This window comes from Pacificibacter marinus, assembly GCF_018860505.1.
Taxonomy (GTDB): Bacteria; Pseudomonadota; Alphaproteobacteria; order Rhodobacterales; family Rhodobacteraceae; genus Celeribacter; species Celeribacter marinus_B.
In genome coordinates this window covers 1-57,671 of sequence record NZ_JAHKPU010000043.1, presented here as the reverse complement: position 1 = coordinate 57,671, position 57,671 = coordinate 1, and the positions used below count along the sequence as shown (strand labels likewise).

At 51.4% G+C, this 57,671-nt stretch carries 49 protein-coding genes and 2 pseudogenes (1 of these 51 running past the window's edge); 25 read left to right on the top strand and 26 right to left on the bottom strand.

Annotated features, from left to right (window positions below):
* Together KO503_RS15985 and lysM are read left to right on the top strand one after the other, a co-directional pair.
* On the top strand, positions 1 to 588 hold the final stretch of the coding sequence (locus KO503_RS15985) for an ABC transporter transmembrane domain-containing protein (protein WP_215992552.1). 1,197 nt of this gene lie to the left of the window's left edge; the window shows 588 of its 1,785 coding nt (coding positions 1,198–1,785); its start codon lies off the left edge, out of view; it ends in the stop codon at positions 586 to 588.
* An 86-nt stretch (positions 589 to 674) separates the two neighbouring features.
* Positions 675 to 1,103 carry a peptidoglycan-binding protein LysM gene (lysM, locus tag KO503_RS15980; protein WP_215992551.1) on the top strand — a complete coding sequence of 143 codons (429 nt, stop codon included), beginning with the start codon at positions 675 to 677 and terminating at the stop codon, positions 1,101 to 1,103.
* Positions 1,104 to 1,206: 103 nt separating this feature from the next.
* Here lysM and KO503_RS15975 read toward each other — a convergent pair whose 3' ends face one another.
* Entirely contained in the window at positions 1,207 to 2,325 is a 1,119-nt protein-coding gene (locus KO503_RS15975) for a beta-ketoacyl-ACP synthase III (protein ID WP_215992550.1), read from the bottom strand.
* Between the two features lie 226 nt (positions 2,326 to 2,551).
* On the opposite strand from KO503_RS15975, the gene KO503_RS15970 reads away from it, so the two are divergent.
* The 3 genes from KO503_RS15970 (at position 2,552) to KO503_RS15960 (ending at position 6,302) form a co-directional block, all read left to right on the top strand.
* Positions 2,552 to 4,456 (top strand): acyl-CoA synthetase, encoded by a 1,905-nt coding sequence (locus tag KO503_RS15970; protein ID WP_215992549.1) that lies wholly within the window; start codon positions 2,552 to 2,554, stop codon positions 4,454 to 4,456.
* A 223-nt stretch (positions 4,457 to 4,679) separates the two neighbouring features.
* Positions 4,680 to 4,910 (top strand): hypothetical protein, encoded by a 231-nt coding sequence (locus tag KO503_RS15965; protein WP_215992548.1) that lies wholly within the window; start codon positions 4,680 to 4,682, stop codon positions 4,908 to 4,910.
* Positions 4,911 to 5,114: 204 nt separating this feature from the next.
* Complete coding sequence (locus KO503_RS15960; protein ID WP_215992547.1) at positions 5,115 to 6,302, top strand: AGE family epimerase/isomerase; 1,188 nt, start codon at positions 5,115 to 5,117, stop codon at positions 6,300 to 6,302.
* A gap of 102 nt (positions 6,303 to 6,404) precedes the next feature.
* On the opposite strand, the gene KO503_RS15955 is transcribed toward KO503_RS15960, so the two are convergent.
* Positions 6,405 to 9,137, bottom strand: coding sequence for a DUF2339 domain-containing protein (locus tag KO503_RS15955; protein ID WP_215992546.1), 2,733 nt, complete (start codon positions 9,135 to 9,137; stop codon positions 6,405 to 6,407).
* An 812-nt stretch (positions 9,138 to 9,949) separates the two neighbouring features.
* On the opposite strand from KO503_RS15955, the gene KO503_RS15950 reads away from it, so the two are divergent.
* On the top strand, positions 9,950 to 11,035 hold the full coding sequence (locus KO503_RS15950; protein WP_215992545.1) for a siderophore-interacting protein: 1,086 nt from the start codon (positions 9,950 to 9,952) through the stop codon (positions 11,033 to 11,035).
* A 128-nt stretch (positions 11,036 to 11,163) separates the two neighbouring features.
* Here KO503_RS15950 and KO503_RS15945 read toward each other — a convergent pair whose 3' ends face one another.
* The 20 genes from KO503_RS15945 to KO503_RS15850 form a co-directional block, all read right to left on the bottom strand.
* Positions 11,164 to 11,862 carry a FadR/GntR family transcriptional regulator gene (locus KO503_RS15945; protein ID WP_215992544.1) on the bottom strand — a complete coding sequence of 233 codons (699 nt, stop codon included), beginning with the start codon at positions 11,860 to 11,862 and terminating at the stop codon, positions 11,164 to 11,166.
* A 69-nt stretch (positions 11,863 to 11,931) separates the two neighbouring features.
* A complete protein-coding gene (locus KO503_RS15940) occupies positions 11,932 to 13,461 on the bottom strand; it encodes a tripartite tricarboxylate transporter permease (RefSeq protein WP_215992543.1) in 1,530 nt (509 codons plus the stop codon).
* A gap of 3 nt (positions 13,462 to 13,464) precedes the next feature.
* Positions 13,465 to 13,914: a tripartite tricarboxylate transporter TctB family protein gene (locus KO503_RS15935; RefSeq protein WP_215992542.1), complete on the bottom strand. Its 450-nt coding sequence runs from the start codon at positions 13,912 to 13,914 to the stop codon at positions 13,465 to 13,467.
* Positions 13,915 to 14,085: 171 nt separating this feature from the next.
* Entirely contained in the window at positions 14,086 to 15,051 is a 966-nt protein-coding gene (locus tag KO503_RS15930) for a Bug family tripartite tricarboxylate transporter substrate binding protein (RefSeq protein WP_215992541.1), read from the bottom strand.
* Between the two features lie 618 nt (positions 15,052 to 15,669).
* Positions 15,670 to 17,190, bottom strand: coding sequence for an aldehyde dehydrogenase (NADP(+)) (locus KO503_RS15925; protein WP_215992540.1), 1,521 nt, complete (start codon positions 17,188 to 17,190; stop codon positions 15,670 to 15,672).
* Positions 17,191 to 17,192: 2 nt separating this feature from the next.
* Complete coding sequence (locus KO503_RS15920) at positions 17,193 to 17,918, bottom strand: ribonuclease activity regulator RraA (RefSeq protein WP_215992539.1); 726 nt, start codon at positions 17,916 to 17,918, stop codon at positions 17,193 to 17,195.
* A gap of 839 nt (positions 17,919 to 18,757) precedes the next feature.
* Complete coding sequence (locus KO503_RS15915) at positions 18,758 to 19,681, bottom strand: SMP-30/gluconolactonase/LRE family protein (protein WP_215992538.1); 924 nt, start codon at positions 19,679 to 19,681, stop codon at positions 18,758 to 18,760.
* A gap of 32 nt (positions 19,682 to 19,713) precedes the next feature.
* Entirely contained in the window at positions 19,714 to 20,457 is a 744-nt protein-coding gene (locus KO503_RS15910; protein ID WP_215992537.1) for a cytochrome b561 domain-containing protein, read from the bottom strand.
* Complete coding sequence (locus KO503_RS15905; protein WP_215992536.1) at positions 20,457 to 21,329, bottom strand: carbohydrate ABC transporter permease; 873 nt, start codon at positions 21,327 to 21,329, stop codon at positions 20,457 to 20,459. Before KO503_RS15905 ends, KO503_RS15910 begins: the two co-directional genes overlap by 1 nt.
* Entirely contained in the window at positions 21,329 to 22,252 is a 924-nt protein-coding gene (locus KO503_RS15900) for a carbohydrate ABC transporter permease (protein ID WP_215992535.1), read from the bottom strand. The genes KO503_RS15905 and KO503_RS15900 overlap by 1 nt, the downstream gene beginning before the upstream one ends.
* A gap of 81 nt (positions 22,253 to 22,333) precedes the next feature.
* Entirely contained in the window at positions 22,334 to 23,662 is a 1,329-nt protein-coding gene (locus KO503_RS15895; protein WP_215992534.1) for an extracellular solute-binding protein, read from the bottom strand.
* 34 nt (positions 23,663 to 23,696) lie between these two features.
* Positions 23,697 to 24,785 (bottom strand): ABC transporter ATP-binding protein, encoded by a 1,089-nt coding sequence (locus KO503_RS15890; protein ID WP_215992533.1) that lies wholly within the window; start codon positions 24,783 to 24,785, stop codon positions 23,697 to 23,699.
* Positions 24,786 to 24,897: 112 nt separating this feature from the next.
* A complete protein-coding gene (locus KO503_RS15885) occupies positions 24,898 to 25,947 on the bottom strand; it encodes a LacI family DNA-binding transcriptional regulator (protein WP_303506665.1) in 1,050 nt (349 codons plus the stop codon).
* Positions 25,948 to 26,102: 155 nt separating this feature from the next.
* On the bottom strand, positions 26,103 to 27,017 hold the full coding sequence (locus tag KO503_RS15880; protein WP_215992532.1) for a dihydrodipicolinate synthase family protein: 915 nt from the start codon (positions 27,015 to 27,017) through the stop codon (positions 26,103 to 26,105).
* A 6-nt stretch (positions 27,018 to 27,023) separates the two neighbouring features.
* On the bottom strand, positions 27,024 to 27,293 hold the full coding sequence (locus tag KO503_RS15875) for an enolase C-terminal domain-like protein (RefSeq protein ID WP_290122955.1): 270 nt from the start codon (positions 27,291 to 27,293) through the stop codon (positions 27,024 to 27,026).
* Positions 27,294 to 27,309: 16 nt separating this feature from the next.
* The gene (locus tag KO503_RS15870) at positions 27,310 to 28,317 is read right to left on the bottom strand and encodes a 4-hydroxythreonine-4-phosphate dehydrogenase PdxA (protein WP_215992531.1); all 1,008 of its coding nucleotides are present in this window, start codon (positions 28,315 to 28,317) and stop codon (positions 27,310 to 27,312) included.
* On the bottom strand, positions 28,317 to 29,276 hold the full coding sequence (locus KO503_RS15865) for a YncE family protein (protein ID WP_215992530.1): 960 nt from the start codon (positions 29,274 to 29,276) through the stop codon (positions 28,317 to 28,319). The genes KO503_RS15870 and KO503_RS15865 overlap by 1 nt, the downstream gene beginning before the upstream one ends.
* Positions 29,277 to 29,435: 159 nt before the next feature.
* Complete coding sequence (locus KO503_RS15860) at positions 29,436 to 30,485, bottom strand: substrate-binding domain-containing protein (protein ID WP_252731136.1); 1,050 nt, start codon at positions 30,483 to 30,485, stop codon at positions 29,436 to 29,438.
* A gap of 21 nt (positions 30,486 to 30,506) precedes the next feature.
* On the bottom strand, positions 30,507 to 31,526 hold the full coding sequence (locus KO503_RS15855; RefSeq protein ID WP_215992529.1) for an ABC transporter permease: 1,020 nt from the start codon (positions 31,524 to 31,526) through the stop codon (positions 30,507 to 30,509).
* A gap of 1 nt (position 31,527) precedes the next feature.
* Positions 31,528 to 33,042, bottom strand: a complete 1,515-nt coding sequence (locus KO503_RS15850; protein WP_215992528.1) for a sugar ABC transporter ATP-binding protein — start codon at positions 33,040 to 33,042, stop codon at positions 31,528 to 31,530.
* A 178-nt stretch (positions 33,043 to 33,220) separates the two neighbouring features.
* Between KO503_RS15850 and KO503_RS15845 the strand changes: the two genes are divergently transcribed.
* Complete coding sequence (locus KO503_RS15845) at positions 33,221 to 34,276, top strand: LacI family DNA-binding transcriptional regulator (protein WP_215992527.1); 1,056 nt, start codon at positions 33,221 to 33,223, stop codon at positions 34,274 to 34,276.
* Positions 34,277 to 34,470: 194 nt separating this feature from the next.
* Positions 34,471 to 34,638 (top strand): annotated as a pseudogene (locus tag KO503_RS18050) (hypothetical protein); the annotation flags it as partial.
* 634 nt (positions 34,639 to 35,272) lie between these two features.
* Here KO503_RS18050 and KO503_RS15835 read toward each other — a convergent pair.
* Positions 35,273 to 36,139 (bottom strand): LysR family transcriptional regulator, encoded by an 867-nt coding sequence (locus tag KO503_RS15835; protein ID WP_215992526.1) that lies wholly within the window; start codon positions 36,137 to 36,139, stop codon positions 35,273 to 35,275.
* Between the two features lie 136 nt (positions 36,140 to 36,275).
* On the opposite strand from KO503_RS15835, the gene KO503_RS15830 reads away from it, so the two are divergent.
* The 12 genes from KO503_RS15830 to KO503_RS15775 all read left to right on the top strand — a co-directional run bounded on the left by KO503_RS15830 (position 36,276) and on the right by KO503_RS15775 (position 47,748).
* Positions 36,276 to 37,313 carry a TRAP transporter substrate-binding protein gene (locus KO503_RS15830; RefSeq protein WP_215992525.1) on the top strand — a complete coding sequence of 346 codons (1,038 nt, stop codon included), beginning with the start codon at positions 36,276 to 36,278 and terminating at the stop codon, positions 37,311 to 37,313.
* 10 nt (positions 37,314 to 37,323) lie between these two features.
* The gene (locus KO503_RS15825) at positions 37,324 to 37,857 is read left to right on the top strand and encodes a TRAP transporter small permease subunit (protein ID WP_215992524.1); all 534 of its coding nucleotides are present in this window, start codon (positions 37,324 to 37,326) and stop codon (positions 37,855 to 37,857) included.
* Positions 37,854 to 39,134, top strand: a complete 1,281-nt coding sequence (locus KO503_RS15820; RefSeq protein WP_215992523.1) for a TRAP transporter large permease — start codon at positions 37,854 to 37,856, stop codon at positions 39,132 to 39,134. Before KO503_RS15825 ends, KO503_RS15820 begins: the two co-directional genes overlap by 4 nt.
* 15 nt (positions 39,135 to 39,149) lie before the next feature.
* Positions 39,150 to 39,803, top strand: coding sequence for a DUF2848 domain-containing protein (locus KO503_RS15815; protein WP_215992522.1), 654 nt, complete (start codon positions 39,150 to 39,152; stop codon positions 39,801 to 39,803).
* Positions 39,800 to 41,044: an amidase family protein gene (locus KO503_RS15810; RefSeq protein WP_215992521.1), complete on the top strand. Its 1,245-nt coding sequence runs from the start codon at positions 39,800 to 39,802 to the stop codon at positions 41,042 to 41,044. Before KO503_RS15815 ends, KO503_RS15810 begins: the two co-directional genes overlap by 4 nt.
* Positions 41,037 to 42,230 carry a M24 family metallopeptidase gene (locus KO503_RS15805; protein WP_215992520.1) on the top strand — a complete coding sequence of 398 codons (1,194 nt, stop codon included), beginning with the start codon at positions 41,037 to 41,039 and terminating at the stop codon, positions 42,228 to 42,230. Before KO503_RS15810 ends, KO503_RS15805 begins: the two co-directional genes overlap by 8 nt.
* Positions 42,227 to 43,102: a LysR family transcriptional regulator gene (locus tag KO503_RS15800; protein ID WP_215992519.1), complete on the top strand. Its 876-nt coding sequence runs from the start codon at positions 42,227 to 42,229 to the stop codon at positions 43,100 to 43,102. Before KO503_RS15805 ends, KO503_RS15800 begins: the two co-directional genes overlap by 4 nt.
* Before the next feature lie 181 nt (positions 43,103 to 43,283).
* Positions 43,284 to 43,952, top strand: coding sequence for a DUF4286 family protein (locus KO503_RS15795; protein ID WP_215992518.1), 669 nt, complete (start codon positions 43,284 to 43,286; stop codon positions 43,950 to 43,952).
* Positions 43,953 to 44,026: 74 nt separating this feature from the next.
* Positions 44,027 to 44,986 carry a TRAP transporter substrate-binding protein gene (locus KO503_RS15790; RefSeq protein WP_215992517.1) on the top strand — a complete coding sequence of 320 codons (960 nt, stop codon included), beginning with the start codon at positions 44,027 to 44,029 and terminating at the stop codon, positions 44,984 to 44,986.
* 94 nt (positions 44,987 to 45,080) lie between these two features.
* Positions 45,081 to 45,590, top strand: coding sequence for a TRAP transporter small permease (locus tag KO503_RS15785; RefSeq protein WP_215992516.1), 510 nt, complete (start codon positions 45,081 to 45,083; stop codon positions 45,588 to 45,590).
* A 2-nt stretch (positions 45,591 to 45,592) separates the two neighbouring features.
* Complete coding sequence (locus KO503_RS15780) at positions 45,593 to 46,891, top strand: TRAP transporter large permease (protein WP_215992515.1); 1,299 nt, start codon at positions 45,593 to 45,595, stop codon at positions 46,889 to 46,891.
* A complete protein-coding gene (locus tag KO503_RS15775) occupies positions 46,891 to 47,748 on the top strand; it encodes a hypothetical protein (RefSeq protein WP_215992514.1) in 858 nt (285 codons plus the stop codon). Before KO503_RS15780 ends, KO503_RS15775 begins: the two co-directional genes overlap by 1 nt.
* A 169-nt stretch (positions 47,749 to 47,917) precedes the next feature.
* Here KO503_RS15775 and KO503_RS15770 read toward each other — a convergent pair whose 3' ends face one another.
* Complete coding sequence (locus tag KO503_RS15770; protein ID WP_215992513.1) at positions 47,918 to 48,301, bottom strand: response regulator; 384 nt, start codon at positions 48,299 to 48,301, stop codon at positions 47,918 to 47,920.
* Between the two features lie 235 nt (positions 48,302 to 48,536).
* On the opposite strand from KO503_RS15770, the gene KO503_RS15765 reads away from it, so the two are divergent.
* Positions 48,537 to 49,526, top strand: coding sequence for a response regulator (locus KO503_RS15765; RefSeq protein WP_215992512.1), 990 nt, complete (start codon positions 48,537 to 48,539; stop codon positions 49,524 to 49,526).
* 51 nt (positions 49,527 to 49,577) lie between these two features.
* A complete protein-coding gene (locus tag KO503_RS15760; RefSeq protein WP_215992511.1) occupies positions 49,578 to 49,937 on the top strand; it encodes an Hpt domain-containing protein in 360 nt (119 codons plus the stop codon).
* A 98-nt stretch (positions 49,938 to 50,035) separates the two neighbouring features.
* Here KO503_RS15760 and KO503_RS15755 read toward each other — a convergent pair whose 3' ends face one another.
* Together KO503_RS15755 and KO503_RS15750 are read right to left on the bottom strand one after the other, a co-directional pair.
* Positions 50,036 to 51,145, bottom strand: coding sequence for a sensor histidine kinase (locus tag KO503_RS15755; protein WP_215992510.1), 1,110 nt, complete (start codon positions 51,143 to 51,145; stop codon positions 50,036 to 50,038).
* Between the two features lie 174 nt (positions 51,146 to 51,319).
* Positions 51,320 to 54,163 carry a sensor histidine kinase gene (locus tag KO503_RS15750; RefSeq protein WP_215992509.1) on the bottom strand — a complete coding sequence of 948 codons (2,844 nt, stop codon included), beginning with the start codon at positions 54,161 to 54,163 and terminating at the stop codon, positions 51,320 to 51,322.
* A 355-nt stretch (positions 54,164 to 54,518) separates the two neighbouring features.
* Here KO503_RS15750 and KO503_RS15745 point away from each other — a divergent pair, with 355 nt between their 5' ends.
* The 3 genes and pseudogenes from KO503_RS15745 to KO503_RS15735 all read left to right on the top strand — a co-directional run.
* Entirely contained in the window at positions 54,519 to 56,330 is a 1,812-nt protein-coding gene (locus KO503_RS15745; protein ID WP_252731135.1) for a sensor histidine kinase, read from the top strand.
* Positions 56,331 to 56,517: 187 nt separating this feature from the next.
* Positions 56,518 to 56,754, top strand: coding sequence for a hypothetical protein (locus KO503_RS15740; RefSeq protein ID WP_215992508.1), 237 nt, complete (start codon positions 56,518 to 56,520; stop codon positions 56,752 to 56,754).
* Positions 56,755 to 56,950: 196 nt separating this feature from the next.
* Positions 56,951 to 57,671 (top strand): annotated as a pseudogene (locus KO503_RS15735) (transposase); the annotation flags it as partial.

The window sequence follows — 57,671 nt, the reverse complement described above, 5'->3', positions numbered from 1 at the left end:
CTGCAACGCTTTTACGATCCGCAATCGGGACGTATTTCTATCGATGGCTGTCCCATCGACACACTGGCGCGCGCCGAGTTCCGGTCTCACATCGCTCTCGTCCCGCAAGATCCGGTGATCTTCGCCGCCTCAGCAGTTGACAACATTCGGTTTGGCCGCCCCGACGCCACTGATGCTCAAGTCATTGAAGCCGCCAAAGCCGCAGCCGCACATGATTTTTTAGCCAAGCTGCCCGAAGGCTATGACAGCTATGTTGGCGAGCGTGGGATCATGCTGTCTGGCGGACAAAAGCAACGTGTCGCCATTGCTCGGGCCATCTTGCGTGATGCACCGATCTTGTTGCTGGACGAAGCTACCTCTGCATTGGATTCTGAAAGCGAGAAACTTGTGCAAGAAGCCGTGGAAGACATGGCCAAGACCCGCACAACATTGATCGTGGCGCACCGTCTGGCGACTGTCAAAAAGGCAGACCGTATTTTTGTATTCGAAGATGGAAAAATCGTCGCGACAGGCACCCATGATGCGCTCGTTGCCGACGGTGGACTCTATGCCCGTTTGGCGCGTCTTCAGTTCACCGAAGGGGAATAGGGGGACGCAACTCCCCTTATTTCCTCCAAGTAAAAGCGCTTTGGTAAACCTCAACACAACATAAAACTCTAAAAGGTAGAAAAACTATGGGTATCTGGAATTTCGTAAAGGGTGCAGGAAAATCCGTTTTCGGCAAAAAGAACGCCGAACCAAACACAGACGATCTTTTGGCTGAAATCGCAGCGCTTGGCTTAGAAGCCGAAGCTCTGGAACTGTCTGTCGAAGGCGACAAGGTCAAAGTGGCCGGAACCGCCAGCCAAGAGATGAAAGAAAAAGTCATCTTGGCAGTAGGCAACGTTGAAGGTATCGCCTCTGTCGAAGATGACATCGCAGGCGCAGACCCTGTGTTCCACGAAGTGAAAAAGGGCGAAACGCTTTGGGGCATTTCCAAAGACGCGCTTGGCAATGGCAACCGCTACATGGAAATCTTTGACGCCAACAAGCCTATGCTGTCACACCCTGACAAAATCTACCCAGGTCAAAACTTGCGCATTCCGCAAGACCTTGAAGCGTAAATATCGCTTTATACAGTTTGCGAAAGGCGTCCATTAGGGCGCCTTTTTTGTATGCTCATGTCCCATTTAGGCGCAGTAACGTCGGCGCGGCACCTCAACGTATTCAAAGCTGTTCGACCAAGACGGATCCAACGGAATATCCCGCGCCAAAGGAACAGATCAGTCCTTTGTCGCCCTGCCTCAATCCCTCTGAGTGTTTTGAAAACGCGATGATCGAGCCCGCGGATGACGTATTGGCGTAATCTTGCAAAACATTGGGTTGCTCGACGGCATCAGGCACACGGCCCAAAACCTTTTTCCCAATATAATCGTTCATCGTCTTATTCGCTTGATGCAGCCAAAGCCTTTTCAAATCCGAAGCTTGCACATCACTGGCGTTCAAATGATCCCCGATATGCATGCTGACTAAGGGCAGAACCTCTTTGAACACCTTGCGTCCATTTTGCATAAACAGCATGTCGCGATGATCCCCAAGCTGATCATGAGCACGACGCAAAAAACCGTTGTTATTGCGGATATTGTTTGAAAATTGTGATGCACAGCGCGTGGACAAAATGCGAAACTTTGGCGATCTAGCAATATCTGCGGCTTCAAGCACAACAGCCGTCGCCACATCACCGAAAATGAAATGACAATCACGATCGCGCCATTCCAAGTGCCCAGATGTAATCTCAGGCGACACAATCAACGCGCGCGTCACAGACCCGCTACGGATCATATCCGTCGCAGCCTGAATGCCAAATGTCGCAGACGAACAAGCGACATTCATATCGAAAGCAAAGCCTCCTGCCCCTAAAAGGGCCTGAATTTCAACGGCCACAGCCGGATACGCACGTTCGTGATTAGAGGCAGCACAAATCACTAAATCGATATCCGAGCCAACAAGCCCCGCTTGTTTCAGCGCAGTTTCGGCGGCATCCAATGCGACTTCAGCCATCATAGACGGCGCTTCATCTGCGCGTGGTTCGAACCGCGGCCCCATACGTTTAGGATCTAAAACACCAGCCTTCTCCATGACATAACGGCGCTCGATCCCAGAAGATTTGAAAATAAAATCAACAGAAGAGTCCGCTTTTGCCTCGATCATCCCCGCCGCGATGTCATCTGCATGTTCGGCGTTAAACAGGGCCACATAAGCGTTGAAGCTGTCCACCAGTTCTTGATTGCTAATACTCTGCGCAGGCGTGAAAACACCCGTTCCGCTGACTACGACATCGCCCATAGGCCCCCCAGAATACCAACTCTATTTACATTTCAACCTAAGACTGCGGACCTTATTGGTCTAGCGGCCGATACCGACTTGACGCAGCGTTCTTTCTGCGCAATCCGGAGTAACGCAGCGTAGAACGGCCCGTGCGCGGGCTTGTGCGATCACGTCTTTGTCCCCATCATAAGATTAGGGAGACATGGACCGTGCACACGATCCATCTACGGGAGGACCAAAACACATGGCATCAGATTTTACATCTCTGGCGGCACGCAATGTCATCGACAGCGAGATGGCATTTGAGGACCGCGACATCGGCGCCACCATCTATGAGCGCCTGACCCGCACAAAAGACGCCTTTGGCACGCGGCCTGCCTTTTCGTATCAAATCACATCCGGCCCGACCGACAAGGCAGAAACGCTGACATGGAATGACATCCACGCACAAGTCACCCAAGCCGCCAATATGTTTCGCGCTTTGGGTGTTGGTGAAACCGATGTGATCGCCTATGTGCTACCCAATACAAACGACACAGCCGTGACCTTTTTAGGCGGCATGGTGGCGGGCATCGTCAATCCTATCAATCCGCTTTTGGACGCCACACAAATCGCATCGATTCTGCGCGAAACTGGCGCAAAAGTGGTGGTTACGCTGCGCCCCTTCCCCAAAACGGATATAGCACAAAAGGTTGCCGAAGCAGTCAAAGACGCGCCCACGGTAACAACTGTGCTTGAAATTGATCTGCTGCAATATCTCACGCCACCCAAAAGTTGGATCGTGCCGCTCATACGCCCTAAGAACCCACGTGCAGCACAGCATCAAGCCAAGGTATTGAATTTCAAACGTGAGCTTGCCAAACAGCCGAGAACCCTAACCTTTACAGACACACCAGAAGATCGCGTTGCCGCCTATTTTCATACAGGCGGCACGACGGGTATGCCCAAGGTGGCACAGCACAAAACCTCTGGCATGCTATACAATGGTTGGGTTGGTTCACGATTGTTGTTTTGCGAGACAGATAACATCATGTGCCCCTTGCCGATGTTTCACGTCTTTGCCTGCCATGTGATTATCATGGCGATGATCACATCTGGCGCACATGGCGTGTTTCCAACACCTGCGGGGTACCGCGGCGAGGGCGTGTTTGATAATTTCTGGAAATTGATCGAGCGCTGGCAAATCAGCTTTGTCATCACCGTGCCCACTGCGATATCGGCCCTGATGCAACGGCCGATTGATGCTGATATTTCCAGTATAAAAACCGCATTTTCTGGCTCATCGCCACTCCCTATCGAACTATTCAAGCGCTTCGAGGCGGCAACAAACGTCGAAATCATCGAAGGATACGGCCTTACAGAAGCCACCTGTCTTGTGGCTTGCAATCCTGTTGGCGGCATCAAAAAAATCGGTTCCGTGGGCATTCCTTTTCCACATACAAACGTCAAAATCCTGATCCATACGGCTGATGGTCCCGTCGAATGCGCGATCGACACGGTGGGTGAAATTTGTATCGACAGCCCCGGCGTTTTTGCAGGGTCAACCTATACCGAAGCCGATAAGAACCATGATCTGTTCCACCATGACCGCTATCTGCGCACCGGCGATCTGGGACGGATTGACGAGGATGGCTACCTGTGGATCACAGGACGCGCCAAAGACCTGATCATTCGCGGCGGACATAATATTGACCCCGCTGAAATCGAAGAAGCTTTGGCAGGTCATGAAGCTGTCGCCTTTGTTGGCGCGATTGGTCAACCCTGCGCTTATTCCGGCGAACTGCCCTGTGCCTATGTTGAACTTATCGATGGGGCGACGGTGACCACAGATGAACTCATGACCTTCGCACGTGCGCATATCCACGAACGCGCTGCCTTTCCGAAGTATATCGAGATCCTTGATGAGCTGCCCAAAACAGCTGTTGGCAAAGTGTTCAAACCCGACCTGCGCAAACGCGCCATCACGCGTGTGTTCAATGAAGCCTTGGAAAAAGCGGATTTGCCCCAACGCGTCGTCAGTGTGATTGATGATAAGAAATTGGGCTTGGTGGCGCAAATAGGCCCGCGCGACGACAAGTCTATGGATGCACTTGCCACCTGTTTGGGAGAGTACCCAACCCCTTGGGCATTCGAAAACAATCAGATCTAACCGATAGATCTAAAGTGAGAATTCTATAAGGCCTCGTTTTTATGCGGGGCCTTATCTGCGCCATATCGCGTATAAAATAATTAAAATTTACCGATAATGCTGTGGCCTTAACCCGGTTTAAACCCGAAATGCGCCATGGTTGCGCCGCATTTCAAGGCTCTTTTAAAGACCAGAAAACAACGCGATGAGTTCTCATTGTGCGTACTTTGCAAGGACATCGACCATGATTATTGCTTTACTCTTTTTTGCTCTAGCCTCAGCATTTACAGCCGCGGCAACCGTCAGCTTGATGGGGTTTTCGTTCTGGATCGCACTTGTGACGTATCCGCTTGCGGGCGCACTCGCCTTACTTTTCGGCGCGGCCCTCGTAGCACTGCACAATACGACGGCACTTCGCCCAGCGCAGCCCTCAAGCATAGATCTAAGTCGCGCGTCCAGATCCAGCTCTGCGTGATTACAACGCCCAAGCCCTAATGCGCATACAAGGTCGTTGGAAGTAAAAGCCGCCATCTAGAACGTGGCGTCGTGGACGATAAGCCCGTATATTCTGGATGCTGCAATGGATGTTTCATCGCATCCTGTCGCACATACTGATAGAGTTGAGGCATTAGTCTACCACAGTTTCAGAATGCAAATACGTTCAAATGGATATTCATCGATGACAAAAGACGCACAACATTGGTCTCAATGGTTCTGGAACACCTTTTTTGCAGATTGGTTGGCACGTGTTCAAGACGATCAAGGCGGCGTATTTGACGCATTGAATGCCAACGGCTCCCCTGATCCGACAGCTAAAAAATCGCTTCTGGCCCAAGCCCGCACCTTATTTACACTGTCACATGCCGCATTGGAGACGGGCGACTCATCCTTGATTATTGCAGCCAAAAGGCAGGTCAGTTTTCTGGAACACTTTCAAAAAGCATCAGGATTATATCGCTGCATGACGGCGCGTGATGGCAGTCTTACTGGACAAATAGAGGACGAATACGCACGCAGCTATGACCAAACTTTTGTCATTCTTGGGCTGGTGACGTGGAATAAATTGTCACCATCAGATGAGGTCTGCGCGCTGATCGATGACTGTTGGACTGCACTAGAATTGCACCTGACAGACCCCGTCACAGGCTTGCTGCGCAACGATGACAGCGGTGCAAACACTGGGCCCGCACAAAATCCGCACATGCATCTGTTCGAAGCCTGCCTTCAGGCCTTTCGCATGACAGATGACGCTATCTGGCTCGCCCGTGCTGCAAAGTTGCGTGCGACCGGACTGCAGTATTTCATGGACGATCAAAGCGGCAGCATTGCAGAGTTTCTGACACCTGATCTGAACCCTCTGCCAGATGCCGCAGGTCTACGCCGCGAAATTGGACATCAGTGCGAATGGGCTTGGCTTTTGATCGAAGAGGCTGAACTTGCCAAAGACGACCGTCTGCGTATCCCAGCCCATAGGCTCATCAACTTTGCCGATACATATGGTTTTGCGCAGGACGGTATGTTGAAAGGTGCAGCTTTTGATGCGGTATCAACCACAGGAGATGTGGTTGAGAACAGCTTTCTGATGTGGCCACAAACAGAGGCAATCAAGATTTTAGCGACCCGCCACAGAGCGGGAGAACCAAACGTCGGCGCACGCGCACAGCGATTATTATGCCAGATGTTCGAACATTGGTTTGCAAAACACCCAGTCTTTATCAATCAGGTCGATGCGGCAGGAAACGCCTTATGGGATGAAGGTCTGACACGGTTGATGTACCATATCGTCATAGCAATGAGCGAAGGGATGCGGGCGGGATTATGGCCAGTTGATTTCTCAAACGCTTTGGCCAAGCACTCTATAGACTGACGTCACAAGAAAAAACGCCATACATTCATATGGATGAGCCCCCGCCACTCCCTAACAAATTGAAGCGGAGGCTCAAGTTCCACCATCCAGTTTCAAAAAGCCCTATTTAAGCTCAATGGTCTTTGATCGCTCGGCGGCCCAACGGTTGAACCAAGCCAACCCCGCAAGAGACAGTCCTAAAAGCAGTAATGAGAACACTCGAATCAAGCCACCAAGTCCTTGAATATCCCATGCGAACACTTTCACGACTGCGAAAGCAATCACGATCAAGCCAGCCTTGCGAAGCGTTGCGCTGCTTGTCGCAATAGCCTGATAAATCAAGCCAGCGCCGATCAGCAACAAGGCAACCGTATAGGTGTAAAGCTCTGCCGGTGCCACATAGTCCGCATCCATCAAAGCAGGCCCCAACCAAGCATGGCGAATGGTCAAAACCAACCAGATGCCTGTTAAGCCGAGGGACATCCCTGCCAGTGTTGCACGCAACCACTTTGGTTGATCCTTGAGCCACCACGCGCCGAACATCAACGCGACAGCAGGCACGAGATAAGCTGGAACAAGTGTGTTGAATAGGATTGGACCAACGATATCTTCGGTCCAACCCAAGACAGGATTCATTACAGTTACACTCGATAGCAGCTGCAAAAGAGCCGACCCAATAAACAAAATCGCAAAGACTTTGCGTAAGAGACCCAAGCCTCCGCCCAAGGACAAACGGCGCAACTGCACCACACCAAGCAGCAACCAGATTGTTGCGGTCAACCCGATCAACCATCGACCATTCGCGTAAATGTCGCCAGAAAGCGCCATGACCGTTCTGCCCAGAACCAGAGTAAGGAAAATCCCAAACGACGAGACAACAGCAGTTTCAATCAAAACTTCTGTACGTGGCCGGTTTACGGATTTAGCCAACATCCAAGCCAATACGAACCCAGCGACGGCACCACCATGCGAAATCAGCATCTCCCACCACGGCGCATCCAGCGCCCAATCGATCCCAGGATCAATCGTCAGACGAAACCCAACAGCCATGATACCTGGCAGAACAAAGGCAGCCATCCATGGCAGATCATATTTACGATCAAGCCATATGGCTGCAACAATAGTCAGCACGATGGCGATTGTCAGAGCCACCAAGCTAAAGACCAAGACCAAGGCAAAAGTGATACAAGCCAACGCGGATAGGACAGCCAAAGACAAACGCGCGCGCGCATCAGCCCCATCTACACGGGCAAAACGCTCCGCCATAGCCACCATCACCAGAGCGATGGCCAATGCGTGCAACGCCCAGCCGTAACTGCCCATAATCAGCGCAGGCTGCCAGAATACCTCAAGAACAATCGCCATGATTGGTGCAAATAGAGTTGCTGCACCTGCCAAGAAAATCTTTACCGGTCCACCGTGAAGAGAACGCCAAGCGGCGGCAATCGAGATCACAAGGCCGAGGCCGACAAGAAAACTCGCTTGTAAGGGCATTGCCTCAGAGTTTCCCATGATCACCTCATTCGGCGCCCTCCAAACAAACGCACCCTGCGCGACAGTCACCACCAACCCGATGGCGGGCAGCATAGCCAAATCAACCAAAGCTTCGGCTTTACGGGCCCAAATCAACAGGCTTAGAACCATAACGCTCAGCGCAAAAATGGCAGTCCAAAAGATAAGACTCTGCGTGCTATCCAATGCCGCCAATGTAATCAAAACGCTTGTCACCAAGACCGAAGCCGCAGCGAGGCAGATAGGAAAGTCAGGCCATGTTTTACGTCCCTTGCTCAACACAAGTGTAAAACAATTCCCCGTATGTTGAGGCGTCAGACTGCGCATCGGGATGACAATTGCGGCAAACGCTAGGACAAGGCAAAATGCAATGAAGGCTGGGATCACTGAGGCACCAGCACCAGCCACAAGAGCCCCGCCTGTCACAAAGCCTAAGGCCAGCGAGAGCACCGAGACCCAAGCCCATCGGCGGAATGTGTCAATAAGCAATCCCGTGACGGTGATGACAGCAAAGTAAATGAATAAAAACTCAGGCGTATCTGATGATCCGCCAATTACAAAAGGTGCTGCCATTGCACCGATGATGCCGACAGCCGCTAAGAAAGGCCCATAGAACCAGCCGAACACCATGGCCAGCGCACCGATTAACGCCAAGCCAATAAGGGCAATTTCTGGTCCGATGAAACCGTAAAGGAAGCGTGCCAGCAAAACGCCAGCGAAAAATGTGACAATCCCAGCACCAGAGAATGTCGATGGCAGATAAGCTGTGGACTTATCATTTTCGTCGCCAAACCTGCGGCGTAAGAATTCGCCCACGCCAATCAGCGCCGCGCCAAACCCAAAGGTCAGCATCACACGCACGGTTGGAGGTAGTAAGCCTTGCTCCATGCTGTAGATTACAAAGTAAACACCAGCGAGCGCCAGCGAGACCGCTGAGATGACGTAGAACCAATTTTGAACCAACCAACCGATAAAGCGATCGAAGAGCATATTTCTTGGCTCGGTATTCGGTTCGGCATGAGGTGGTTCCACGTCTGGTTTGGTAACCTTTGGAACTGTCGATGTCGGCCGCACAACCTGTGCCTCCGTCGCCTTATCTAAACTCAATTCAACTTTAGGGTCTTGAGCTTGCGTCGAGAGAGCTTGTGCAGCCACTATGTTTGGCGCAGCAACAGCACTCATATCTTGTGTGCGTTTTTTTAACTGTGACACTTGCTTTTCAACCTGTGACAAGCGCGTCTTAAGTGCTGCGTTCGACACCAAAAGATAAATTGTCCCAATCGGCAAAAGCACCACAAAAATGCAAATCACGGCAATCGCGAGGCCAATCAAACTATCTTCCACGGAAATATCCAATCACGTTAGACTCTTAACATGCCATACTCGCGGCACACCTTTTGCCTTGCTCGTATCAGAAAAATAAAATGACGAACAGTTCATGCGAGTGACTTTGAACCTATCACGGATTTATGCCACCTTGAGTGCTTGTTTGTAACGAACAACCTCCGCCAAAGAACGCTTTACAAGTAAGATTTGGAAATGAAAGCGCGCATCCCGTGATATGCAAACCTGTGCTAAAATGGGGCGTGAATTTTAACTCGTCTCAAGCGCGTGAAAGCTGCCCAATTACTTCTTGGGGGGCGAACTGATGCCGAATATTTATAGGTCCGCCCCCTTCACCGTTCGCATCGCCTTCCTAGGTCCAGTGTCTATGACAGCGAGATACCATTTGGGCAAATCGTTAAAATCTCGGGGCGCGCCCAAACGAGATCAACTGGCACAGCTATAATGGTAAATACATATGCTTTCATCATGATGAGATTCTATAGTCTGCCTCAGCATCAAGGCGTTTTGCCTGAATGGAGTAACTTATACTTAAAGGGCCCAACGACATGCGACCGTAGTCTTTTTGATGAAGGTATAGAAAACCCACCATATTAAGTTGACTCTTTTGATAAGAATTGAGACTAAGAGCGAAGCCAGCTCTCACCAAAGCCCGCGATTCTGAAAATGTTCAAGATCATTTCTGACACTCGTCAGGCAAAAGGGCGTGCCATGGCTAAATATCAATTACCCCATTTATATCTTTCAAGCGCAGCATGTGTTGATGCTGCACGTCCAGCACGTTGCAGCCAACAAACCATTCAGAGGTTGAGATGACATATCCATTACATTGTTCTTGCCGCCTGATATTGCCGCAACATGCAACCTACAAAGCAAAAATACGCAGTCGATTAGAAAGCTTTCGGGCCAGTGTCGATATTGAGAACAAGACAGAGTTTCGCTTGTCTTGGGCTTTCGGCTGGCTGTCTATTTCGGAACGTGATGACCAAGTAACAATTGAGGGTGGCGCCACTGATGCAACGGGTTTGGCCCGTATCAAGGATTTGCTCGCCACAGCCTTTAAGCTTTATGCCAAGATTGATGACCCACAGATCGTTTGGACTGGCGATCATGCACATGATCCCGAGCTAGCGCCCTTTAGGTTAATGGTCGTTGAAAAGGTCACCAATTTGAACGCACGCATAAAACGTGTGCGACTGCATGGCTCAGACCTGAACAGGTTCGAAGAATTTGGCAACATGCATGTGCGGCTGTTACTGCCTTGCCTTACCGTGCCAAACCCTGTCTGGCCCGTGGCGGGCCCTGATGGGTTGACGAAATGGCCTGATCCAGACCGAAAGCCCGTATCGCGGGTCTATACGATCCGCGCCATTGATACTGTTGCCTCTTGGGTTGATATTGATGTGGTCACGCATGGGACCACTGGCGCGGGATCAGCTTGGGCTATGTCTGCGAAACCTGGCGATCAGATTGGAATGTTTGGACCTCTTGGACGGCCAATAAATCGCAATGCTCAACATTACATTATCGGGGCAGATGAAACCGGCCTGCCCGCGCTTGCCAGACTATTGGAAATACTGCCCGAGACAGCAACAGGACTAGCGTGTATTGAGGTCGCCACGCAAGCTGATGTTCAAACGATAGAAAATCGCACGAAAATCGATGTGGAATGGCTGTTTCGCCGTGACGCGCCTGCAGGCACCAGCTTGGCCCTCTCAGACCGTTTAATCGCCGAGACATGGCGCGATGATCTGGATTGCTTTGGTTGGTTCGCCGCCGAAGATGCCGCTGCTCGCCGTTTGCGAACGCATTGGCGTCACGACTTAGGCCTCAGTCGGGACCAGACACTTGCAGCAGCCTATTGGAGGCGCGGAACAACAGGCCTGATGGCAGGTTAAAACGGATTAAACCGTTGCCACAGCGGTCACGACAGGCGACGAGCGAGCTTTTGCATCAGGTTGAGGTGATCGTCTTTTTGCAGGTAGGTCTTAGAAATCTGTTAAAGTAAACAGCGCCTGAATGCCGCTCAGTCTTGCGTGCCAACGAACATCCGGTCTTTCGCGGCTGTGATATGATAACGCATAGTCGCTGAGGCAACCTCTGGCTGTTTTAGCCGAATTGCCTCGAGCACTGCGCGATGTTCTGCCAAGACGAGTTCTTGACGCGCAGGCGTATCCAAAAGCGTCAAAGACCGAGATAATTTGACACCAAAGGCGATCTGCTGGCCTAAGGATTCAAGAACGGACGAAAAGAACGGGTTTTTCGATGCCCGCGCCACAGCGAGGTGCAGCATCTGATCTGCATCTACAGCAAGTTCGTTTTCTTGGTAGGCCTGCTCCATAACGCTATAGGCATTCTCCATCGCGGCAAGATCTTCATCGTCCCTACGCTTTGCCGCCCATGCCGCGGCCGAGCCTTCTACGTCGATGCGAAATTCGTAGCACCGCTGCACATCTGAGATGGATTCAAGGGGCACAAAACTGATCAGTTGGCGATCTGGGCGACGCAAAATATAACTACCAGACCCACGGCGCGACTGAACGATTCCATCATCGCGCAATCGCGACAGGGCCGCACGCACAATGGGCCGTGAGACACCGAACCCTTGCGCAAGGACATCCTCAGCCGGAAGCCGACTGTGCACAGGATATTCTTCTTCAAGAATGTTCACCAGCAACTTGTCGTAGACTTGATCAGCCAATGAAGGGCGCTGCGTCTCTGACACCAATATCTCCTTTGAAACAAATTTACCGGCCCTGATCATACAGTCACAGGGCCGATTTATCAATAACGGCTAAGACGCAGAGCGGTCCGCCGGAGATTTCGTCGCAGGTTTTCGAATGACCAGAAAGTAGACGAAGACGAGCGTCAGCAACACAAAGAACAAGCTGTCCAGATTGGTCAAGAAAGTGGTCGGATCACCATTCGACAAAGACAGAGATCGGCGCAAGAATTCCTCAAGGTTCGGGCCTAGAATATATCCAAGCAACATGGTGATCACAGGGAAGCCATTGCGTCGCAGGTAGAAGGCAAGGATACCCATGCCCAGAGCCATAAACATCTGGAAGGTCGAGTAAGTCGCAACAAAGCTGCCGACAATCGCCAAAAGCGCAATCACCGCGTAGAGAACATCTTTACGGATGGACACGATCTTGATGAAGTATGGCCCGATCAAATACAACGTCAAAGGAATAAGAACGACAGCACTGAAAAGCAAAGCCGCCAACATCGGTGCGATCATACCCGCTTGATCTGACATAAGCTGTGGACCAGGCTGAACACCGTTGATCACCAACACCCCAAGCATAATCGCTGTAATAGGATCCCCTGGAATACCGAAGGTCAACATCGGAACCATAGCCCCGCCACAAACCGCGTTATTCGCGCTTTCCGAGGCGACGATGCCTTTTGGATTGCCCTTACCAAATGTCTCTGGTTCGTCAGATGTTCGTACGGTTTCAGTATAGGCTAGGAAGGACCCCATAGACCCACCGGCCCCCGGCAGTGTTCCGACGAAATACCCGATCAGACAGGATTTGAAATAGCACATAAAGCCGATTTTGCGGATGTCAGACCACGGAGGAATGAAGTCGCGACGACGAATTTTAACCTTGCTCGCAGCCGCTTTGGTGGCCGCGTCATCAGTTGGTTCGTAGGCTTGCATCAAAACTTCGGCGATGGCGAATGTCCCGATAATCACTGGCATCAGGGCAATTCCCGCCGTCAGGTTGCTGTCGCCATAGGTAAAGCGCGTGATCGGCTCCATCGCATCCAAACCGACAGTCGCCAACATCAAACCGATACAGGCGGCCAATCCAGCTTGTGGAATACGTCCACGCTGCGCAATAACCACCACGATGATCGCGAATGCGAGCAAAGAAAACTTACCGGTGGTTTTGACAAGCAACGATAGCTCGGCCACGAAAGGGGCGACCGCGATCAAAAGCAAAGCACCGACAGCGCCCCCGAACATCGACCCTAAAGCTGCGTGCCCAAGCGCCAAGGCGCCTTTGCCTTGCTGCTGCATAGGGTATCCATCCAAAGCGGTCATCATAGATGATGGCGCGCCCGGAATATTGATAGTTGTCGCTGTGATACTGCCGCCACACATGCCAGCCATATAGATACTGGCACAGGCCATAAGCGCTGTTTCAACGCTCAACGTGTAAGTCAACGGCAACAACAGGGCCATGGCCAAGGTCGCTGTCAAACCCGGAATGGCCGCAAAAATGGTGCCGATCAAAAACCCAAGAACAACATAAGTCAGGTTGAACGGGTCCATCAGCAACGAAAAGCTGTTAAAAACGAGAAGAATAAAATCCATGGTTCAACCCCACAGTGTCGGGAGGCGAACCCCGAACAATTTCTGGAACATGACATAGCAGATCGCGACAACCAGCACCGAAATCCCTGCTTTGAGCAAAAGCTTCTCAACACGAGAGAAAATCAAGATCAGCGCAAAAACGAAGACGGTTGAAGAGATGAAGTACCCTATCTGACGAAATGCGACGATGTAGACAAAAATGGCTGCGATAACCAGCAGGTGCGTATAGGTGCGTGGCTCATCCGACTTGGTGTTTTCTACGGGATTCCGCAGGCTTTGTACGATGAGTACCGTAGCGAAAAGGATCGCCGCAGCCCCAACAAGGATGGGAAAGAACGACGGCGTCAAACCGTTATCGACGATAGGGGCACCGAGGCTTACCGCCGAAATAAGATATCCGACAGACACGACGAGTATGACGTAAAGAAATGAGTTTTGCCTGTTTATGAACATCGTTTTCTCCCGATATGAGGCTGGGTCTTAACCGCAAAAGACAGATAAAAAGAACCTTATCTTATGTTTTGCATAGGTCGCTTGAACTTGCTTTCGAGGACACTCAAGCCCCCGAAAGCAATGCCCCCGACAAGGCGCCGGAGACATGGTGTTTGTTTGGTAAACCGTGGATTACAGGTTCAAATCGTCCATCAAAGAGAAGGTCTTGTCTTGAAGCCCTTCAACCCAACCCTTCACTTCGTCAGAGCCGAGCCAATCAGGTGTCACACCGATTTGTGCGAGCCAGTCTTGAAACTCTGCGCTGTCATAAGCTGTTTTAAACGCAGTCTCGATCACGTCGATTGCTTCATCCGGTGTGTTTTTCGGAGCAGCAAGAACAATAAAGCTACCTGTTTGCAGATCAAAGCCTTTTGAGCTGATTGTCGGCACGTCAGTGTATGTCAAGTTCTGCACAGATGTCAGTTCGATCACACCTTTTGCATCACCGGATTCAATGATCCCGCTGAAATCGCCAAGACTTGAAATCGCTGCGTCCAACTCACCAGACAAAAGTGCCTCAGCTTCAGCGCTAGAAGACCCTGCGTAAGTGATCACGTTGAAATCTACGTCCAATAGAGTTTCAAGTTGGATAACAGACAAATACGGACCAGAACCTTTTGGCGCCACACCGACACGGACTTGACCTGGGTTTTCCTTGGCTTTTGCGACCAATTCTTCAAAGCTGTTGATACCAGAGTGTTTAGACACAACGATTGCGTCAGCTTCGCTGGTGATGCGCGCGATCAAGGACATGTTTTCCAGACCATAGCCAGGAACCATTTGGCCGCGTGGCAATGTGATAACGCTGTCATATGTCAAAACGCCAACTGTATGGCCGTCTGGACGGGCGCTGGTCATTTGGATCAAACCTGTTGCAGTCACCGCACCTGCGATATTTTCAACGTAGATGGATTTTGGCAGGTCTTGCTCAGCGAGATTACTAATTTTGCGCGAGATGGCATCAGCACCACCGCCTGCAGGCCATGGCACGATAAGGCGGATGTCACGTGTCGGGAAATCAGCAGCAGCAACGGATGCACCAACGACACAAGCGCCAAGCGCCAAAATGATGCTTTTCTTCAAGCCTTTAGAAAACATAGATTGTTCCTCCTTTTTGAACTTCGTAGCGTCTATCCAGAAGCATCTGGCAGATCGCATGACCATGCTTGTGCAGCAAAGCCATATATTAAACCAACTTAGGACAAGGGGTATTTCATTGAGCGAAGGTCGCGTTTAAATGCGTCCCTAGCGACATATGAGTCGTAGAATTCAGACCATCGGCGCCGAACTCAAAAGCTTACAGTCATCTCGCAAAATATGCATTTTTCTTGATGCATCATACATGCGCACATCTTTCGCGCACATATAAATCTCCCTCATTTCGAGCCGAAGCTCCCCCATTCATTTGTGCAGATTTGGCACTTACGAACCCTAACTCACTCTACAAGACTGCACTTACAAATCAACAACTAAAATTACCCATTATTACGAATTATGTGCAAATTCGTCATAATACTCAGAATAATAAGTTAATTATCCGCCAAATTACGGGGAAAATATCGATATTTGCAAAAATAAGTAAAATTCAGACAACAGCCAACATAGGCGATTCCATTCAGAAAGAGCACAGATGTCGCAATAGAGCTTCCTCAACAAAAAAGGCCCGCCGCCACGACTAAACGCAACAGCAGGCCAAGCGCAGGATCAAAGCAACCGTTAGGCTGTCAAAAAATCCTTAGGGAGGAGCGCTTCTGGTAGGTTTTGGTAGCACACAGGGCGCAAGAAACGACGAATTGACAAGGTGCCAACCGAGGTCGCACCAAAGTTTGTGCTGGCAGGATAAGGTCCGCCGTGCACCATCGTATCACAAACCTCAACACCTGTCGCAAAGCCGTTGGCCAACACTCGACCAGCCATGCGCTCAAGCACAGGCAAAAGCGCCTGACCAAGATCAATATCGCCATCATCCATCTGCAAGGTCGCAGTCAGCTGCCCTTGGAAACTTTCGGCAATCTCTTGCATCTGCGCCGCATCTTTTACGCGGATCACAAGACCGAGCGGGCCAAATACTTCTTCGGACAGAACCTCATCCGCCAACCAGTCAGCGGCAGAAACCTCAAACAAGTAAGGCGCCCCATCGCGACCTTCGCAAGATGTGGTCAACAGAGTTTTGACCCCCGCCGCCTCGCCCACGCGGCGCGCACCATCGCGGTATGCATCAGCCATGCCATCCGTCAACATCGGCTGAGCCGCAACAGCACCAAGACCTTGCGTTGCGGCCTCAACAAAGCGATCCGCCTCAGGACCATCAATCACCACCGCGATGCCAGGATTGGTGCAGAATTGACCAACACCCATGGTCAAGCTTCCCGCCCAACCCGTACCGATATCAGCGCCCCTTGCGGCAGTCGCCTCAGGCAGAACAAACATAGGGTTCACACTACCAAGCTCACCGAAGAACGGAATCGGTTCAGGGCGCGCAGCGCAGAGATTGTAAAGCGCGCGACCGCCACCGAGACTACCGGTAAAACCAACAGCCTTAATCCGTGGGTCCGTAACGAGCGCTTCGCCCACCGCACGCGTACCACCTTGGACAAGACTGAAAATGCCGGCATCCATGTTGCATGCCTTAATCGCAGCCGTGATGGCATCCGCAACAATTTCACCTGTACCGGGATGTGCGCCATGACCTTTGACCACAACAGGACAACCCGCAGCCAAAGCCGCCGCCGTATCACCACCCGCGACAGAGAAAGCCAATGGAAAGTTTGACGCGCCGAACACAGCAATCGGCCCAATGGGGCGCTGCATCATACGCAAATCGGGTCGTGCAAGCGGCTGACGATCTGGCAAGGCTTTGTCGTGCCGACAGTCAAGGTAATCGCCTTTACGGATATGTGCTGCGAATAGGCGCAACTGCCCCGTTGTACGACCACGTTCGCCGATAAGACGTCCTTCAGGCAGTCCTGTTTCCGCGCTGCCAACCTCGGTGATTGCGTCGCCGCGCGCGTCGATCTCGTCAGCGATTGTTTCCAAAAGCACAGCACGATCTTCGCGAGATGTTGCGGAAAATCCTGCGAAAGCCTTTTGCGCTGCGACACAAGCCTGCGCGACGAGTTCTGGCGTTCCTGCAGAAAATTCAAAAGCTTGACCTGTTGCAGGCGCGGAAGAGAACTTTATCTCAGTCCCGATTTTTTCGCCTGCAATCAGGTGGTGTCCATGTGGAGTATAGCTCATCATCATCGGCCCTTCTGTTCGCGCCAAGCGTTGTATTTCACGATATTCTCATCATCAGTACCGGGGTAAAGCCCGATAATACCGGCACCTTCATTGACCTGCTCCAGAACGAAATCCTCGTAAGATTCCATTCCCGTGCATTCCTCTGCGATTTCGTCTGCAAGATGCGCAGGAATGACCATAACACCATCGCCATCGCCCAACATCACATCGCCAGGAAAGACCGCAGCGTCGCCGCAAGAAATGGGCACATTGATGTCAATTGCCTCATGCAGCGTCAGATTTGTGGGTGCAGATGGGCGCGCGAAATAGGAGGGCATGTCAAGCGCGCCGATGCCAGCGGCATCCCGTACACCGCCATCAGAAACAACACCCGCAGCGCCACGTTTGGCAAGTCGCGTCACAAGGATTGAACCGGCTGTGGCTGCACGGCTGTCTTTGCGCGCATCCATCACCAACACATGCCCTTCAGGACAGGTCTCTACGGCCACGCGCTGCTTGTGGTCACGTTCGCGGAATACAGTGATCGGATTACGATCTTCACGGGCTGGAATGTAACGCAATGTGAAAGCCTGACCAACCATTGTTACGGGCTTAGATCCGATAGGAACCACACCCTGCACAAACTGATTGCGCAACCCACGCTTATAGAGCGCCGTAGCAACAGAAGCCGTAGAAACACGCATCAGTTTTTCACGCACTTCGTTCGATAAAATGTAATCGCTCATAATTTTTTCCTCACGTAGGCCCCTACTCGGCCGCTAATGTTCAACATTAAGCCCTCCCTCAGAAAGCCTAACTCAAAGCATTTCATTGCTTGCTTATTACGAGGGGTCCAGTTGATGATCAGCCAAAAGAGCACAGGGCCCAGTCAAGCGGCTCAACACATTAGATCCTCCCAAACTCCATTGCTGGCGTTGGAATAATTGGTAACTTGATTTCTTATATTTGTCCATAGTTGTAAAATTACTTTGTAAAAAATAGCAATTAATGGCATTTTTAACGATATTTTTCGATACAGAATTTACAAATATATAGATATGCATGTACCCTCCGCATATTCTAAAATTAGCTTCGGCGCTTTGAGCCTTAAGCAAACAGGCAAGATCGAATCATTTATTTTGCATTGCGAATTTACGTTTCGATGAAGAAAGATCCATTAGGGGTCTTCTCATGTCAGGAACTGTTACAGCCCGCTAGATGGCCCGTTCACACTTGTTTTGAACAGTTATTGAGAACAGCATAGAAACGATATACCTGATGCCCCACACCTACAAAACCAATGACACACCTCAACAGCTAAACAGCGCGCTGACTGCCACAGACACTCTACATGATCGGTAGATCGAATTGCTCTTTGCCGTTGCGTCCAGACAGCAAGCTATCTAATCGCCTTTCAAGACGCCTTCGCCAAGCTCTAAAGTTGTCCTAAAAAGTAAAAGAATTTCAAATTAGGCTCCGTCACTTTTGTGCTGGATGAGGCCTAAACGAGCTGCAAGAATAGTACAAAAGCACACACTCTAGTCTGCCGCTGCGCCAAATTCATTCGGCGCCAGTAAACAGCCATTCAGTGCAGGCCATTTACATTCAAATACACTGCGTACAATGAACTTGTACCAGCTATAAACAATCGGTTTAATTTGGGCCCACCAAAGCACAGGTTGCCAACCATTTCAGGGATATGCACTTTCCCAATCAACCGACCATCTGGGGCGATGCAATGCACACCATCGGCGGCAGAGGTCCAAATACGACCAGCGCGGTCCAAACGAAACCCGTCAAACAGCCCATTGGTGCATGACGCAAAAACACGAGACGCCCCAAGCGTTTTGCCATCACTGTTGACGTTAAGCGCGCAAATATGTTTTGCGCCATTTTCAGTGTGCGTCGCCCCCGTATCGGACACAAACAGCGTTTGTTCATCAGCCGAAAATGCAAGTCCATTGGGCTTGTCAAAATCAGCGGCGACAACACTGATCTCATTCGTATCCCCATCAACGCGGTAAACGTGACAGCCTGATTGTTCAACCTCAGCACGCTCGCCTTCATAATCCATCATGATGCCGTAGGACGGATCCGTGAACCAGATCGAACCGTCAGATTTCACCACCACATCATTGGGCGAGTTGAGCCGCTTGCCTTGGTAGCTGTCGGCAATAACGGTGATCGATCCGTCATGTTCCGTACGGGTGACGCGGCGGGTGAGATGTTCGCAAGAGACCAAACGCCCCTGCCCGTCAACCGTGTTGCCGTTGCTATTGTTAGAGCCTTGCCGAAAGACGGACACAGACCCATCGGTTTCGTCCCAACGCATCATGCGGTTGTTTGGAATGTCTGACCAGATAAGGTAACGCCCTGCGGGAAACCATGCCGGCCCCTCGGACCACCGCGCTCCCGTCCACAAACGCTCCACGCGGGCATGGCCGATAAAACACGCTCCAAATGCAGGGTCTATGCTTTCAAATCCTGTTCCATCCAATTCACCGAACATCTTTATCTCCTGTGTCTGTCCAAAGGACTCGGTTACACTTTATCTTTATAGTCATTTTTATAGTCAGGGCTTTCAGAGGGGCGCGTGATGCACACCCCCTGTTTTGGTCTTTGATTTCCTGGCAATGACGCATCAGGCCCCCAAATGGCTTGGTAGGTGTCAAATGCTCGTCCGCGCCATTGCAGCACAACAGCCACCAAGGCAAGCAAAGCCCACCAACCGCCGATAACCACCCACATCCAAATGGGCGCATTGGCCGCCCAAAGCCCCGTTGTGATCGCAATCATAATCAAACCCAAAGCGGTGTAGCCAACAAGTTTATGAATAAATTCAAAGGCAAGTCGGCGAGGTGTCATATCAAAATGATCTCCTCTAAGGCTTCCATCCGCATGAGGGGCCGTTGGCCCCCCTTTGGTGCCACGCAAGGCGCCTGACAAAAGCTGCATCGCCCCAAGGCCCATGACAGTATAGCCAAGAACGTGATGGCGCATCGCCGCACCTGTATTTTGCGCCGAGATTAAGATCAGGACCAAAGCAATACAGGCAATGCCAAAGGACGATATTTGTCCCCAAAAATGCACGTCCCACCAAATGCGATTGTCCAATTCACGCGGCCAATCTTGTTTCGGGGTGATTTTATAAAACCGCGCGATCAAAATCGCCAATGGCGTGATCACCCCCCAAGAGAGAACCATCAGACGCGCGTGCCAAGACAGGGCAAAGCCGATATCATGGGCGCGCGCAGCATCGATAGGGGACAAAAACCAATCAAGCATCAGCCTTTTACCGCGCCGGCTGTCATACCCGTGATGATCTGTTTAGAGGCCACAAAGGTAAAGATAATCGGCGGAATGGCCAGCAACATGCCTGTGGCCATGATCACACCCCAATTGATGTCATATTCCGTGATCGAGTTCACAATGGTCACCGGCACGGTCCGCGTGTTGCGATCCAAAAGCGCATTGCCGAGCAAGAATTCATTCCACGCAATGCGAAAGGTAAAAATCGCTGCCGCAGCCAAACCCGGCTTGATAATAGGCAACACCACAAGAAAGAAAATCTGAATGGGGTTGGCCCCGTCCATGCGTGCCGCTTCTTCAAGCTGGATCGGAACTTGAACGATAAAAGACTGCAAAATCCAAATGACAAACGGCAAATTCATCGCGGTATAAACCAAAATAATACCCGTAAATGTGCCGTCCAATCCGTATTGGAATGTCCAGATGCCAAACACAGGCACAAGCAGCACAGCAGGTGGCACCATACGCATTAAAAGCGTTGTCATAGACACCGTGCCACGGCCCATAAACTTAAACCGAACCAAGGCATATGCCGCCATACAGCCCATAAACAAAGTCAAACCGGTCGAGACCAACGCAACAAAAAGCGAGTTGCCCAAAGCGCGCCCAAAGGTCGGGTCGCAATAGTCCACATGGCTCGGCTCATACCACAGCACATCGCACAAAACGGTTTCGTAATTGGCCAGTGTCGGCGCAAAGAAAAAGGCCGAAACCGAGCTGTCGTAGACATCAACGTTGGTTTTAAACGATGTCGCTAACATCAATAAAATTGGACCAAGCGACATGACGACAAGCACCACAATCAACATGTAAAAAAGCGGGTTTTGCGTTTCTTTTTGAACTGACATTACGCTGTCCCTTTCGCTGCCATCGCCTGCATTTTTGCGGCGCGGCCTTCTTGCATTTTATTGTAGGCAAACATCCCGATGGTCAGCGCCATCAACACCATAAGCAGCGTGTTCGACATCGCGGCGGCCTCGCCGAGTTCTTGGAATTCTTGTGCAGTACGGAAAATGCGCATGGCGACGATTTCAGTCGAAAGGCCCGGGCCCCCGTTGGTCAAAACCATGATCACTTCGAGCACTTTAAAGGCATCAATCAATCGTAACATCAACGTCACAATCAACACCGGCAGCATCAATGGCAGCTTGATGTGAATGACTTTTTGCATATCAGAGGCACCGTCGATTTCGGCGGCTTCCAAGGCAGAGCGGGGTAAGGATTGCATCGCGGCCAGCGACAAGATGAAAATAAATGGCGTCCACTGCCAAACATCGGCCATCACCACGGCAACAAAGGCCCATGTGCTGTCAGAAAGCCAAGGGATGCCTTCAAAGCCCCAGTCTTTCAACGTGCGGTTAAAGATGCCCACGGTGGGGTGATACATGTAGCGCCACATCAGACCCACAACGATTGGGGCGATCATCATTGGTAAAATGAAAATAGTCCGCAAGAACGACATACCTTTGATGTTGCGATCAAGCAGCAAAGCCAAACCGACACCAATGAACATCTCAAGCGTCACGACCACAGCCGCGAATTTGACTGTCACCCAAAAGCTCTCGCGAAAAGCCGCGTCATGCATCAGGTTTACGTAGTTGCGTAGCCCAACAAAATCGGCCTCTCCGATCCTTTGACTTGGGCTCCAATCCAAAAAACTGGCGTAGATCATATACCCGATCGGATAGAGCAATGCGACGGCCAGAATGATCGCAGCAGGTGCCATGAACACATACGGGGTGAGCCGGTTTGCTTTGTTTGCGATATTCATCAGCTTTTGCCTTAGACAGTTAGGGGTGAAGGGAAAGTCTTGAAAGCGCGCTCCGCGGGACCGCGAAGCGCGTTGTTCAGCTTATTGCCAAGTGTAATAGCCAGCGTCTTGCATGATGGCCTTGGTGCGTTCAGCAACTCCATCCAAAGCCGCCTGAATATCAGTGCCTTCTGTGATCACTTGCGACATGGTGGTGCCAATATCAGCGTTGATTTTACCCCACACAGGGATGATGGGACGCCAGTCTGGATCCGCATTTTTCAACGCGTCCCCAAAGGTTGCCATGTAGGGGAACTTTGCGTTCACATCAGCATCGGCATGGGTTGAATACCGTGAGGGATTGCCGCCGGCCAAAGCGATCATTTTGTCCGCTTTCTTAGACGTCAGCCACTGCATCAACAAAAACGCGGCGTCTTTGTTTTGCGCGTTCCTTGGAATACCGATCCCGAACCCACCGGTTTGCGACCCAGCCCGCACACCAACGGGGTGCGGTGCCCATGCGACTTTGCCAACCACTTTGGATTTTGCAGGATCGTTCACTTGCCCCGCAAAGACCGTTGAATCCAAGTACATCGCGGATGTGCCTTGCAAGAAAGATGCCGCAGCTTCTGCAAAGCCAAATGTGGCCGCACCTTCTGTGCCGCAATCCACGATGGTCTTTAGCGTCTCAGCCGCAGCAACACCTTCGGCGTTGTTCATGATCGGGTTCCAGTTGTCGTCAAAAATACGACCACCAAGAGGCGCGAGGTGCAACAAAAAGGCGTGACTTGCATCGTGTCCAGACGCCGCACGTGATGCTAGACCGCCCATTCCTGGTTCAAGCTGCGGGATTTGACAGGCCACATCAAGCAGCTCTTCATAGGTGGAGGGCACTTTCAAGCCATGCTTGTCGAAAATGTCCTGACGATATCCAAGGATGGATGTCTCAGAGCCAAATGGCAGGCCAAACAATGATCCTGTTGGACCCGGAAGATAGCCTTTTTCACCACCTGACACACCGATATTGCCAACGTATCCTTCCACCAAATCCGCCGCATCATAGGCTGGATCAGACAGTTTTGGATTCATGAAATACCGTGCGAGATTCTCAAGTTGATCGGCGTAAACATAATCGGCCTTTGAGAAGACCACATAGGCAATAAGATCGTAGTCGCCTTTGTTTTTTGTCAACTCAAGCGTCTGTTTTTCACGCATTTTAAGATACTGAAGCTGATCGACTTCAACTTTAATTCCGGTTTCTTTGGTGAATTCAGGCAGCACCTTCATCACAGCATCGTAATGCGGGTGCGCAGGAAAGTTCACAACCAGCGTTGTGCCTGCATAATCGTCATACGGACCGGCAACAGCCGCCGCAGTGGTCATCATGAGAGCCGATACAGCCCCCACAACAGTTGTTTTGATATTTAGCATTTTTTCCTCCCAGAAAATGAAAATATTGAAGGTATTAGAGAGCGATTTCTGTCTTTTTATCAAACAGATGCACACCCTCAGGATTGATCGCGAAGCGCAACTGTCCGTTGCGGTCAATTGGAATAGTCGATTTGAGTTCGACCTCCACCTTTTGGCCGCCGCAATCGCATAACAGCACAGTTTGCGCGCCGATATATTCCGACACGATGATGCTCACGAGTAAGGATTGGTCCTCGGCTGCTGCGGGGTCGTACACCAGATCAGAGGGGCGAACGCCAAGCGTGACTGAGCGCCCACTATGAGCGCGAGCGGCCTCAGCTTTCTGGTGTGACAGCTTCACACTGAACCCCTGCCCTTGAACGAATATCTCGCCGGATTTTTCAGTAATCTCGCCGTCGAGAAAGTTCATTGGCGGCATACCAAGGAAGCCCGCAACAAATTTATTTGCAGGATTTTTAAACAGCTCTTCAGGGCTGCCTTGCTGCTGGATGTACCCGCCATTCATCACGACGATCCGATCGGCCAAGGTCATGGCCTCGATCTGGTCATGTGTGACGTAGATCATGTTTTTTTTGACACGTTGGCTCATCAAAGCCAACTCGGCACGCATCTGTCCGCGCAGTTTTGCGTCCAAATTGGACAGCGGCTCATCGAACAAAAACGTACTGCTGTCGCGCGTCAAAGCCCGCCCCATCGCGACGCGTTGACGTTGACCGCCAGACAGCTCGCCAGGTTTGCGATGTAAAAAATCTGTGAGACCCAATGTTTCCGCCACAGCAGAAATTTTTGCGTCGATCTCGGCCTTTGGCATGCGCTGTAATCGCAATGCAAAAGACATGTTCTTTGCGACATTCATATGGGGATAAAGGGCATAATCCTGAAACACCATGGCCAGATCACGGGCTTTTGGCTCAAGCTGGCTGACAGGTTTTCCGTCAATGTAAATCTCACCTTCAGTGACACTCTCAAGACCAGCAATCATCCGCAATGTCGTGGATTTACCACAACCAGAGGGCCCTACAAAAACGGTAAACTCGTCCTCTTCCATTTCAAGATCGATACCATGCAACACTTCAAAAGAACCGTAGCGCTTTACCAGCCCCTCTAAGACAATCTTTGGCATAGTCTCCCCCCCTATTTTCGCCAGACCCTCGGCCTGTTACCGGTCACAATAGCATATATGTGACCGGTAACAATAAAAAATGCAAAGGAATAAATACAACGAATTCAGCTAACTATGAATTATCGGTGCTTTGCCTGAAAATTGGGTCTGCGGGAACTTCGATATGATTCGTGCTGGCGTCCGCCCCGCGTGCTTTCAAAAGGCGCGTAATCAACGCCCCCGTCTCACGGCCAATCGTCAAAGGATCAACCATAACGGTGGAAATAGAGGGCGACGCAAAGCGCGATACTTCGAAGTTACCAAACCCAGCTATCGCGACCTGAGCAGGAATCTGAACACCTTTGCTCAATAAATAGCTTTGCACACCAAAAGCGGCCAAATCTGACACACAGAATATGCAATCTGTGTCAGGCCAATTCTGCATGACTTTCTCTGCGGCAAGCGCGCCCACGTCAATCGACAAAGGCGGCGCACCATATTGCACGATGCGCGACGCATCCAGCCCCGCAACGGTCATGGCATCGACAAAGCCCGCACGTCGCGCAGCGCCGCGTGTCCAACTGTCGTCCTCTTCGCCCAAAAAAGTAATGTTGCGATAGCCCTTAGCGATCAAAGCTTGCGTCATGCGAAACGACGCATCCTTGTTAGAAAACCCAACTGTGTGCCCGATGGCGCGATCTGGTCGTTCCCAAATTTCTATAATTGGAATATCAACACTGCTCAAAAGTTCATAAGTGCGCTCGGTGTGACCATCATAGGACAGCACCATCGCTTCGGGTCTACGCCGAAGCAAGGCTTCGACCAAAACTTCCTCGCGCTCTGCAGAATAAGCCGTGTGGCCAAGCAAAATTTGCAGATCTATTTTCTCAAGCTCTTCGGTCAAACCCTGTACAGTTTGCGCAAAGTGCAGATTGTTTAATGAGGGCAAAAGGGTTGCGACAAAGCCCGATTTCTTTGTCGTTAGGCTGCCAGCCATTTGATCAGGTACATAATTGAGATCGCGCACGATCTTAAGAATATGTTCACGGGTCTCAGCCGCAATAGGACTGTTTTTTTTCAACGCCCTAGAGACCGTCATGCGCGACACGCCAGCAGCTTTGGCAACGTCGCGCATGGTCACTTGCGTTTTGGGCTTGTCTGACGGGCTGGAACGATCGGGCACAAAAACTCTTTCACTTTTAGACTTGTGAAGACTTTAGCGCCGAAGCTTCGGCATATCCAGCCGCCCATTGTGTAACTTAAATTACGAAAGCACTTTTCAATCACCTCAGCCAAGCGGTGTAACGCTCCGCTTGGCTGAGGTTTTCTGTTCAGTCCTTACTTACCCCAATTCAAAACAATAGGATCAAGCGGTTTGAGCAAGCTAATAAGGCGAGACCGAATATCTGCATGAAGTGGCGCAATTGGGTGGCGACAGAACTCAGACTTGATAACGCCGCCCTCAACCATTGCAGCCTTGCAAGACTGCCAACCACATTGACGGTTTTCATGATTGATCGCCATCGCAACGCGACCGTAGGCGGCAGTGGCCTCATCGCTGCGTCCAGCGTAAAAATGAGTCAGAACAGGTTTGATCTGGTCCACAATCATACCAGAGGTCATCGTCCCTGTGGCCCCCGCATCAAGATCGGCCAAAAGCGTAATCGCCTCTTCGCCGTCAAACGGTCCCTCAATAGCATCCCCGCCCGTGGCGATGAGATCGCGCAGTTTATTGGCCGCACGCGGACATTCAATTTTAAACAGTTTCACCATCTCAAGCTCTGTGACCATTTTCACCAAGAGCGGCACCGGCAGATCGACACCTGACAAAGGAGCATCCTGAACCATGATCGGGATGCCAACCTCACTGACGGCTGCGAATTGCTCATAGGTTTGCTGCGCTGTCCCTTTGAGCAATGCACCGTGATAGGGCGGCATCATCATCACGATGTCCGCGCCAAGGCTTTTTGCAAATCGCGCCCGTTCCACCACAATCTGTGTCGCGTAATGGCTGATGGTGACAATCACCGGCACGCGCCCTGCGATATGCTCGATAGAAAGCTTGGTAAGCACCTCGCGTTCGAGGTCAGAGATCAAGAATTGCTCGGAAAAGTTAGCCAAGATACAGATGCCATCCGCACCTTGGTCAATAAGGCAATCAAGCACGCGCTTCATGCCATCCAGATCAAGGGTTCCGTCTGGATGAAACGGGGTTGGTGCCACTGGCCAAATGCCTGAATATGCGGGGTTCATGCGGATTTACTCCATTATATCAAAATTATGAAGGTGTTTATCCGAAATCGAAATCCCAAGGCCTGGTGCGTTGTCATCCAGATCAAGGTAGCCATCTACGGCATCGGGCTCACCTTCAAAAATACAGTAGAACAGCTCGTTGCCGACCTCAACGTCATGCATAGGGAAATACTCAAAAACAGGACGATTCACATTGGCCATCGTCAGGTGATAATTGTGCATTTGTCCGGCATGTGGGGTCACTGGAACAAAGCCAGCGAGATGCGCGGCGTCCATGTTATCCTTTGCGGTGTTATGCGTGGCGATCTGCACGGTGATTTTTTGCCATGCGCACAAGCAGCTCAAAAGCTTGCCGCGTTGCGCCGACATTGGCTTTGTTTTGGCCCGCGATATCAAACGCGGTACCATGAGCAGGCGTTGCAACGGGGATGGGCAATCCCCCTGCCACAGTCACGCCGCGTTCAAATCCCATCAGTTTGATCGCGATTTGACCTTGATCGTGATACATTGTCACCACTGCATCCACTTCGCCGCGCATGGCTTTGAGAAACACAGTGTCAGACGGCCACGGACCTGTGACGTTCATCTGTTTGTCTTGGAATTGCTTAATCGCAGGTTCCAAGATATCAATCTCTTCACGGCCAAACTTGCCGTTGTCTCCCGCGTGAGGATTCAACGCAGCCACGGCAATTCTAGGCCGCTCCTGCCCCGCACGCCGCAAGGTATCATGGGCAAGATTGACGGCCTTTGCGACACCTTCTTGACTGATATTGGCCGCCACATCTTTGATGCCGATGTGGCTGGTGACACGAGTGGTCATCAGCGCATCAAGTACGTTGATCTCAGAGTGGTGCCCCTCAAACCCAAGGTAGCGCGCCATATACTTGTGCTCATCTTCGGCATTGAGACCCGCAGATGTCATCGCCGCTTTGTTAAAGGGCGCAAAAAGCACGCCATCCACCAAACCTGCTTGGGCCAAATCCAGCGCCTTATCAAGACAGCGCAACGAGGTGGTTCCGCCGGCTATTGTGACCTCGGATATTTTGACATCTTCTGGGGCTATCGTTTCCATTTCCAAATGCGACAGACCAGATTGCGTTGCGATCTGTCTCTCTTCAATCGTGTTTAGCGCGACAGGAAGTTCCGCTTGATCCGCACCTTGACGCCAAAGGTGACTGTCCCCGACGAGTACAATATCGGCAGCCTCTAGAACCCCCTCTTCATTCAACAATCTTGCGATAAGTTCCGGCCCAATCCCTGACGGGTCTCCAGGCACAATTGCAATACGTGGCTTGCTCATCACAACCCCTCCCAATGTTTTGAATATCCGTCTGGCAAAATCACCATCACGTCTGGCTCGATGCCGGTGTTAAAGGTCTGAACGACCTCGAACGTGTCTAAATTAAATCGCTGCACCTGCTCACAATCGACAGCAATATAGGCAAAATCCGCCTCATCATCGATGCACAATGCCAGCGGGTTGGCGGGTGTTTTTTGCTCGTGAAGCATCTCACCGCTTGTCTCGTCAAAGACAGAGAACGACCCTCCAAAATGGTTCATCGTGACAAGGCGATTTCGTTTTGCGTCGTAATAGATGCGGCAAGGATCGTGAGGCGTGGGGAAACTGCGCAGGATTTCCAAATGCTCGGTATCGATGACTGCAATGGTGTTGTCCCCCCGCTGCGAGGTGTACAAAATGCCTGCATCATCACGCAAACAGCGCCCTTCTGGTTTCTCGCCCGTTATGAGTGACACAGGTGTAAAGGTGTCATCACGCGGTTTGAACATCGTCACATCACCAGAGATCAAATTCATCGAATATGCGGTCTCTCCATCGTCACTCAACGCAAAGAGATGCGATTTCGTGCCGCCGGTTGGTGTGATATAATCCCAGCCCTGATCAAAGGCGCGCGGATCGTCTTTGACCAACAGATGCGCGGTCCATTCCGACAACACATAAAGCCGCCCTTGGGCGTCTAGCTCAATGCCATGCGGGCGTGCGTATTCGCCCAAATCATAGATATGCGCGATGGCTTGCTTTTCGATATCAACAACGATCACAGAACGCCCGCTGGTCCCGTCCATACCTGAATTTTGCACACCGTAATGGCCGACATAAGCATATTTGAAATCTGCATCGACCACGAATTCATGCGGGTATTGTGGTAACTCCAACCGTCCCTGTAAAGCGCCGGTGTCGATGTCATACCAACTCACACAGTGGCTGCATTTTTCGATGAGCATCATGGATTGCGCCACGCGAATCTCCTTTTAGCGCCAATTGTGACCGGTAACACAATTACCGTTCACATCTGAACCGGTCAAACACAAATTGTAGAACCCTACGTTTAAAACCTATCAATGCAGGTGCGACACCGCGGGCCATCCCAACGTAGAGATGGCCCGCAGCCTAAGCGTTTACTGGTCCCAAATCGCGGCGTAAGAGGCGCGATACGGGATATCTGGGTCGAACTGATTGCTCTCACCCATCTTGGCCAAACCTTCGGATGTCACCAAGGCAGGTGACGTGATATAGCCAGAACAGGCTTCACCTTGGATCGCGCGGTTCAACTCATCGACGAGCTGCCATCCTTGCAAGTTGAGAGGTTCAGCCACAGTGATAGCTTGATAGCTTTCGCTGCGAATACGCTGGAACGCCGCCTCAGATCCGTCACCAGCAGAGCCCGCTTGTGGGCCCTTTGCGCTTGAAATGCCAACTGCGGCCAATGCTGGCCCCATAAAATCAAAGTACAGATCATTGATCGCCAAAGCATGGGTCCATTCGCTGCCATATTTTTGCAGCAAGCTGGTGGTCAATGGCCCCATCCGTGCAGAGGTATCTGCGATTGGTGTGTCCACATATTCAAGGACCGTACCCCCCATGGATTCAATGGTTTCTTTAATTCTGTTCGCCTTATCGATCGCAATCTGGTAAGTTGAGTCAGTGAAAATAATCGCGCCAACCTTGTCGCCTCCATCCTCAATAGCCCATTTTGCCGCGACTTCAGACACGGCCATAGCATCCGTCGAAACATTGGTAAAAATGCCACCCGGCGCGTCACAGCCGATAATGGGGCCGGAATGCCAGGCCACCATCGGGATGTCCGCCTTCACCACACCTTCAAGTGCGGCTTGTTGTTCAACCGCGTCGAAACCGTTGATGATCACACCGTCGGCTTTGAGAGCTACGGCTTGACCAATGGCCGCTGTGCGTCCTTGGATCGACCCAGCCCCATCCAAAACACGAACCTCCCATCCGATTTTGGCTGCGGCTTCTTCGATCCCTTTGGTCACGCCAAGGATGCCACCATTTTTTAAATCTCCCGCCACGATAACGATCGATTTTCCCTCAGCACCTGCTGGTCCTGTGGTTGGGCCGTCAAAGTCCTCTTGAGCAAAAGCTGACTGTCCCAGACCGAGTGCCAATGCCATTACAGACACCGTCATCACGTTTTTCTTAAGCATCATAATCTCCTCCCATATGATCCGTTATTTTTTCGCGCCTTTGCGACGCTGAGCGTAGCCTGCGATACCGATTGCGATCAGCAAGGTTACACCGTTGAACATCGGTTCCACCCAAAAGGATCCCCCGAATTGTTGAATGCCAGAAATCCCCACAGCAAGGATCGCAACCCCGACAACTGTGCCCCAAACATTTACCCGTCCGGGTTTGATCGTGGTCGAGCCCAAGAAGGCTCCCACAAGTGCAGGCAATAAGAATTCCAAGCCGACCGAGGCCTGACCAATACGCAGTTTCGATGCGAGCAGCACACCAGCGAAAGCGGTTAAAAAGCCTGAGGTCATAAAGGCGCCGATGACAAATTTACGTGTCGGAATGCCATTCAACTGCGCGGCCCGTTGATTTGCACCAATGGCGTAAAGGTAGCGACCAATGGGGGTGTATTCGAGCACCACCCACATGGTCAGCGTGATCCCAAGCACATAAAATCCAGTGATCGGTAGACCAAAAACAAAGGTGCCATTGAGTGCTAAAAAGCTGTCAGGAAGCGCACCAACCATTTGGCGGCCACCTGTATGCCAAAGGGCCAAAGCGTAAAGAACCGTGCCGGTGCCAAGCGTTGCGATAAACGAGTCGATATGCGCGACTTCGACCAGCCAACCATTCAAAAACCCGGACAACAAGCCAAGCAGCAAAACGATTGCCACGACGACAGGCCAAGGCAAGCCAAAAATCGTTTGCAAAGAAATCGCAAGAATATGCCACAACACGATGCCATATCCGACGGTTAAATCGATGCGCCCTGCCGCCATCGGGATCATAGCCCCAAGCGAGAGCAAAGCGATAATGGCCTTGTCTGAAATCAACGCTCGTAGATTAAGCATCGTTGGAAATGTATTGGGCAGCAGGATTGAAAACAAAACAATCAACAGGCCCGTCAAAATAACCAAACCATAGACAGGCAGATACCGCAGCATGCGGGTTTTCAATGACGCGTTTTTCAATTCAGCTTTGGTGGGTTCTAGCGCGTTTGAGTCAAGAGATTGCATATTATTGTCCTCGCTGCGCCACTGCATTTCTCGCAGAGGCCGCTTGAATTAGATTTTCTGTGGTGAGTTCGGCGCCGGAAAGCTGTTCGGCAATTTTACCCTGACTGAAGACGATAGCGCGGTGACAGACCGCCGCGATCTCTTCGAAATCTGTCGATACAATCACAATGCCGACCCCCTCCTCCATGGCGCGATTCAGCAAAGCATAGATTTCAGCCTTTGCGCCAACATCCACACCCGCAGTCGGATCTTCGCAGATCAAAAGTTTGCGTTTGGTTTCAAGCCAACGCCCCATGACGACCTTTTGCTGATTGCCCCCCGAAAGAGATTCAATCGCCATACTCTGATCATTTGGCGACAACGCCACATCTTCACCGATTTTTTCGGCCAATGCGGTCTCAGCGCGCGGGCTAAGGAACGAAAACAGTGAACGTCCGACCGCGCCGGGGTTCAAGAATGTGTTCTCCCGCAGCGTTAAAGGCATGGCCACGGATTCTTCTGTACGATCTCGCGCAACAAGTCCGATGCCTGAGGCCAGCGCTGTGATGGTCGAGGTCAAATCTGGCGTCTCACCAAGCAGTGTCACGTCGCCTTCAAAGGGTTCCGCACCAAATAAGGCCCGCGAAACACTCTCGTGCCCTGCACCGCGCAACCCGACGAGACCTAGAATTTCATTGCCACGCAAATCAAAATCCACGGGTCCAGCGGCTTCAACCTGCATCGCGTCGACTTTTAGTATAGGCGCCCCAAGATCTCGGTTCACCTTCATCACTTGCCGCGTTTTGCGCCCGACGATCATGTAGACCAGTTCTTCAGGGGTGGTATGATCAATACTGCGCAGCCCTACCATTTCGCCATCGCGCAATACCGCAACACGGTCTGCAATTTGGAAAATCTCATCAAGCCTGTGCGAGACATAGATCATCCCTACGCCCTGCTCTTTCAATGGTCGCAGCGCCTTAAACAACCCCTCGACCTCATCCGCTGGCAGCGAAGCCGTCGGTTCATCGAGCACAAGAAAATCACAATCCACAGCCAAGGCCCGTGCAATCGCCACAAGAGATTTTTCCGTTCTTGTAAGGTCTTGTACGCGGGTGGTGGGATCAAAATCACAGCCAACTTTGGTCAGGGCTTTGGCGGCGAAATCATTGACCTCACGCCAGTTTATCAGCCCTGACTTTTGTGAATACCCCAGCGCGAGCGCGATATTTTCGGCTACAGTCATCCACTCAATCATGCCTAGATCTTGGTGAATGAATGCAACGGACTGACGTTCACCAAAGCCACCAGGGCGGTGTTCATATGGCGCGCCATTGATCATCACACAGCCTTCATCGGCTTTATGAATACCGCCAAGAATTTTAATCAGCGTCGATTTTCCGGCGCCGTTTTCGCCAAGAAGCGCAACGATTTCGCCACGTTCAATATTGAGGGACACATCTCGAAGCGCATAGGTGCCCCCGAAATGCTTTTTGATCCCGTCAAAAAACAAGTTACTTTTGGTTGCCCCCGGCACACCGTCCTCCCTCAATTTGGTCTTCAAATTTTTGAAAACGCTAAGCTGCGGGACACTCGATGCTCCTCAACATACTATTGAGTTACCCGTAACATTCCTCTAGCATTGGTTGAGAGTGACGATAAGTCAATATGAAATGTTACCGGTAACTCAGTCAGGCAAAGATACCTCCAACCACATGAAAAATAATAAAATTAGTCTAGCAGAGGTGGCGCGTGCAGCCGGTGTCTCAAAGATGACAGCCAGTCGCGTCATACGTGATGAGGGCGGTTTTTCGGAAAAGACACGTCATAAAGTCATGGCCGAAGTCGACCGTCTTGGGTATCTACCGAATCGCTTGGCAACCGTTTTTGCAGGCGACAAAAAATCAACGTTCGTGGGCGTCAGTATCCCTGAGCTGGGCAATGAAATTTTTGCACAGTTGCTAGAGGGCATAGACCGAAAACTCGTTGCCTTCGCACATCAAACCGTGCTGGGAATGACCGAGCACGCTTTGGATCAAGAAGAGGCATGGATTGAAACAGTGCTGTCATGGCAGCCTGCCGGTCTCATTGTCACAGGGCGTTCGCATAGCCCGCGCGCGATGCAGCTTTTGAAAGGCGCTGGCATCCCTATTGTTGAAATTTGGGATTTCAATTCAAACCCGCTCGATATGTGTGTCGGGCTAAATCATTTTGATAGTGGCTACAGTATGGGCCGGTATTTGGGCGAGCTTGGCTACACCAAATTCGGATATGTCGGCACATCGCATGACACAGCCAATGCCGCCAGCTCGCGCTTGGCCGGATTTACCAAAGCCGCAGAAGACGCAGGCGGCACCGTCAAAAAGAAACTGTTGCTGAAAGATGTCCCCGGATTTTACACAGGGCTATACGGAACCGAACAGCTTTTAGCTGCGCATAAAGATGTGGACGTTATCTTTTATCAAAACGACAACATGGCTGTCGGTGGTTATGAATATTGTCGACGCCAAGGTTTAGAAATTCCACGTGATATTGGCATTGCTGGCTGGGGCGATTTGCCGATTGCTTCGATCCAACCTTACCGATTGACCTCCATCGCAGTGCCCCATTTGCGGATCGGACAAATTGCCGCTGAAATGCTATTGGCGCAGGTCAATCAGCACCCCATCAAAAGAACCCGCGACGTTGGTTTCAAACTCATTCCAGGGTCAACCTGTAGAATGCAGCTTAAAACCGACATTGATGAGGACATAGATCATTCTAAGACATGACCCTTGCGCAGCATTGCGACTTTCAAAGACAGTTGCCCGAGGGATTAAATCTCGCAATATGTTGCAAAAGGTCAAAATCGATAAACATCGAACGCCAGTTTAGCCCCGCTGTCCAAGCGGGCTTTAAAACCATCACTGCAAAACTAATCTAGGCGCAATCATAAGCATAAGGCGGCGGACAAGAACCCTTTCATGGCGGCTTTGGGATAGTAAATCAGCACGGCATTCCAAAACCAACGTATCACGCCTATCGTTTCCTATCTGCTCTGGGTGATCAGTTGCTTGCGCTGACCCAAAACGGGGTCATCACCCGACATGGGCAAACCAATGATGTGACGGGGCTTTTTTTACAATTACCCTGATGAAGTCACGCAATCTGTTCCTGCATCTTTTGACGCGCGCGACGTCGCCGATGCTGTTCTTGCTCAAGGCGCACCTCGCACCATTTCTGTTTCGATCAAAGACCTGCCCGCCAATACGGCATACCAAATCGAGGTCGTCGATAAAGAACATGGCAATGCGATGGCGCAATATCAGGCGCTTGGATACCCTCTGAATCTCAGTCGAAGTGACGTCAAAGCAATCGATGCGGTAGCGCGCATCACACGTCGACTATCTTTCTCAAGCGATGCACAGGGTGAACTGAATATTACCTTCGACCTGCCAGCTTGGGCAATTGCGCTTCTCAGTTCAGTTAAAAACTAAGTCATATCACGACTGTTGCGCATGCTGGTCTTTGGGAGCAGTTACGATGATTTCGCGAGTAGGATCTAGCTGCCAGTTTGGTAACCAATATTTTTACGTTCGCAGTCAACCATGACGCTAAGATCAGCTGCGCAGACATGAGACATTTCAAATTCTCAACTTTAATAACGCTCTCACTGAGCGATTGGAAAAATGAGCAAATTCTGCAAGTGTTTAGGGCCCTCACTATCCAGAGGTATCTTCCCAATAAGCGCCCCAGAACGCCCTCTCAGAACATCATATTAACGCATATCAAACGGATGCTTCATGCGCCACTTCGTTCAGGCATTGCACAGCTTTCTCGATAAATGTTCCCTCATATTCGCGTAAAAAAGACGCTGACAAAGCAAGTGAATTGGGCGTCCAACCTGGGTCAAACCAAGTGACTCGTCCGCTTTCCATGCTTCTGTGCGACGTCATCTTGGGAAAGGCACCGGCACCGATACCCGCCGCGACCAATTCGAATCCCGTCGACAAAGCACTTGACGGGAAAACGCGTACACCCGATCCATAAAGCCGCGTTAAATTGGCGTGAATTTCTTGAAACGGTCGCGACTTACGGTGAAATGTAATGACAGGCGTTTTTGATAGATCAGGATCATCTGTGCCAGCCTGTTTAAACCATCCCATTTCAACAGACGGGAGGGCCACATTGGTGACCGTATACTCCGAAATCGGCCCCATCAGCACCACAAGATCAAGAGAGCGATCCAACATTTGCTCGCGCAGATTTACAGAGATATCGACAGACACCTCAACCAAAACCCGCGGATACAAACGGTGAAAACGAGTTAAAAACTCAGCGAGCCAACTTTCTGCTGCCGTCTCAATAACGCCGAGGCGCAAAACAGATTCGAACAGCTTTGATGAGACAAGCTCAGTGCGGATTCGGTTCATCGTCTGCTCTAACACTTCCGCATGAGGGACCAGAAGAATGCCTGCGCGGCTCAATTGCATACCGCCACCGCTGCGGTCAAACAATGTGACATTCAGATTTTTTTCCAATGCCAAAATTCGATTTGAAACAGCTGGTTGCGAAAGGTTCAACGCCGTGGCTGCCCGCCGCACCGCCCCCAGCCTCGCCACAGCCAGAAAGGTTTTAACTTGGTCAAAATTCATGGGGATCTCGCCTCGAGTGATAATAATATATTATCACTTTATATCAAAACATAAAATTTGACAAAATGTGCCTCGCCACAGAACCTAATTGCAAGGTCGCTGCCATTGCGTCCAGTCCAACAACAGAGGTCCACACATGAATAAAATTACATTCGCACTTACCGCACTCTTGCTCGGCACAGCAGCCCACGCCCAAGACAGCCTGTCCGTTGTCGGCAGCTGGAGTGGATTGCCCCTACACAAAAACTATGAAGCTCCATTTTGGACAACAGGTCTACCAGATGCCGTTGATGGCACGTTAGGAGTTGCCTTGACCACGCATGACCAAATGGGCATTTCCGGCGGCGATGTGTTCCGCATGATGTCCCAAGGCGTTTTCGATGTGGGCATGACGGCGGCTGACTATGCCGTTTCCGACAGTGCCGCGCTGGAAGGTCTGGACGTGCCATTGGTGGCCAGTGACGCCAATGAAGCCAAGGCCGCATTGGACGCAGCGCGTCCGATGATGAATGACATCTTTGAAACTGTCTTTAATGCGCATGTCATCGGCACAGCCCCTTACCCTGCACAGATCGTGTTTTGTAACGCGCCCATCACGGGTCTTGCCGACCTTGAAGGTTTGAAAGTCCGCGCTTCAGGTCGCATGACCGCCAATGTCCTCGAAGGATTGGGCTCAGAAGCCGTGACAATGGCCTTCGGCGAAGTTCCTGGTGCGTTGCAACGCGGTGTTATTGACTGTGCTGTCACGGGCGCTGGCTCTGGCTATAGCTCTGGTTGGTGGGAAGTGTCCACGCACCTGCTTCCGCTCGCACTTGGCGGTTGGGACCCTGTGGTCGCCGCGATCCGTTTGGATCGTTGGAACGCCATGGACGCGGGCATACAAGAAACTTTGATAACATCGTTCGTTGAACAAATTGAAGAACCTGCATGGGCTGAAGCACAGGCCAACATGTCCGCCGAAATCGCCTGTTTGACCGGTGGCGAAGAATGTCCCTTGGGCGAAACACGCGATATGACCTTAGTTGAAGCGACATCTGCCGACGAAGAGCTTGTCAAAGATCTACTGATCACGACGATCTTGCCTGAATGGTCCGAACGCGCTGGCGGTGACTGGGGACAACGTTGGAATGATACAGTCGGCGTCGCCACCGGCGTTTCCTTCGTCGCGAACTAAGGCCGACAGCATGCAAGGTCTTATCCAAACTCTAACACGTATCAACGGCTATATAGCCCTTGCTGCAGGTCTAATGTTGCTGATCGCGGTGGTTACAATCCTCGCAGATGTGGCGATGCGTGCCTTCGGGCATCCATTGGGTGGCACGGACGAAATGTCCGGTTACGTCATGGCCATAGCAACGGCTTGGGGTGCCAGTTACGCCCTAACCGAGCGAGCACATGTGCGCATCGAACTGATCCGCAACAAATTTGTTCCTGCGGGGCGTGCTTGGATGGACCTTTTAGCACTTGCCGCACTTGCGGTGACTGCCGTGGTCATCGGATGGCGCGGGTGGGGGGTTTTAGCCTCCACCCTTGCCAACGATTCCCGCGCGAACACTGCGCTGGCCACACCGTTGGCGTTGCCTCAAACCCTTTGGTTTGCAGGATGGCTGTGGTTCGCGGTGTCAGCCTTGATTTTATTGGTTTCTGTCATGGCCTTCATGATCAAACGCGACTGGTCCGCCGTTGATGATGCCGCCGGCTTTAAGGGGGAGCTATGATTTTATTTACAACAACGGGGCTGTTCGCGTTGCTCTTGGCATCGATCCCTGTCGGGATCATCCTGATCTTATTGTCCATCGCACTTGATACGTTTTTCTCTCCGTTCCCGCTGATGCGTGGATTGGGGCAAGTGGTCTGGTCCTCATCCAATTCAGGCACCTTGATCGCTATTCCATTCTTTGTGCTGCTTGGGGAAATCCTAGTGCGCAGTGGCGTGGCCAGTCGGACGTATAATGCGTTGAACAGTTGGTTGTCATGGCTGCCCGGCGGGTTAATCCACGCCAATATCGCTACATCTACCCTGTTTTCTGCAACCTCTGGCAGCTCAGTCGCCACTGCAGCAACCGTGGCCACCGTGGCCACACCGCAAGGCGACAGATTGGGCTATGACCCGCGTCTATTTACTGGTGCAATTGCGGCAGGTGGTACCCTAGGCATCATGATCCCGCCCTCGATCAATTTGATCGTTTACGGTTTTCTGACCGAAACGTCGATCCCACGTTTGTTTTTGGCGGGCCTTCTTCCGGGCATCTTGCTGGCTCTATTATTTATGGCTGTCGTCATCGCCTTGTGTGTGTGGAAACCATCCCTTGGAGGACAGCGCCCAGATTACACTTGGGGCGAACGGATGCGTGGATTACCTGACCTGTTGCCGGTGATGGGCCTATTCGCAACGATTGTTGTCACGATCTATGCCGGCATCGCCACACCGACCGAATCCGCAGCCCTTGGCGTCGTATTTGCGCTGGCCATTGCCGCATTAAACCGCGCCTTGACGCTGCAAATGCTGAATGAAGCGCTGCGTGGCACGATCAAAACCACATCGATGATTATGCTGGTCGTGATCGGCGCCTATGTTTTGAACTTTGCACTCACCGCGCTCGGCATCAGCCGCCAGTTGCAGCAATTGCTCGAAGGGCTTGGCCTTGGCGCATATGGCACATTGATGGTGATCGTCTTGATCTACATCGTGTTGGGCTTTTTCATCGAAACCCTGTCCCTCATGGTCGCAACCATTCCAATCGTCGTGCCAATCATCGAAAGCTTCGGCTTCGACAAGATCTGGTTCGGCATCTTGATGATTGTGCTGATCGAAATGGCGCTGATCACGCCGCCCGTTGGCCTCAACCTCTATGTCGTACAGTCCGTGCGCAAACGCGGAAAAATGGGCGATGTGGTTGCAGGCGCTATCCCCTTCGTTCTCGTCATGCTGGGCATGGTCGGACTTCTTATTCTTATTCCTGGGTTGGCCCTTTGGCTGCCTGATACCCTTTAATTTCACAGGACACTTATGCAGTTTGAAACACCCAACGGGCCCGTTACATTTGACATCCATCACCTTGTGGTTGCCGGCTGGACCGGACGTGACCAAGACAAAGTTCAACACCATATCGACGAGCTTGCCGCGATTGGTGTGGCACCGCCGTCGCAGGTACCGCTATTCTACCGAACATCCGCGAACCTAGTACAACAAAGCGATCATCTTGAAGTTCTGGGGGCTGGGACATCGGGCGAAGTGGAGCCGCTGGTGATCCATGCCAAGGGAGCCTTGTGGTTGGGTCTGGGATCAGATCACACAGATCGCCCGCTTGAGGCCCATTCCGTCGCAGCCTCAAAACAGGCCTGTGCCAAGCCCGTGGCCGATATGCTGTGGCTTATGGACGAGGTCAAAGACCATCTGGATGATTTGGAGTTGCATTGCGACATTCGTGAAAACGGCGCGTGGGTGACCTACCAAACAGGTACGCTATCCAGCATCCGCCCTCTTGCAGACCTTGTTGCAGCCTATGAATTGCCCGATGGCGGTGCGATGTTATGCGGAACCTTAGGCGCAATTGGCGGCGTGCGCGAAGGCGAGGCCTACCGGATGCGCTTGACTGACCCTGTATTAAAGCGTGAAATCACACTGGAATACGCAATGGCAACCCTACCGGTGATCGCATGACACATCCAGACCAAGCCAACACTACAGACATCGAACGCATCACACGCGCGCAAGCAAGTGCGCATGTCTTCACGAAACTGATGCCCGATGAATTTGCTCAGTCCGCTGAAAATGATGGCCCCCTGAAAGACAAAGTGCTGTCCGTCAAAGACTTGTTCGATATCAAGGGTCAAATCACACGCGCTGGAAGCCCTATTTTGGCAGATGCAAAGCCTGCCATCAAAGACGCGACGGCCGTCGAACGACTTAAAGCCGCTGGGGCCCGCGTGATCGGGCGCACGACGATGACAGAACTGGCCTATTCCGGTTTAGGGCTCAACCCTCATGATGGCACCCCCGAAAACCCATTGTTTGCAGGACACATACCAGGGGGGTCCACTTCTGGTGGGGCGGTCTCTGTTGCGACAGGTCTGGCCGATATTACGCTCGGCAGTGACACGGGCGGGTCTTTGCGCATTCCGGCGGCGTTTTGCGGGCTTTGCGGATTCAAGCCGACCCAATCTAGTGTACCTATGGCGGGTGCGATGCCCTTGTCAGAGAGTCTAGACAGCGTTGGCCCAATGGCACGCGATGTCACCACCTGTATGACCGCATGGCAGGTTATGGCAGGACGCCCCGTTTCGGTTCTGCCCCAACAGCGTTCCGAATTGATAGTCCCATTGAACTTTGGCCTGACCGATCTTGATCCTGCGGTTGCCACTGGCTTTGACAAACTGCGGGAAATTTTGACAGTTTCTGGCTGGAAAATCCGCGAAGTATCATTGCCCGTGCTCGACGCCTATGGAACCCTGCCTGTCTGGCAATTTAGCGCCTTCGAAAGCCTGCGCCGTTTTAAAGATAAGCTTGCCAAACATGGCGCAAAAATGGACCCTCGTGTGCGCGTGCGCATGGAACGTGGATTGGAAATATCAGAAACGGATTTTGCCACAACTCTGGCACAGCGCGCCGATTTGATCACGGCCTTTCGTTCTGAAATCGGCGATGCACTTGTGCTATTACCAACTGTCGCCATTCAGCCGCCGCGCTTTGATGATGTTGCCACAGATGAGGGGTTTTCGCGTCTCAACCTGCTGGCCTTGCGCAACACCAGTCTCGCCAATGTTATGGACGGGTGCAGCATCAGCCTGCCCTTCGGCCAAGGCGAGGGCTTGATAGGGGCCATGTTGACCGGCTTTGGCGTACAGGATGAAACAATACTAGGCGCAGCCTTGGCGATGGAAACCGATCTGGCTCATGGATGACCTGCCTCCCACCCTGCGCCGCAGCCACCCGACACGGCACGCAGCGCGGCGTGCGGCGCTGCTTAACCTGACAAAAGGGCGCCCCATTGTCGTATTCGGCATGGGCAGCGCACTCGGGGCAGGCACGCGATCACATGGGGGGATGCGGTTTTTGACAGGCTGGGACAGCCATGAATCAAGCGCAGTATTATTGCTTGGACCACAAAAATCCCGCCTTTTACTGACAAGCCCGTTTATACTTCCGTCTGCTATAGGCGCAGTGCCAGAGCTATCGCCTGAATACCTTCCCTTCCCGCTTTGGTCGCAAACAATCGCAGATTTTCTGGCGGGTCAAACACCTGCGCTGATCGGCGTGGATGAAATGCCGATGGGACTGTACCGCACTCTCGCCTTACATTTGGAACACGGCGTTGATGTCACATCGCGCCTTGATGATCTGCGGCAGGTGAAAGACCCAGCAGCCCTAGATCTGCATCGGTTTGGCGCCTCAATCTGCGACACTCTGTTTGCTGCCTTGCCCGAGGCCATAAAAGAAAACCGCAGGGGGCGAGAAAGCCAACGTATTCTTGAAGACCTCGCACGCCAACAGGGGGCCGAATATTGCCGCACATGGCTGACCTTGCGTCCACAAGCGGATCACCCGCGATACTGGCCAGAAGAAACGGAAAAGCCGGCCGAAATGGGCGATCAAATGTTGTTTGGTGTTGCTTTGACTGTCGATGGTCACTGGGCACATGGTTTACGGATGGGGCATATCGGCCCTGTCCCCGCAGGGGTGGTGGAGCTTCATAAACAGGTCGCAACGGCGCTCAATCTTGGCATCGATGCTCTGCGCCCTGGGCGCTCGATTTCCGAAGCTGTTGATACAATGGCCGATGCCCTAGGCACGCCCAAAGGCTCCCCTCAGTGCCGCACGACCAGAAGTTTTCGGGCGGGACATGGCCTTGGCCTCACCTACGAAGAACCGGGCCTGACGGCGGCATTTGCGCAAACTTTCGGAGCACATCCCGAAAACATACCCACGCAGGCAGGGCCTATCCTTGAGGCCGGTATGGTGCTTGAATTACACCCGAATATCTTCGTTGACGGAATTGGCGGTGCAGCACTGGGCCAGATGATAGAAATCACGCAAACAGGCGCGAAACCCTTATTAAAAGCACCGATCAGGATGCTGTCACTGAGATGAACACACGTTTTTTAGAAACCTTCGTCGCCGTCGCCAATTTGGGCAGTTTTCGCGCAGCCGCAGAGCAGTTGAACGTCAGCCAAGCGACGGTGTCCAGCCGAATATCTGCGCTGGAAACCGAATTGCGGGTTAGATTGTTTGACCGTGAATTTCACGCCACACGCATCACGGTTGCAGGCGCGATGATTCTGAACAAAGCTCAAGAGATGCTGTCGACCGAACGCACTCTGCGCAACACACTTGCCGATCCAGCCGAGTCTGTAGGTCGGGTACGTCTTGGGCTGGTGTCCTCAGTTGTCCACACATGGCTGTGCGACCTTATCGAAGAGGTGGCCCGCTGTTACCCTCGTCTGGAACTGGAATTGACGGTGGAACCCACGCCCAACATTGCCGCTGCGTTCGAGCGCGGGGCGTTAGATATGTTGCTGACAACCGATGACCGCCATGATGAGACCTGCGTTTGCGCGGATTTGCCGCCTCTTGCCATGGGCTGGTTCGGCCCAGAGGGAATGCACGGCGAAACCTTGACGCTTGCCGATGTGGTCAGCAGTCCGCTCATCACCTTCACCAGAAACTCTCGGCCGCATACTAATGTCTTAGCTCTCTTTAGTGAACGCGGGCTTAGGCCCTCCATAGTACATTGCATCACGTCAATGGCTGCAATCGCCAGACTGACCCAACGCGGGCTTGGCATAGCCACACTGCCATTGTCGAGTGACCTGTCTGGACCTGAAGTCTTCCCAATCAACGTGGATGCGCAATTGCCGCCTTTGCCCCTCTACTGTATCTGGCGGCGCAGTTCAGACGCCGCCACTTATAAGGCAATTGCCGATCTGGCACGGGCCTGCGCCGAACGCCATCAACACCTTTAGTAACCACCGACATGACATCATCACCAAACCCGATCCCCCCCCCCTAAATTATTCCGTTTGTGCAAAGTTCGCATTGTGGCGAAGCTGTCTTAACAGAAATCGACATGACTGACCCATCAAGACGTAGGCAGGCACAGCCCGCTACGAACGGGAGAGTTTTGTTCAAACATCAGGATGCAGAATGAACAAGATCCGTACGACAGATCAGGCGCAACTTTTCGTCTGGAGCGATATCGACCCAGACCATGAGGCCGATTTCAACCTTTGGTATGACCGCGAGCACATGGAAGAACGGGTCCGGATCGAGGGCTTTACCGGTGCGCGCCGCTACCGCGCTATTTCAGGCTCTGCGCGTCGCTACCTCGCGCTTTATCGCGCGACAGCTCTCGCTGATTTCACAACCGAGGCATATCGCAAGGCATTTACGAAACAAACCCAGTGGTCTGTCACCAATTTTGGCCGCATGTCCAACACGCGTCGCCGTGTGATGCACGTGGCGCAAGAGGGCGGCTTTGGTTGGGGGGGCGCGCTCGTATTGATAGAACTGGTCCCGGGTACCACAGCATCCGATGACATAACTGCCATCTTGTCGGACATGATGGCAAAGGACGGCGTTTTGCGAGTGCATTACATGGTCCCCGATGAAACCCTTTCAACACCGTTGCCCTCCGAAAACACTGAAGGTCGCGTTTTGGCCCCCTGCATCGCGGTAGACGTATCGTCGGAACCCATTGCCGAAGCCACGTTGCGCCAGTTGCGTGAACAGCTTGGTGGAGCCGTGCGAGAATCCGAAACCTTCGGCCTCATGTGGTCACTGGACGAAAACGATCTGCCCCCGCTGGAAGATTGAATAGAACCACCCCGTCTCGCGCTGTGTGCGAGACGGGCATAAAAAACGAACAAAACAACAAGGAGAGACTTCAAATGAAACATTTTCTTATCGGAACAGCTATCGCAGCTCTCACGGCAAGCTTTGCCCATGCTGAAACGTGGCAAATGTCGGCTGACGCCCCTGATGGCAACTACCTGACCCAAAACATCCGCGCGTTCGCCGATGATGTCGCCCGCCTATCAAACGGTGAATTGGAAATCGACGTTGTGTCCAACTCTGTGCTGTTGGCGCGCGCTGAACTTAAACGTGGCGTGCAACGCGGCATCGTACCCATCGGCGAAGTGCTCATCTCTGCCCTCGGTAACGAAGACCCCGTCTATTCCGCCGATGCCGTTCCTCTTATGGCAACAACATTTGATGAAGCCCGCGCGCTCTGGGCAGCTTCCCGCCCAATCTATGAGGAAAAACTGGCTGAAGACGGGCTTGTCCTGCTGTATGCTGCGCCTTGGCCTCCGCAGGGTATTTACATGAACAACGAGGTGATCGACGCGACATCTTTCGATGGTGTAAAATTCCGCGCTTACAACCCGTCAACAGCGCGTCTAGCCGAGCTTTTGGGCGCGGTGCCCGCCACCATCGCCACATCAGAAATCAGCCAAGCGTTTTCGACCGGCGTTATCAACGGCATGATCACCTCACCGTCAACGGGTGTGGACAGCCAAGCGTGGGATTTCGTGGACTATTACTATGATGTGCAGGCCTTCTTGCCCAAGAACATGGTTATCGTGAACCAAGACGCCTATGATGGCTTATCCGATGACACCAAAGCCGCATTGCAAGAGGCCGCCACATTGGCCGAGGACCGCGGATTTGAAATGGCAGAGGTCGCCACCACCGAAGCCACTCAAACTATGGCTGACAATGGCATGACCGTATTGCCAACACCCGAAGGTCTGGCATCAGACTTTGAGGCGATTGCAGCAACGATGAGTGCCGAATGGCTTGAACAGGCCGGTGAGAACGGGCAAAAAATCGTCGATGCGATGAACTAAGCCTAAACAAGGCCTGGGCCGTTAATCGTCCGGGCCTTTTTCTTTTTTTGCTCAGGTGCCCGTCAGCGCCCCCAATTCTTTGGAGCCCGAAGCCATGTTATTGACACGCCATATCTTCAACTTCTGTGGCGCCTTGGCCGCGCTGTCCCTTATGGGGATTGCTGTTTTGATCCTATCGCAGATCGGACTTCGCCTGATGGGCAGCCAGATACCGTCTGCCGATGATTTCGCCGCTTGGGCGCTGAGCGCGTCAATCTTCCTTGCGCTGCCCGCAACGCTGATCCACGGCGACCATATTCGCGTGACCTCTTTACGCCAGCTTTTGTCTCCCAAAATAGGCCACATCGCTGACATTCTGGCGGCAGGGTTTGCAACCGTGATGATGGGCTGGGTCGCATGGGCGATCTTTGGCTACGTGTCAGAAAGCTGGACCTACAATGAACTCAGTCAAGGTGTGGTCGCCGTGCCGCTTTGGATACCACAATCCGCGATGGTGCTAGGCTCCGCCCTTTTTACCGTGGCTTTTGCGGAACGCACTGTGCGCTTGATCCTTAGACAACCCGTCGAAATCCAAAAACCTGACGCCCTCTTGGGAGGAGAATAATCATGGATATCCTTCTGCAATCGAGTGTACTTGTCGTTACTTTGCTTGTGCTTTTGGGCTTGGGGGTCTGGGTCGGCGTTGCGCTTATGGCCTCGGGCTTTGTCATCTTTTCAATCTTCACCTCGACACCCGTTGACGCCATTCTTGGCACCGTCATGTGGGTCCATTCTGCAAGCTGGACGCTGACCGCGCTGCCGCTGTTCATCTGGATGGGTGAAATCCTGTATCGGACACGTTTGGCCGAAAACCTTTTTTCCGGCCTTGCCCCATTGGTCGGGCGCCTGCCGGGCGGTTTGGCCCATGTGAATGTTGTCGGCTGCGGAATTTTTGCCGCAGTCTCTGGCTCATCAGCCGCTACCACGGCCACCGTGGGCCGCATTTCCCTGCCGGAACTTAAATCACGCGGCTATGCCGACCGCCTCGCAATCGGGTCTTTGGCCGGATCAGGCACGCTAGGCCTTTTGATCCCGCCCTCTATTGTGATGATCGTTTATGGCGTTGCGGCGCAGGTATCTATCAACCGATTGTTCATTGCGGGTGTCATCCCCGGCTTGATGCTGATGGCGCTGTTTTCAACCTATATCGCGATCTGGTCAAAGATGAACCCAGATGGCGTACCTGCCCCAGAGCCGCGCGTTTCCATGGGGGAACGTCTGCGCCGCTTGCGTATGCTGTTGCCCGTGGTCGGGTTGATTATAGGGGTCATCGGATCGATCTATGCAGGCGTCGCCACAGCAACCGAAGCCGCAGCCATCGGTGTTTTGGGCGCGCTGATCATCGCCGCCTTTGGCAGATCGTTGTCCCTGAAAGCATTTATCGCATCCTTGATGGGCGCCACCCGCACCTCTGCTATGATCGGGCTCATTCTGTTGGGCGCAGCCTTTCTAACTTCAGCGATGAGCTTTTCCGGCTTGCCCGGACAGTTGGCCGAACTCATATCTGCCAGCGGGCTTGGAACGGCTGGGTTGATCGCCGTGCTGACTGTATTTTTCGTTTTACTCGGATGTTTCCTTGATGGGATCTCAATTGTCGTACTCACGACCTCTGTCGTCATGCCTGCGGTGGTCGCCGTCGGAATCGACCCGATCTGGTTTGGCATCTATTTGATCATCGTTGTGGAAATGGCCCAGATCACACCGCCGTTGGGGTTCAACCTATTTGTGATCCAGAACCTGACCGGAAAATCGATCTTCGAAATTACCCGCATGGTGGTCCCCTATTTCTTGATCCTAGTTCTGGCTGTTATCCTGCTCACTGCATTCCCCGGAATAGCGACTTGGCTGGTCGAGCAAACCTACTGATGCCGCAGCTTAACGCCAATACCTCGCACCCCACTGCCTACGTGGCTTTAGGCCAACAACGCTACCGCGTGGCCTTCATCGCTGATCCCGCTCTAACAGGGATCAGCGATATTGCGATACTGGGCGAGAAGATCATCGTGCTAAGGCGGCAATCGCCGGAACTGGTTGTGTTCGGACTAGACGGTACACTGTTGGATCAAAGTGTCGCGTTACCAAATTTTGTGTGCGGCCACGGGGTGCGCAACATCGGTTCTGGTCAGTTGGCTATTACGGATATGGACGGGCATAAAATCATCATAGCAGACGCGGCCCTGCAAGAACTCGCGCGTATGCACTGCGACGATCACCCGCAATTGGGACACCCGTTCAACCACCCTTGTGATTGCGTGCGGGGACCAGATGGCCGATTTTATATCGCCGATGGCTATGGCAATAGCACTGTTCATATTTTCAGCCCTGAGCTGCGACACTTAAAAACTTTTGGTGTACCGGGCACCTCCGCCGGCGCATTTTCAACCCCTCATAGCGTCTTGTTCGATATGCAAGGTCGGCTTTGTGTCGCGGATCGAGAAAATAATCGTATTCAGATATTCGACGCGGACGGCAACTGGTTGACGCAAATCAATGGGGTCCACAAACCTATGGCGCTCGCCCTGACACCAGATGGTCTGATGTTGGTAACGGATCAAACCCCAAGACTTTCGGCCTATGATGCTGCGGGACAACTTGTTGGGCGTTGTCGGACCTTTTCAACCTACGGGCACGGGCTGGCTGTACAGTCAAACGGAACAATTGTTATCGCAGATATGACCCCCGACCGCCTGACATTTCTGACCCCCATAGAATCCGTAGGGTAATTCCTTCATTTTATGGGGCCAAGCCTTCTGTCAGCCAAGAAAGAAGATGTCGAAAACTCTAACTCAAAATGGTCCAGCTTGCAGCGAGCCAGTGCAGAAGACTGCGCCACAGATTACAGCGATTATTTTAACACCAATTGCGTAGACACTGACCATATTTGGTCTGCCATTATTGGCAATCGTCCCAAATTTTCAAAAGCTCAGTGGGGAGTTCCATCGGTTCAAATGGCTTGAGAATAATGCCCTTTGCGCCAAGTTCTCTAAGCTGACCGAAATCTGCGCGTGATGCCTTGGCCGTCACAAAAACGATAGGTACATCTGCAAAGCGATCCAGTTTTCTGAGTTGCTTTAGCGTCTCAACACCGTCCATGACAGGCATCATAACGTCCAATAACACCATATCAGGAGTCACATCAGGCAGCCCGTTGAGTGCGTCTCGTCCGCAACTGAACTGCTCCACATGAAAGCCACCCACAAGCTCAAGAGACATACGTGTAATTTCGCGTATGTCAGGATCGTCTTCGACGTGCATGATGTTTTGAAGTGCTTTCATGCAGGGATCATATCTTCACCGCGCCGATAAACAAGCACATTATATGTCTCTCGATGATTTTAAACCGCATGAGCTGCTAGAAAAAATAGTTAAAATCTTCAATTCTTATTTTAGCCACACTTTGACCCAATTTATTAGGGAATATCACCTTAAAGCTGAATGCAGGTACAAAACGATACGATTCATTAGACAATCGTAGTGAAGCCGCAGAGCAGATATTATTTTGGAGACTATGATGTCACTTTTAGTTGTCGACGATGACCCGAATATTCTCGAATTGATGGCGGCTATTCTGACGTCTCAAGGATACGAAGACGTTGTCTATGCGCAAAGCGGCGAAGAAGCATTGAGTTTGATCCATCAAGGGCAATATCATTTCTCGACCTTTATCTTGGATATTCAAATGCCAGGCATGGACGGGGTAGATTTGTGTGGTAGAATTCGTTCGGTGAACGAACACCGCCGCACGCCGATTATCATGCTTACAGCCATGAGAGATAAAGAGCACATTGATGCCGCTTTTCTACGTGGTGCCACAGACTATATAACCAAACCAATCGACACGACGGACCTCTGTGCGCGGATAAACGTTGCGCAGCTTCTTTTCAATGAGCAGCAATCCGTGATGCATGCGACACGACGCGAAGAAAACTTGCGTCTGAACATGAGCAACAAGTCCAATGCAGATGCAGATTTCGATCTTGCGGATGCCGTTACAATTTTCGATGTTCCGCGCGTTCTTGGCAGTCTTGAAATGGAAAACTACCTACACCGCCTGTCTCGTGGTAAACGTTTTATGTGTGGTGCTATTTGCTTTCAAATTCAAAAACGCGAGCGCCTTTTCTCGATGACTTCTCCATTGGAATTCCATGGCATTTTGACAGATGTTGCCGAAGCCATTTTCGAAACCTTGCGCAGTTACAATGTTATGATTTCCTACGTTGGGAATGGCCAGTATGTTGCAATCCTACCGCGCACGCTTCAGCTTGACGAAGCGGAACTCGAATTGAAACTGTCTTTAATGTTGAGCGAATTCGGCTTGATCGGCGGAGATACAGTGCCATTGGATGTCACAGTTAAAGTTGGTGAAGCTGTCAGAATGTCGATGTTTGATTCTTCACCGGCGGCCTTAATTGCCCGCGCGATATCGAAAGCAGAACTCAAGAGTACCCTGCCGCATTCTGTACCAATGTTCGATGTGAAAAGAACTTCCATGCGCAGCTAAACGTTGAGAAGAAGCCCCTAGAAACATTAGAGATTTTGTGTCGATAAGTTTATGATAAACAGAAAACACTCTCAGACAGCAATAGATCAACGTCTAGCTCAAACCCTAGAGCGCACGAAACAACGCTTCGTTGCTGACTTAAATCACAAAATTCCTGAAATAGAAGCGATTCAAATCTTGATACAAAACGAGACAGAGCGTCAAAACGCTTTGACTCGCTTGACGTTTATCACACATCGGTTCAACGGAATCGCGGCAACTCTGGGGCTTCAAAGCATAGGAGACTGTGCTGCTGAAATCGAACAACAGATTTCAAGTTTGGTTCATACACCAACGCAACTCAGCCTTTTATCCGGTCGTATCGAAACGCTTCTTGATCTGATGGAAGATGCGATCGTCAAGAGCCTGTAAGACACCCGATAGCGCACTGTCACCATTTTCGTCACGCTCGTCGCAGGTTAAAACTGCGCGGGCCAGCCCCTTATCCCGCTATTCTTATGTTACCGACCTTAGTCATGCCTAGGCATGTCGACACGAAACACCGTGCCTTTTCCCTCTTCCGTGTTAAACGAAATAGCCCCGCCTGATTGTTCGACCAATGTGCGCACGATGTTCAACCCAAGGCCAGAACTGCCGACATTTTGGTCGTTGCCCCAGTTTGCTTTTGTGAAGCGGTCAAACAGACTGTCTTGTAGATCGACTGGGATTCCGGCCCCGTGATCGCGCACGAATACCGCGACACTTCCACCTGCCGCTTGCGCCCAAATTTCTACGGAATTACCTCGCTCGGACGCTTTCACAGCATTAGACAATAAATTGGATAGAATTTTTGTCAGTTGAGATGGAACAGCACAAATGTTTAGCCCAGAATCTGTGGGACGCATCTGAACATCGACGCCATGATAAGAACCGTAGCCTTGATGGGTAACGACAAGGCTTTCCAGTAAAGGCGCAACTTTGATCACCTCGTGCTCACGAATGGCACCAATTTGTGCGCTTTCACTCAGATCAAGGATCTCCTGAATGAGATCAAGCATCCTGTCACTGTTAGATCCTGCAATATTTAGAAGAGCTTGTGCTTTTTCTGTCAGCGGCCCCACCAAGCCCGATTTCAACAAATCAAGCGCCCCTTTGATACTGGTCAATGGCGTGCGCAATTCGTGTGTGATAACCGCATTCATTTCTCTGCGAAGGTATTCGGTTCTCTCTTGGTCCGTTTCAATATGAAATATGACGACCAAATACGTCCCGCCATCCTTATCTGAAGTGGTAAAAACATCCCCGTTGAAACGTTGCCCATTGAATATAGGGTGGGAGCGAAAAGCTGTTCGTCCAACGGTTAGCGCCGCATTCACCACGACCTCATCGGTCAAAAGGTTATGAAAAAAGCCGCTCTCATGGAGATGCAATGCAGCTACTGACGCAGACCCATCTCCAAAGGCGGCACGCGCCGCACAATTTATATAAACCGGCTTTTCTAATGTAGCCTCAAATACGATTACATTCTCGGACATTCCTTCCCACAAAGCATTCTGAAAATCAGACTGTTCTTGGGCGAAAATCTCAGCGTCATTCTCTAACGAGAACGCCCGCACATCATGCTCCAAATAACCTACCATAATAATAACACCTACAATATAAAAAGGCGGCACTTTTACTACTTTATCGCAGCATCATGCTTAAAAAACCATCGCCTGGCAGTAATGTGACGACACAAAACGGCACGGCTATGGTTAATTTATGATCAAAATATGGTCGCGCGCTACGAGATTTTACTCAAGGATGAATGAAGCCTATTCGCCTTCGCGCCAGAGCGGAATTGCGAAAATAAACGTTGTGCCAATACCAAGTTCACTCTCGACTTCAATCCAGCCATTTTGCAATCCGACAAGGTCCTTGCAGATGGTCAACCCAAGGCCAACCCCAGCGTTTGGGCGATTTGTGCCTTGCGCGGCCTGCGCAAAGCGATCGAAAACAATACCCACTCGATCCTGCGAAATCCCTATACCTGTATCAATGACCTCGAAAACAACCATGTTGTCCTTCACCCGACTGCGTACAGTAACGGTGCCTATATCCGTAAATTTAAAGGCGTTGCCCAAAAGATTGGTCAGGATTTGTCGGAGCCTGATTTCATCAGCCCAGACATCAGCCGCGACGAGATCCAGCGGAATGGTAAGCCCTTTTTCATCGGCCATCGCTTGCATCTGGTCGACGACGGATTCAACGACCTTTTTACTGTTCAGCTTGGTCGGCGTCACATCAATGGTATTTGCCTCGATCCGTGCTAGATCCAACATATCGTCGATCAATGATTTAAGCTGCGTTCCTGCCGCCTGAATACGTCGTGTAAATTGCGAAATATTATCTTCAAATGCGTGGAATGCCTGTTCGATTTGTACAGGGTCGCCATTTGTCATAGCCAAGTTCAGCGCATTATAGCTTGGCAGCTTTTCAAAATTCGCGATAAAACTGTTAAAGCCCAAAACCGCAGACAACGGCGTACGCAATTCATGGCTGATCACATTAAGGAATTGCGTTTTAGCCTCGTCTGCCTGTTCAGCCTCGCGCAAAGCCGCATAGAACTTTGTCACATCCTCTGCAATGCCGATGTAACCTATAAACTCACCAGCATCATCAAAACGCGGCTTGCCGCTGATCCGAATCCAACTCAACACATCCGGACGGAAACGATGACTGTACACCACGTCACGAAACGGTTCATGCGCTCGCATTTTACAATAAAGCACACTGCGCTCTCCGCCCAGTTCACTTTCATCATTTGAAGAAAACCCCGTGCGTAACTTTCCGATATATTCACTAGGGCCAACTCCCATTGTACGGGTGAACCCCTCTGAGACATAAGTGATGCGCATATCTGCGTCTTGTTCCCAAAACCATTCAGAGCTCAAATCGCTCACGTCGTTCAAACGAGCTTCCGCTTCGTCACGTTCGCTAAGCGCCGCGCGCAATTCAGTATTGGAGGATTCTAGTTCTTGCTGATGGCGTTGCAGATCCGTGATTTCCACCCTGAACATCACAAGCCCACCTTCTGATGTTCGGCGGGAAAAATATTTAAACCAACGATTGTCTTCGTAGCGGACTTCAAGGTCAGAAGTTGATTCAATAAGCGTGTTAACAGCCATAACTATGTCGTCAACAGGTTCACCGTTCAGACGCACCTCGGCCGCGGTTTCCATGCGCCGAGCAACCATATCTCTCAACTCTCGCCCCTTGGCGAGATTGCGCTTCATACCATCCAATCTTTCACCAGCCACAGCATTGAACATCATTAATTTATCATCGCTGTCAAAAAGCCAAAACCCGACGGGTAGGGCGTCGATCGCATCGTTCAAGCGTTGTTCAGCAACTTTTGCCCGCTCCCGGCTGGATAAAACGGCCGTCACATCGTTCAAAATTGAAACACGCCCTCCCTCTGGCGTCTCATGATCCAACTGCTGCATCCAAGTTCCGTTGCTCAAAGCAAGAACACGGCCTGTTTCGCCGGTTGATCCGTGTGTCAGTTGGTCCGAGAGCCACGCTTTTTCATTACCGATGGCATCGAGATAAAGACCCTCTTTAAGTCCGATCTCGAGAATAGTTTTTAACGTTGAGCCATGGGGCATTGCATCTGCCGCCATGCCGTGAAGCTCAATGTATCGTTGATTGCATAGCTCAAGCTTATCTTCGACGTCGAACATCGCAAACCCAGAGGGCGCGGCACTCAACGCGGCTTGCAATTGTGTGGACGTGCGCCTTTGGCGACGCCTAAGCGCATGAAAGCCTCTCGCTGCCAGTAAGGCAATAATAGCCCCCGTCAGCGTTACTAAAAAACTTAAACCAAGCCTTTGATAGGGCACACTGGCTGTCTCACGAGGGGACATAGCAAGCGTCCACGCCGCAGAAGGAAACTGCAACTCAACCGTTGTTTTTGCGGTGGAAAGCGCCACGTCGTCTCCATACAGGATCACGTCTTCAGCAAATGGCGTCTTGACTTGTAAGGACACTTCGTAACGGTCAGAAAAACTGTTTAGACCGATTTCCTCTAAGAACGCTTCGGCCGCAAAAACGATAGATGCAATCCCCCAAAACGCGCCTTTATTCGCCCCGGATGAGACCTCATAAATAGGTTCTCGTATAATAAAACCTGAATAGCCTTGAAGCAAATAGGTCGGCCCTTCGACAATGGTTTCCCCCGTGCGCTCTACTTCTTGCAGAACGTGCAAGCGTTCGGGCACCTCTGATAGATCGCTTCCGATAAACACTCGGTTTTCATCGAGTGGATGCACATGTATGATGATTGCATCTCTCACCAAAGCCATATTCACCACAGATGGGTCTTCGACTTTGACCACGCTGCTCAGATTCGAGAATTCCGCCTCTGTAATGTCAGGAGAAATGGACACGGCCCCAGCAAGACCGCGTGCAAACAACAATTTCTTATTCATTGATTGTTGAATCCGCGTGGCGATAACGGATTGCGCACGATACATCGCACGATTTTGCTCTTCTTCAGCTCTGATTTGGTCGTTGTGTAAGACACCCAGAAAGATAAGTGAACATAACCCGATGATCGCGGCATAAGAAATGCGCTCGATCAACTGATCCATTGATTGGACACGCTTCTTATTTCGCATACTGTTTTATCCTACTCACCACCTTCGACCATTACTCAACTTCGAAAGCATTATATTTTTGCATATATGGGTTTCTATAATCGCGCGAGCGAATAACTCGCTTTATACGTGTATAACATAGCCCGTGGCTATTATTAGTTCAGCTGACGTAGGGGCGTAAAAACCGGATCATCCGCCCCACCCCAAGCAACCACATTCCACGCTCGACCTCTTGACCTTAAATAAATATTTGACAACAGTGGGTTTCATTCAGCAAGAAACCGAAACAACACTTTGATTTTTCTGAAGTCTGCTACGGACTGGTCAAAAAATTGAGACCACCTTTCACATTTAATCTCAATCCGACGCCAGTCATATGATGGTATCATACAACGAAGAAGAGGGCTTAGGTAAAACAATGATGTCATGTTTTGAGGGCGTCTCGGCGAGCCCAGTCTTTTGGTTCGTATCTGTGGTCAGTGCAGTTGCTGCTTTTGTTTTATTATGGGTTCTTAAATATCAAAATTTTAGAGGAAAAGTTTTTTACGCTTTAACCTTCATTGCCATGATATGGACATTGATCATGGTTGGGCTTGAGGTCGTGTCGGATAACTTCGGCTGCCAAATGCTCTGGGCAACTATGGCGTGGCTTGGCAACGCTTTACTGCCGGTCGCTTGGAGTTTTTTCGTATTTGCTTATGTCGACAACGCGGCGTGGCTTAAGACACGCACGGCCCGCGCGACGTTGGCCATCGTACCTATATCAGTTTTCGCCCTTGCCGCGACGAACCAATGGCACCACCTCGTCTACACAGATGCCTCGGCCATTTCGTCCGAAAATGGCAGCATTGATTACATTCATGGACACGGTTTTTATATAATTATTGCACTTTTATACACCTTTGTGGTCGCCGCTCTTCTCTGTCTTGCAAGGGCTTTCACACGCGCCAAACAGTCTGCATGGCCACTATTATCGGTGTTCATTGTCATCACGTTAACGCCTTTGACCGTCAATACAGGCTATGTTGTCTTCGACCTGACGATCTTTGGCCTTGATCCAACCGCTTTTATGTTCACGCTTGGCATTCTCGCTTTCACGTGGATTCTCGTTCGAAACAGAACCATGGATATGGCCTTTATTGGTCAGTCAGGATTGGTGAATGCGATGAGCGAACCTGTCATAATGATTGATCGGAACAATAAAATATTTCGCATCAACAAGGCGGCAAAAGACGACGCGTTTTTTCAAAGTTCTACTCATTTCATAAATGAAATGCTCGCAAATATCGAGAATGTGAACCTGCGCGAAACCGTATCTAATTTGGATACAGGATCGCACATCTATGAACCCCGCATTCGAGAAATCGAAAGTCCGCTTGATCCGTCAGGGGCTATTCTTGGCTGGAGCGTCACATTCGTTGATATCACAGAAAATATCGCCATAAGTGCCGCGCTGGAAGAGGCGCTCCAGCGCGCGGACGAGGCCAATCGCGCAAAAGACGAGTTCATTTCCGTTGTTAACCATGAACTGCGGACCCCCCTAACCTCCCTCATCGGAGGATTAAAGCTGGCTCGCAGTGGGCAGCTTGGAGAGACCTCCGCGCCGATTCAGTCCATGCTTGATATCGCGCACAGAAACAGTATTCGCCTCTCACGGCTGGTCGACAACATCCTGTTGGCCCAGAAAATTGACATCAATGCGCTGGCTTTGGAACGCGAACCAGTCGATCTCGGACAAAGCCTCAAAGAGAGCTTTAAAGATAACCAGATGTTCGCCACGCAACAAGGTGTGCAACTTGCCCTTGGCGAGATTGGCAACGTTCCAACCATAACTGGGGATGCCTTTGCCATCCGTCAGGTGATCGATAACCTTATCTCGAATGCCATCAAATTTTCGAACGATCACGGCACGGTCACAGGGGAACTAACAACCTTAAACGGCCAAGCAAGACTTTCGATTGCAAACTCTGGCCAAGGCATTCCGGAAGGCATGGAAAACCAAATTTTTGGGCGCTTCGAACAAGTTAAAAATAGCAATCAGCACTCCACCCAAGGATCTGGACTTGGCCTGCATATTTCCAAAAAGCTGGCCAACCAGATGGCGGGCGATATCTTTTATCAAAGTGAGGAAGGCCACGTCACAACGTTTTATGTTACCTTCCCATTAACAGGGATTGAACCCATCTAGAGTTCGCACAGCCCCCCGCCACACTATCACTGCGACAAAACCCGCGCAGATTTAGTGCGCGCTACTCTGGCGGCGGCAGTTATCCATTGTCGCGTAAGGCCAACGTTAAAAGATCGCGTGCAAACGGGTGTCACGCCTCAATCCCAAAGCTGACTGAGTCATTTCAGATGTTCCAGACTTGCGGATCATGACCAAGATCAGCGATCTGATTTCGCAACTTCAGGAACCAGATGGCATGCTGGAGGCGAAGGAGGCCCTACGTGGGCTGATTGATCGAATTGAGCTCACACCAACGGAGCCAGAGGGCAAACTGTCCATCCACCGTCATGGCGCTCTTGCTGATCTGTTGTCGCTCGGCTTGGGCGTAAATCGCAAAAAGGCCCGAGCGACAAAACACAAGTCGTTGATTATATTAGTGAATTAGTATTGGCTGCGGGAGTAGGATTTGATAAATACTTGCCTTTGTATAAGACCAACAAAAGCCAACCCATCCACCCCTACGCCGCAACGACTAAATACAATAGGCTTTAGCAACATGGTCGAATTCTGTTGAAAAACTCTTCCTTGATTTGAGGACCTGTGACTGATTCAATTTCTCTACGGTAGCGGGAGATTTTGCGATGATGGGATCGAAGCAGAAAGCACAGGCGGCACTATTTTATGAGTTCTCGATTGACGATCATGTGCCTCAAGATCACCTGCTGCGCTCGATTGATCGGTTCGTTGATTTAAGCGATATTCGACAATACCTAGCTGAGTTTTACAGCCACACAGGCCGCCCGTCGATTGATCCGGAACTGCTGATCCGGATGCTGCTGGTTGGCTATTGCTTCGGTATCAGATCAGAGCGCTGGCTTTGCGAAGAGGTGCATTTGAACTTGGCGTATCGCTGGTTTTGTCGCCTTGGTCTCACCGATCCGGTGCCGAACCATTCTACATTTTCCAAGAACCGTCATGCATTGCCCAGCAGGCGATTGCGAAGCAATCTGCCGAGAGGGCCGCTTTCGGGAAAGCGCTTTGCTCAGGCATCTATTCGAAAAGACTGTTGCATGGTGCATCGCAGATGGCCTGGTCAGCGGGCAGCCTCTTGCCGCAGATGCGGGTTTGATCGAGGGTGAGACCGAAAATAAATTGATCTGGGGGATCAATTTACGGTCGAACGCCAACAAACAAAATTCCACACCTAAGGAAAATTGGGATCCTAGCGTCCTTGACCCAAATGATGCACCACGAGCTGTGAAGGAGTATTTGGACGTCTTGGACGATGCTGTTTTTGGTGCCGCATCAGAGGTGAAGCCCAAGTTCACATCGCATTCTGATCCCGCCAGCCAGTGCCTCTCG

What these genes read in the sequence shown, in the direction of transcription:
- KO503_RS15855 (WP_215992529.1), bottom strand. Translation starts at nt 31,526, where the DNA reads ATGCAATCTCTTGACTCAAACGCGCTAGAACCCACCAAAGCTGAATTG.
- KO503_RS15760 (WP_215992511.1), top strand. Translation starts at nt 49,578, where the DNA reads ATGATAAACAGAAAACACTCTCAGACAGCAATAGATCAACGTCTAGCT.
- KO503_RS15780 (WP_215992515.1), top strand. Translation starts at nt 45,593, where the DNA reads ATGGATATCCTTCTGCAATCGAGTGTACTTGTCGTTACTTTGCTTGTG.
- KO503_RS15940 (WP_215992543.1), bottom strand. Translation starts at nt 13,461, where the DNA reads ATGGATTTTATTCTTCTCGTTTTTAACAGCTTTTCGTTGCTGATGGAC.
- KO503_RS15965 (WP_215992548.1), top strand. Translation starts at nt 4,680, where the DNA reads ATGATTATTGCTTTACTCTTTTTTGCTCTAGCCTCAGCATTTACAGCC.
- KO503_RS15750 (WP_215992509.1), bottom strand. Translation starts at nt 54,163, where the DNA reads ATGCGAAATAAGAAGCGTGTCCAATCAATGGATCAGTTGATCGAGCGC.
- KO503_RS15960 (WP_215992547.1), top strand. Translation starts at nt 5,115, where the DNA reads ATGACAAAAGACGCACAACATTGGTCTCAATGGTTCTGGAACACCTTT.
- KO503_RS15845 (WP_215992527.1), top strand. Translation starts at nt 33,221, where the DNA reads ATGAAAAATAATAAAATTAGTCTAGCAGAGGTGGCGCGTGCAGCCGGT.
- KO503_RS15875 (WP_290122955.1), bottom strand. Translation starts at nt 27,293, where the DNA reads ATGGACGCCGCGCATCTCGCTGGCTTTGTTCCAGTGACCCCACATGCC.
- KO503_RS15815 (WP_215992522.1), top strand. Translation starts at nt 39,150, where the DNA reads ATGCAGTTTGAAACACCCAACGGGCCCGTTACATTTGACATCCATCAC.
- KO503_RS15785 (WP_215992516.1), top strand. Translation starts at nt 45,081, where the DNA reads ATGTTATTGACACGCCATATCTTCAACTTCTGTGGCGCCTTGGCCGCG.
- KO503_RS15900 (WP_215992535.1), bottom strand. Translation starts at nt 22,252, where the DNA reads ATGAATATCGCAAACAAAGCAAACCGGCTCACCCCGTATGTGTTCATG.
- KO503_RS15970 (WP_215992549.1), top strand. Translation starts at nt 2,552, where the DNA reads ATGGCATCAGATTTTACATCTCTGGCGGCACGCAATGTCATCGACAGC.
- KO503_RS15770 (WP_215992513.1), bottom strand. Translation starts at nt 48,301, where the DNA reads ATGAAAGCACTTCAAAACATCATGCACGTCGAAGACGATCCTGACATA.
- KO503_RS15795 (WP_215992518.1), top strand. Translation starts at nt 43,284, where the DNA reads ATGAACAAGATCCGTACGACAGATCAGGCGCAACTTTTCGTCTGGAGC.
- KO503_RS15800 (WP_215992519.1), top strand. Translation starts at nt 42,227, where the DNA reads ATGAACACACGTTTTTTAGAAACCTTCGTCGCCGTCGCCAATTTGGGC.
- KO503_RS15935 (WP_215992542.1), bottom strand. Translation starts at nt 13,914, where the DNA reads ATGTTCATAAACAGGCAAAACTCATTTCTTTACGTCATACTCGTCGTG.
- KO503_RS15880 (WP_215992532.1), bottom strand. Translation starts at nt 27,017, where the DNA reads ATGAACCCCGCATATTCAGGCATTTGGCCAGTGGCACCAACCCCGTTT.
- KO503_RS15745 (WP_252731135.1), top strand. Translation starts at nt 54,519, where the DNA reads ATGATGGTATCATACAACGAAGAAGAGGGCTTAGGTAAAACAATGATG.
- KO503_RS15765 (WP_215992512.1), top strand. Translation starts at nt 48,537, where the DNA reads ATGTCACTTTTAGTTGTCGACGATGACCCGAATATTCTCGAATTGATG.
- KO503_RS15860 (WP_252731136.1), bottom strand. Translation starts at nt 30,485, where the DNA reads ATGATGCTTAAGAAAAACGTGATGACGGTGTCTGTAATGGCATTGGCA.
- KO503_RS15825 (WP_215992524.1), top strand. Translation starts at nt 37,324, where the DNA reads ATGCAAGGTCTTATCCAAACTCTAACACGTATCAACGGCTATATAGCC.
- KO503_RS15890 (WP_215992533.1), bottom strand. Translation starts at nt 24,785, where the DNA reads ATGCCAAAGATTGTCTTAGAGGGGCTGGTAAAGCGCTACGGTTCTTTT.
- KO503_RS15915 (WP_215992538.1), bottom strand. Translation starts at nt 19,681, where the DNA reads ATGTTCGGTGAATTGGATGGAACAGGATTTGAAAGCATAGACCCTGCA.
- KO503_RS15895 (WP_215992534.1), bottom strand. Translation starts at nt 23,662, where the DNA reads ATGCTAAATATCAAAACAACTGTTGTGGGGGCTGTATCGGCTCTCATG.
- KO503_RS15805 (WP_215992520.1), top strand. Translation starts at nt 41,037, where the DNA reads ATGGATGACCTGCCTCCCACCCTGCGCCGCAGCCACCCGACACGGCAC.
- KO503_RS15870 (WP_215992531.1), bottom strand. Translation starts at nt 28,317, where the DNA reads ATGAGCAAGCCACGTATTGCAATTGTGCCTGGAGACCCGTCAGGGATT.
- KO503_RS15740 (WP_215992508.1), top strand. Translation starts at nt 56,518, where the DNA reads ATGACCAAGATCAGCGATCTGATTTCGCAACTTCAGGAACCAGATGGC.
- KO503_RS15755 (WP_215992510.1), bottom strand. Translation starts at nt 51,145, where the DNA reads ATGGTAGGTTATTTGGAGCATGATGTGCGGGCGTTCTCGTTAGAGAAT.
- KO503_RS15830 (WP_215992525.1), top strand. Translation starts at nt 36,276, where the DNA reads ATGAATAAAATTACATTCGCACTTACCGCACTCTTGCTCGGCACAGCA.
- KO503_RS15820 (WP_215992523.1), top strand. Translation starts at nt 37,854, where the DNA reads ATGATTTTATTTACAACAACGGGGCTGTTCGCGTTGCTCTTGGCATCG.
- KO503_RS15790 (WP_215992517.1), top strand. Translation starts at nt 44,027, where the DNA reads ATGAAACATTTTCTTATCGGAACAGCTATCGCAGCTCTCACGGCAAGC.
- KO503_RS15975 (WP_215992550.1), bottom strand. Translation starts at nt 2,325, where the DNA reads ATGGGCGATGTCGTAGTCAGCGGAACGGGTGTTTTCACGCCTGCGCAG.
- KO503_RS15905 (WP_215992536.1), bottom strand. Translation starts at nt 21,329, where the DNA reads ATGTCAGTTCAAAAAGAAACGCAAAACCCGCTTTTTTACATGTTGATT.
- KO503_RS15910 (WP_215992537.1), bottom strand. Translation starts at nt 20,457, where the DNA reads ATGCTTGATTGGTTTTTGTCCCCTATCGATGCTGCGCGCGCCCATGAT.
- KO503_RS15775 (WP_215992514.1), top strand. Translation starts at nt 46,891, where the DNA reads ATGCCGCAGCTTAACGCCAATACCTCGCACCCCACTGCCTACGTGGCT.
- lysM (WP_215992551.1), top strand. Translation starts at nt 675, where the DNA reads ATGGGTATCTGGAATTTCGTAAAGGGTGCAGGAAAATCCGTTTTCGGC.
- KO503_RS15950 (WP_215992545.1), top strand. Translation starts at nt 9,950, where the DNA reads ATGACATATCCATTACATTGTTCTTGCCGCCTGATATTGCCGCAACAT.
- KO503_RS15930 (WP_215992541.1), bottom strand. Translation starts at nt 15,051, where the DNA reads ATGTTTTCTAAAGGCTTGAAGAAAAGCATCATTTTGGCGCTTGGCGCT.
- KO503_RS15810 (WP_215992521.1), top strand. Translation starts at nt 39,800, where the DNA reads ATGACACATCCAGACCAAGCCAACACTACAGACATCGAACGCATCACA.
- KO503_RS15920 (WP_215992539.1), bottom strand. Translation starts at nt 17,918, where the DNA reads ATGAGCGATTACATTTTATCGAACGAAGTGCGTGAAAAACTGATGCGT.
- KO503_RS15835 (WP_215992526.1), bottom strand. Translation starts at nt 36,139, where the DNA reads ATGAATTTTGACCAAGTTAAAACCTTTCTGGCTGTGGCGAGGCTGGGG.
- KO503_RS15925 (WP_215992540.1), bottom strand. Translation starts at nt 17,190, where the DNA reads ATGAGCTATACTCCACATGGACACCACCTGATTGCAGGCGAAAAAATC.